Genomic DNA, 57,671 nt, shown 5'->3' on the forward strand with positions numbered 1-57,671 from the left:
CATCCTAAAAGTTTTTTTGAGCGTTATTTGCGGTTATTTCTAGATATTCCAGAGGGCTAAATAAGCATCATTTCCACCCGGAGTTTTAATGTTTGCTGTAATGTAGATTTTAACCGAGTTGGTTCATTCATCAAACTATATATTCAATCTTTGAAGTAAAGCCCGGTAGAATTACTTATTATTTTAACAGATTTAGGAAAGTCTATCTAAGTCTAAAAAAAATATAAAATTTACTCAAATTGTTAAATTTGATCGTCAAAATACAACTAGCTCTGAAAATTAAACTCAATTTAGGATAAACTTATGGTAACGACGGCACGACCCCAAGAAAAAGTTAAAATCAGCCAGACGAAACTGTTGATTAATAATGAATGGGTAGACAGCGTTTCTGGGAAGCGGTTTGAAACCATAAACCCCGCAACGGGAGAGGTGATTTGTGATGTTGCTGAAGCGGATGCTGCTGATGTAGAAAAAGCCGTTACAGCCGCCCGAAAAGCGTTTAATTCGGGAGATTGGCCGAAAATGTCCGCCCGAAAACGGGGCGAACTTCTGTATAAATTGGCAGATTTAATCGAACAAAATAAAGAAGAACTTGCTTTTTTAGAAACCCTTGATAATGGGAAACCCATCGGCGAGTCGATGACAATAGATTTACCCTTTGCGATCGCTTGTTATCGATATTATGCAGGTTGGGCGGATAAAATTCAAGGCAAAACGATTCCCGTTGATGGCCCCCAATTCTGTTATACTCGCCACGAACCGGTGGGCGTTGTCGGTCAAATTATTCCCTGGAATTTCCCTCTGGTTATGCAAGCTTGGAAACTCGGCCCTGCGTTGGCTGCGGGAAATACTGTGATTCTAAAAACAGCCGAACAAACGCCACTTTCTGCCTTACGAATTGGGGAATTAATATTAGAAGCAGGCTTTCCCCCCGGAGTTGTAAATATTTTATCCGGTTACGGACCAACTGCGGGTGCGGCTATCTCTCATCACATGGATATTGATAAAGTTGCGTTCACGGGTTCAACGGAAGTCGGGCATTTAATTATGGAAGCGGCTGCTAAAAGTAACCTGAAACGGGTGACTTTAGAATTGGGTGGAAAGAGTCCGAATATTGTGTTTGCAGATGCCGATTTTGATGCCGCTATTGATGGGGTTCATCTGGGTTTATTCTTCAATCAAGGGCAGTGTTGTAATGCGGGTTCACGGGTGTTTGTTGAAGAAAGTTGTTATGATGAATTTGTGCAGAAATGTGCGGAAAAAGCCCAACAGCGCCGAGTCGGAGATCCCTTTGATCAACAGACTCAACAAGGCCCCCAAGTTGATGATGTTCAGTTTGAAAAAGTGATGAGTTATATTGAGTCGGGAATAAATGAAGGCGCCCAAGTTTTATGCGGTGGAAAACGTGTCGGCGATCGCGGTTATTTTATTGAACCGACTGTTTTTGCTGATGTTCAAGACCACATGAAAATTGCCCGCGAAGAAATTTTCGGTCCGGTAATGAGTATTATCAAGTTCAAAGATGTTGAGGAAGTGATTCAACGGGGAAACGATACAATGTATGGTTTAGCCGCAGGAATTTGGACGAAAGATCTCAGCAAAGCCCATAAAGTTGCTCACGGTCTTCGGGCGGGAACGGTTTGGATTAATACTTACCATGCGTTTGATGTGGCGGCGCCTTTTGGTGGCTTTAAACAGTCAGGAATTGGCCGAGAATTGGGCGAGTATGGTTTGCAGCAATACACCGAAATTAAGACGGTAAATATTCGATTGTAAGTTGTATCAGAAACGGAGTTTCTTACAACTGCTTTTAGCTTCTCGCCTAGATTTTGAGTTGAGAAACCCGGTTTCTAATAGAAACCGGGTTTTTAATTCCCACCGCTATATTTAAGGTGGGGTGTATCAAATCGGTTAATTTGCTGATGATTGAAAAAACATTGAGAATGTGATGCACCCTACTTTTTATCTAGACATTCCAGATAGCCAAATAAGCATCATTTCCACCCAGAGGATTGGGATTAATAGCGCCGGGAGTTGTCGCTACTGCGGGTCGAGTAATGGTTGAGAAAATCGCCGCTTTACCATTACGAACTGCAAACCCATTTATTTCTCCTTTTGAACCATCTGTATCACCACTTTGAGTGAAAGGAGTCCAGAATTTTCGGACGGTATAATCGGGTGTTAATCCGATGACTGCAATTTCATCAGAGGTGTAGTTTCCAACCGTTTGACCGTTAATTTGTTGGGTGTCTCGGTTTTGGAGTCGAGCGGCGGAGGAAGCACCAATATAAACATTTCCAAATTCATCTGCGGTGATAGAATTGGGATTAAAACTATTGGGTTTGTTTTGACTGTTCGAGGTTAAGATAAATTGACCCCGTTCGATGCTACCATCACTCGGATTAATCTTAGCATGGAACGTGAATGAACCGGAACCTGCACCCGCAAAGCTGTTGTATTTATCGACCTGAACTCTTGTAGCTAAGGGTTGGGTAATAGCTTCACCATCCCGTTGAAATACGTTGTTTCCGCCGTCTGTTTTACCCAAGAAATAAAGTCCGCCATTTTGTCCGAAAGTAATCTGGATTCCGCGTGTATCCGCACCTAAATTTTGTCCGGTTACTTGTGCTGCACTGTAATCCCAAGTGTTCCAAATTTGGTTGAGATTGGTATCAAAGGCGCGAATAAATGGCGTTTGTAAGGTTGAAGTTACCTGGTTGAATCCCGTTACATAAACTTGATTTGTGGTGGGATTAATCGCAATATCCGCCGGACGAATATCAGTTCCAGTTAGGGTTGTGGTTGCCAATTGGCTTCCGGCTGGACTCCACAATGTAACCCTATCATTACTATTAGTAAGTGTGGCAATTGTGCCATTATTTGCAATTGCAACTCGGTCAAATGTTCCGGCTTGTGACCACAAAACGGTTCCGGCATTTGGGTTATAAACTTTAATTCCAAAACTGCCAACTGCAACAATTTCACCGCTATCGCGATCAACATCCATATCATTAACTTGACCGCCTAAAACTGTTGTTGAAAGGGGTGCTGTATTTGCATCAGTTAGACGACGAATTTGACCCGCACCATTGAAGTTTCCCGCGACAATAATGGCTTGGTCAGTTGGGGAAATTTCAACGGCTTTTGCAACATCATCATTCGCAGTTCCCAAGTAAGTTGCACCGGTGAGTTGCAGGTTGCTGGTTCGGTCGTTATCAACAATTTGCAATGTGGCTGTGTTTTGAGTTCCCAACGTTGCACCGCCTGTTGGTGTTGCCAACGCCAAATTTATGCTTTCTGTGGGTTCAAATGTGGTATCATTAATGATGGGAATTGTCACGATTTGAGGTGTACTATCCCCATCGGCAAAATTAACAGTTATCGGTGCATTGGTGTAATCTCCCGGTGAAGTTGCGGTTCCGTTTGTTTGAGTTAAATTAATACTAACGGCGCCCAGACTTCCCCCAGTTCGGGTAACGGTAATTTCTGTTATTGGTGTGCCATCTTCATTGACGCTAAATGTAGCCGCACTAAAGTTAATGCTTCCCGGCATCAACACATCGTTATCGACAATATTAACGGTAGAAGTTGCCATTCCTAATATTGCATCTCCCGTTGCATTCGTGAGGTTTAAATTGAAGAATTCGTTGCCTTCAACTGCGGTATCTTCTAAAATAGGAATGGTAAAAGATTTGCTGGTTTCCCCGTCAGCAAAAGTCAGGGTTCCTGATGTAGCAGTGTAGTCAATTCCCGCTAAAGCTGTGTTATTTTCGGTAGCATAATCAACGGTGACGATTCCATCAGTTCCCTCGATTCTGTTAACAGTAATTGTGGCATTTGTTGCATTTTCATCTACATTGATACTGGCGACAGAAAACTCTAATTTACCTGGAACAGGAGTCGGTGTTGGCGTCGGTTGGGGAACAGGTTCGGGAACAGGAGTCGGTGTTGGCGTCGGTTGGGGAACAGGTTCGGGAACAGGAGTCGGTGTTGGCGTCGGTTCCCCAACAGGAGTAGGCGTCGGTTCAACCACAGGAGTTGGCGTCGGTTCAACCACAGGAGTAGGAGTTGGCGTCGGTTCCCCAACCGGAGTCGGTGTTGGCGTCGGTTCCCCAACAGGAGTAGGCGTCGGTTCAACCACAGGAGTCGGTGTCGGTTCAACCACAGGAGTTGGTGTTGGCGTTGGTTCAACCACAGGAGTCGGTGTCGGTTCAACCACAGGAGTTGGCGTCGGTTCAACCACAGGAGTTGGCGTCGGTTCAACCACAGGAGTTGGCGTCGGTTCCCCAACAGGAGTAGGCGTCGGTTCAACCACAGGAGTCGGTGTCGGTTCCCCAACCGGAGTCGGTGTCGGTTCAACCACAGGAGTTGGTGTTGGCGTTGGTTCAACCACAGGAGTCGGTGTCGGTTCAACCACAGGAGTTGGCGTCGGTTCAACCACAGGAGTCGGCGTCGGTTCCCCAACCGGAGTTGGTGTCGGTTCAACCACAGGTGTTGGCGTCGGTTCCCCAACAGGAGTAGGAGTTGGTGTCGGTTCAACCACAGGAGTTGGCGTCGGTTCAACCACAGGAGTCGGCGTCGGTTCCCCAACCGGAGTTGGTGTCGGTTCAACCACAGGTGTTGGCGTCGGTTCCCCAACAGGAGTAGGAGTTGGTGTCGGTTCAACCACAGGAGTTGGCGTCGGTTCAACCACAGGAGTCGGCGTCGGTTCCCCAACCGGAGTTGGTGTCGGTTCAACCACAGGAGTAGGAGTTGGCGTCGGTTCCCCAACCGGAGTTGGTGTTGGCGTTGGTTCAACCACAGGAGTCGGTGTCGGTTCAACCACAGGAGTCGGTGTCGGTTCAACCACAGGAGTTGGTGTTGGCGTCGGTTCCCCAACAGGAGTTGGCGTCGGTTCCCCAACAGGAGTTGGTGTTGGCGTCGGTGTCGGTTCCCCAACAGGAGTTGGCGTCGGTGTCGGTGTCGGTTCATTATCTGAATCTGGTAATGTAAAATCATCAGAATTCAGAGTGTTACTATTAACATTTTTGAGAATTGCCAAGAATTCATTTGTATTTTTATTTTGAATGATAGTATCACTGGCAAACTCATCCGTACCTTGATAGATATTCAAATCATCAAAGCTGAGGAGATTGAGTAACCCAATTGCATCTTGTTCGGGGTTAAAGTCGTTAATAATATCGGCTTCTGTGAGTAAAAATCCTCCGGTTCCTTCACCAATATAAAACGTATCGTTCCCGTCTCCACCGGTAATGGTATCCGCTCCGCGATCGCCAAGTAATGTGTCATTTCCTAAGTCACCAAAAAGCAGATCGTTCCCGGCTCCTCCCGCAACCAGATCCGCTTCTTTTCCCCCATAAATAATATCATCACCCTGATTTCCAAGTACCTCATCCTCACCGCGATCGCCAAATAGAGTATCATTTCCAATGTCACCAAACAGGATATCATTATTTTGACCACCTGTTAATGTATCATCGCCTTTTCCGGCATAAAGGGTATCATTTCCCAGATTTCCCAGTAAGAAATCATTATCTTGATTTCCCCCTAAAATATCATCTCCAGTCAAGCCTAAAACGGTATCGTTTCCGGCTAAACTAAATATTGTATCGTTTGCTTCTGTGCCTAAAATACTATCTGCTGCTTCACTGGGAACGAAAGAATTTAGATTCAAAATTAAATCGGTGTGATCGGAAGAAGGAATATTAACGGTATTGAAAGTTTGTAAATCATTATTTGCAGGAAAACTCTCAAGGCTGTTGATAGCTACAGCCTCAGTATCATAGTTACTGATAATCATATTGAGTTGTCTCCCAAAAGAAAAAAGATTTTTGTTTCTAATTTGTTCTTCTGGAATTCGTCAATTTATCCGGAGTTTTTACATTAAAAAAATATCATTTAAACTAAAAAATTTGATATGAATACTTACATAAAAACCGAATAAAAAACTACAGAAATTTATAATTTTCCGTAAAAATAACGAGAAGCAGATGTGATTTAAAATACTAAGAACAAAATATCTTTTCCTCAGAGCAATTTTGAAGGGTGATGAGTGGTTTTACTCTCCAGTTTTTTCAAGAAGTGACGGTTCGGGAAAAATCCGGTTTCTGAAGACAACTTTACTGCACTTCCGAGGAATAGTGCTTTCCTTGCGATCCGCTTTGTTTTAAAATAGATTTAGCTCAAGAATAATCGGATAAAAATGACAATTTTAGGTGTTAATCAACCGGAACCCGACGAAAACAGTTGGCAATATCAGTTAGATCGATTTGTTGAAAATAATCAGCAGGAGTTAGCAGCGTTGGCTTGGGGATTTTATCAAGAACAAGGTCATAAAAATATTACATTGGGAATTGATTTCATCCCGACGCCTCATTTTATTTCTTGTTCGCGAGAAGCACTGGAAAAATTAAATAAAAGTGTGAATAATAAGCTGCAAGAAATTTTAGGATTGGTGGATGGCTATCAACCCGAACAAGAGGTTTTAATGATTGGCTTGGCGAATAATGGTGTTAAACTAATTTATTTTGAACCGGAACTCAATCCCCCAGAATGTTTTGAAAAACTGGGTCAAAATATTAATAGTTTGTTAGAGCAACTGGAAACAAAAATAACTGCACAGATTCAAAAATAATTGGAATGAATTAGTTTAATTCCCAGTCCAAACAGAGGGAATCAATCGGCCCATTTGGATGAACAGCACAGTTAATTCCATCCCGACCATGATAGTATAAACAAACTTGGCAAGGTCGGGTTTGATCGAGTTTTTGCTGTAAATTTTGCCATTTATTTTCAGTAATGGCTAATGTTCGACCCGCTAATAAATGATCCGGGTCAATTTCTAATGCTTGCTGAAGGGCGTTTAAAGCACTTTTGTACAGCTTGATCATTTGATGACTTGATGTTTGCCAAGCTGAATTTCGACTTTCGTAGAATTTAATTAATTTTAGAGTTAAAATACCATAGCGAAACCAAGCATCAGCCGAGACATTTTTAGGGGAATGTTTAACCTCTAACAAAACTCGTTTAATGGTTTGTAAAAGTTCTGGAGTTTGCCAGGGTTTACTGACATAAGCTTCCGCGTGTTTAATCCCTTCATAAATTGCAATTTGTTGTTCTTTTCCAGTGATAAAAACAACCGGAATATTCTGAGTTTCCGGGTTCGCTTTAATTAAACGACAAATTCGATAGCCATCAATGCGAGGAATAACAACATCTAGCAACACTAAATCCGGACAAGTTGCTTGCAGTTTATTTAAAGCATCAATCCCATCAGAAGCTTGAATGACATTTATACCATTCCAAGCTAAGTTATAGGAAATACATTCTCGCTGACTGTGGGAATCTTCCACAATTAAAACGGTATTCATGGGGTCAAGAACAGGATGAGGACAGGCACAAATCATCAACTCTTGTGATTAGTTTACCCCGTTTTACCCTAATTGTTGTCACCATTGGTACAAATTTTACTTAAAACCTCACACAGAAGGACAATCTAAGTTGATGATCGAAAGTTTAAAATATGCTGTGAAGTGACTTGAGGCTGTTCTAAATGGGGGACATGACCGCAGTTTTTAATCCAAATGAGTTGAGAGTTCGGTATTGCTTTCTGAAATTTTTCGGCATCTGCTGTGCCTAAAATCCGATCATTTTCTCCCCATAAAATCAAAGTTTGCTGCTGAATTTTACTTAGCATTTTCTTAAACGATCCATATCCTCCGCTTTTCGTAAAACTAATTAAAGCCCGATTCCAAAAGGGCATTTCTAAATGCAATGCCGCACAAATTTGAGCATCCCGAGAGGCAAAAGTTTTATCAAAATAAGCGGTTTCACTAATTCCTTGTCTAACTTTAGGATTGCGTAAAAATTCGGCCGCTAAAGAATCAAAAGGAGGAAAGATAAACTTCCCAAAAATGGGGCCGGCACTCATTCCGGCGCTGCCAATTAAAACTAAGGATTGAACGGCTTCGGGATGATTTAAAGTAAAATTAATAGCAGCAGCACCGCCCATTGAAGTCCCCACTAATATCACTGGTTGCTGAATTAAACTTCGCCAAAAACCGTATAAATGAGTGCCAATTGCACGGGGACTAATTTTGACATTAATATCTCGTTCTGTAAACCCAAACCCCAATAAATCCACCGCCCAAGTTTCATTTTCTGCGGCCAATCGAGGTAATAATCGTCTAAATTCTAACACGGAACTATCGAACCCATGCAAAAGTAAAATTGGTGTTCCGCCCCGCCCTTGATGAACATAACTGGTGAGAATGGGTTCCTTTCTCAAAGGCGTAGAAATGGCTTGAGATTCAATTTGCTTGGCGAGGTTAATCGAAGTCGATTCAGTGAGTTTTTGAACTTGGGCGGGAATAAAACTAGGAAACATGAGCAAGTTGATAAGAATAAATTAGCTGTTAGCTGTAATAAATAGGCTAACCTTTGATACCTGTGACTAGAGCTATAATACCAAATGCTAGGATAATTATACCAGAAACTTGGTTAACCGCTTGAAGAATGCGATCGCTAAATTTTTCTCGAAATAGACTCACCCCACTCGCCAACAACAACCACCAAGATGCCGAACCGAGAAATACACCCAAAACTAAAATCACAGCATCAAAATAATGATTTGCTGTTGCCAGTCCCAACCCGGCAAAGATGGCTAAAAAAGATAAAATCGTCATGGGATTCGTGATGGTCAAGAAAAAAGTTGACGCAAAAACCCCAAAATTTTCTGTTGATTTTGCCGCTTCTTTGGCGGGTTTTTCTAAAAAAGTTTTCAGACCCAAATAACCGAGAAATAATCCGCCAATGATTTTAAACCAAATTTGTTGGGCGACTAAAAAATTAGAAATAAAACTGAGTCCAAATCCCGCAATACAACCATACATCGCATCCGCAGTTGCCGCCCCCAAACCCGAGACAAAACCTGTCATTTTTCCGTAGGTTAAAGAACGACGAATACATAAAACTCCAATCGGCCCAACGGGGGCGGCAATGGAGAAACCGACTAACAAACCTTTGAAGAAAAAACTCATTTCCATAAGTTTATTCAACCTCACTTTCAAACGGGGGTAAGGGAATCACACAACTTTCTTTAGCCGTCGATAAAACGACCGTTGTGCGAGTTTTTAAAATGCCAGAAATCCCTTTAATTTCTTCACTTACAATTCGTTCTAAATGGCGAGTATTCTGACAGCGAACCTTCAATAAATAGTCATCGTCTCCGGTAATATGATGACATTCCATCACTTCGGACATTTCCTGAATGCGTTGCAAAAAAGCGCCGCGATCTTGCGGTTGTTGCAGGGTGACAGCAATAAAAGCGGTGAGTTCACAACCGACGGCTTCCGGGTTTATACGGGCGTTGTAGCCTTGAATGACGCCTTTTTCCTCTAAGCGTTTGACTCGTTCTGCGGTTGCCGGCGCCGACAACCCCAACAGCGTGGCCAGTTCAGACCAGGTGATCCGACCTTGGGCCATCAGATGCCGAATAACCTTATAATCTATTGCATCCAAAGTATATAGCCTTGTTTTATTAGGTTTAAAGTGAGTATAACATATAAAAACAAGTTAATTCTCTCGACCTCACCCCCAGCCCCTCTCCTACAAGGAGAGGGGAGTAATAGCTTGAGAGCAGATTGATTACTTTTTTTAATTAATTTTTAACCATTTGAACAGGTACAGCCCAAAAACCCGGTTTCGCGGTTAGTTACCGGGTTTTTAATTCCCACTTTTTTTAATTAACGTTTAACCACTTGTCTAACTTGTTCGCCGCTCAAATCTTCAATTAAACTCAGGTTAAAAGGTTGACTATCAATTTGATTCACATAAGTCTGAGAAAGATAGGGAGAATACTCAAAACTATTGTTGAGATAAGTCTCAAAAAAACTCAAGCTTAAGAGTTTCAAATAAGGATAGGCAAGGTTGGGGTCGGGGCCGATTAATTGGGGTGGAACTGTTAACCGTCCGCCACTTTCTTGTAAGAAAGAAAAATGGGTTCCGGGTTCGAGTAAAACCAAATGTTTTCTAGAAGTATTTAACCAAGTATAGGGTTGAATTTGTTCTGTAACTGCGGGAGTCACATAATCTTTTGTCCCCCCAATAATCATTGTAGGAATGCCAATTTTACTCATTCCTTCCTCTCCAAAAATCAAACTGGTGAGAGGATTAATCGCAATTACGGCTTTAATTCGCGGGTCTTCAAAATTTTGCTGCTGTGATGCGACTTCCAAAGAACGACATTGAAGCAATGTAGAAATATTTAAGGTAATTCGTCGATCTTCCGACTTTTCACACCCCTCAATTAACTGCTCAGGATTCAGTTCAGCCCCCGCAACAGCCAGCGCCGTATACCCTCCAAAAGACTGACCTAAAATCCCCACATTATTAAAATCAATTCGCCGTTTCCAAACCGGATTCGGTTGATATTTTGCTTCTAATTCATTGAGTAAATAAGTAATATCTAAAGGTCGATTGGCAAACACAGAGGGATTGGGAGGACGTTCAAAGCCATCAAAAAATCTGGCGAATTTGTTAGCGCTTGTTTCAATATGTTCGGGAACTGCAACCGCAAAACCATGAGAGGCTAAATGTTCAGCAATATAACTAAAGGTTTGAGGATCGGAACCCAAACCATGAGAAATAACGATTAAAGGAACAGGCTTTTTAAGCTGAGGTAAATAAACTCGCAATGGAGAAGGGCGATCGCGATTGGGATTGCGAAAGGTAAATTCTTCTTCTGTCCAGCGAATTGAACCTTTTTTTCTGGGATCGGGGAGATTAAACGTATAGTTTTCGTTAATTTGTGCCTGTTGTGCTTGCTGTTCAATTGATTCGATAACTAACTGATTTTCTACCAAAATTTGAAGAACATCTTCCAAAAGTTCCAAACTAAAATTTAAATCAACTCGAATACTTTCCCCCGGAAATTCTTCTAAAAGCCGCAAAATGGTTAACCCTTCAGGATGAGCAGAAGCTTGACCAATTGCTATTCTTAATGCGGCATAACCGTTTTCATTTTTATCTGTTTTTAAGACTTTTCCCACCCGAGTCAAAATTATTCTTCCCGTCGGTGTATCCAAAAACTGTCCCACACTCCAAGGACTGGCTTCTAAAGGCGTTTGTAAAATTTTTCTGAGCTTATCGCCATCTTTTAATTTGAGCAATGTTCCGTACAGTGCTAAGACCGGGGTGACTTCACCTTGTTTGACAAACTGTTGAATTTCATTAATAGAAACGTAAGATTCCGCAGGGCCGTAAGAAATCGTAATTTGTTCGGCGCCGAAAGCGGGGATCGCGGTTAAAACGCCAGAAACAACCCCCAGACTCAGGGCAAGTAAACGATAATTTAGACGAGATAACTTCTCCAGACTGTTAAAGAATTTTTGGTGTTGTCTTGGATGCGATCGCGAGTTCGGTGACGGTATCCGGGTCAGCATGATGATATTCTCCCAAACAAAAAGACTGATATCAGAAAGAGGATAGTGAGATTGGCTTCGGATATTGAGAATATTTTGAAGCCTAAAAAGTTTTTTCTTTGGTCTTCACTCATTTGCCGGAAATTTTGCATTTTTGACCTGCAATTTTCCTTTCCTCTTTCTGTCTATCTGTCCCGTCACCCTATCTTTAAGACTCGATACTCCGCTCAAGTTGTACAAACGGAATCAACCATTTGATATCGTAGGGTTGCAACGTAATTACCAGTTTATCCTCCGTTGTCGTCCACCCCCGTTGACCGACGAGATCGTACCACTGGGTTTCTGCAACTTCGAGTTCCGATAACGGAATTTCGACTTGACAAATTTTATTGGCAACATTGGTTAAGGTGAGGATATATTCATCCTGTTTTGGAGAGGTTCGCAACACCGCAAAAACTTCGGGAGCAACAATTAAAATCTTCTGTTCTCCATTGGGATGAAAAGCCGTATAACGCACCCGAATATCGAGTAAATGTCCTAAGCTTTGAAGAATGAGAGAAAGCTTAGATTTGCGATCGTGTAAGTCTTCAATTAAGCCGTTTATATCAATGACTCGGCGATTAATATCTCGTTTGGATTTGGTTCGCAACACCGCATCAATATCATTGCGAGTTCCAATTAAACCATGAAAATAAATCCCCGGTACCCCTCGCAATACCAGCGCAATACTGCGAGAAGCGATAAAACGTTTCACTTGAAAAACAATATCTTCTCCACTATTATCGAGGTTGAGAGCGCTAAACCAAGTCGTATTAATTTCGTAGGGTTCTTCTCCCTGTTCTCCGGTTTTGTAGGAAACAAACGCCCCGTGTTCTCTGGCATTTTGGATAATAAAGTCAACTTCTTCTTTGGGTAAAATACTCTTGACTCCCATCAATCCGACGCCATCGTGGGTATCGAGCATATTTAGAAAAGTTGTCATTGGCGACAAATATTTAAGTTCTTTTGCCCAATTCGATAAAGCGGTTGCATCTTCTCGATAAAAGGTGTAAAGAACTAAGGGCGGTAAGGCAAAGTTATAAACCATTTGTGCTTCATCATAACCATTTCCAAAATAGGAAACATTTTGTTCGTGAGGCACGTTGGTTTCGGTAATTAATCCCACAGTGGGGGCGACGGCTTTAACAATATCCCGAAAGAGTTTAATAACTTGGTGAGTTTGTTCTAAATTCGCGCAGGGGGTTCCGGGTTCTTCCCAGAGATAAGTCACCGCATCTAAACGAACTAAATTGGCGCCCCGTCGGATATAAAGCAGCAGGGTTTCTATCACGCCTAACAGAACTTTAGGATTTTTATAATTGAGGTCAATTTGGTCGGGTGAAAAGGTTGTCCAAACCCAAATCGGGCCGTTTATGGATTGGAATTTGGTTAAAATATCGGAGGTGCGAGGGCGAACGATCATCCGCCTTTCTTCGGGTGTAAGTTCATCGGGAGAAAGATATGTGGTAAAGTAATCTTTATAGTCCGGGTTGCCATTTAACATTCGTTGAAATAAAGGACTTTTGGAGGAAACGTGGTTAAAAACTCCATCAAACATCAGTTGATAATAGTTTCCCATTTCCTCAATATCTTTCCACGATCCTAAATTGGGATCGACGCTATCAAAATCAATCACAGAAAAACCGCGATCTGAAGAATAGGGAAAGAAAGGTAGAATATGCAGGGTGTTGATACTTAAACCCAAATAATGATTTAAAAAATGTGCTAAAGTTGAAAGCGGAGATTGTCCATCTCCCTTCAATAAATCCCCGTAAGTAATTAAGATTAAATCCCATTCTGTAAAGCGATTATTGGGGTCAAAATCTTTTTCGGCTTCGATCAGTTCGGGGGGTTTGTGGGCGTAATGAACTTTCAGAATTCTTTCCAATTCCGGCATAAATTGTTTGGCTTGTTCCTCACCATAAAGAAAACAAAACCGCTCGAACATTTGTTGATATAATTCCGGTGAAATTTCTAACGGAGGTCTGGTGTAGTCCGGGGCGTCGTCGTAGGGAATTCGGACTCTCCGCATTGATTTTTGAAGCTGCTGACTGTTAAGATTCGTTCCTGATGTAATGTGATCCATAGCTTTTGTTTGAATTGTTGCACCTCTCGCTTGAAGATTATAGCGATTTCTGGGCGGATCGGCACGAAAATAAAAGATTGAATTAATCCGGCGCTTTTATTCTCCTCAATTCTAATAAAATCCGGGCGTTTAATTTAACTGATAATTTAATATTTTAGGTGAGAAAAATCAGTAAAAGAGCAGAGAGAAACAAAATTAAAATAGTGACGGGGAATCGGTATCTGGTGTCAAAACGGACAACGATCAGTCTCAACATTAGAACACCCAGAAGTCGAGCAGATTGAAGGTAGAATCAATGATTTTGCGATCGCGAAAGGCTCGAAACCGTCTGAGGTATGCTCCGATGAAAACCGGCTTTTAATTGAAAGTTAACTGGACTCCTCAGTAAATTTACGGAGTGGTCCGGATGTTCGCCCTGATTATACCGAGTCTTGTAGGTGTTGAGCATAATCTTTTAACTTGTTGGCAAACTCATCGCTGTTGAGGAGTTGGGTCAGTTCACTGGCGGCTTTTTGGACACGCTGAATATATTCCAACTTTTTCTCCTCAGACCAACAATTATTGTACCGACTCAACAATTCGGCTGAAACCAAAATCGTGGTCAAAGGGGTACGCAGTTCGTGGTTAACAACGCTGATGAAAGATTGATGACGATTTGGACTAAGTTGAGAAGTATTCATGGTTAAGCCGATCCATTTTAATCAAGAGTCTATACTGCTCCATCATAAGCTGAAACCCAATTAACTTCATCCGAGAAAATACGGAATAAATCAAGTAAATTTTAAAAACGTTTCCCCCAGAGACTAGCGTTGTCAACTCCGGGGATCGAGAGCATCTCGCAGTCCATCACCGAGTAAATTAAAGGCCAGTACCGTCAAAATAATCAGGAGAGCGGGAGGTAAAACGAGCCAGGGTTGTAATACTAAAATTGAAGCATTTGTGGCCGATGAAAGTAAATTTCCCCAAGAGGTATCGGGTTCTTGAATGCCCAAGCCAATCAAACTTAAAACCGACTCGGAGACAATAAATCCGGGAATGGCTAACGTGGCCGAAATAATCACGTAAGTGGCCGTTTGGGGCAGAATATGACGCCAAATAATATAGAAGGGATTGCCACCCATTGCCCGAGTTGCTTGTACAAATTGTTGTTCTTTAATGGACAGAACTTGTCCGCGAATAACCCGTGCCAAACCCGCCCAACTAATAAAAGAAATAATCACAACAATTAAAAGATAGCGTTGGGCGCTATTAATTTCGGGGGGCAATACGGCCGCCAAAGCCACTAACAAATAAATTCCGGGAATGGTCATTAACACTTCCACAACCCGCATAATCAGAGTATCAATCCAACCGCCAAAGTAACCCGAAATTCCGCCAAAAATCATCCCAATGGGGAAATAAATCGCAATCCCCACAAAACCAATACTCAAACTAACTTGACTGCCAAAAATCAAACGGCTAAACTGATCGCGGGCCAGTTCATCGGTGCCGAGCAGATGAATTTTACACTCTCCAATTGCCCCAAATAAATGCCGATTTCCGGGAATAATTCCCCAAAGTTTATAGGGCGTTCCTTTAACAAATAACCGCACCGGACAAGGATTATCTAAATCTACTTTTAACTGACGTTCTCCGGTTTCAATTTCCACAGGTCCCTGAGTGGTCGGATAAACGTGCGGCCCAATCAATTCTCCCTGTTGATTTTGCCAATAAATCGCTGTCGGCGGGAGTAACGCCCCATCCAGTGTTGTTTCTGAGGCGCTGTAGGGGGCGACAAAATTTGCAAAAATTGCACCGAGATAAAATACAATTAAGATAATTGCGCCGAGTCGAGCTAAGGGATTTTTCTTGAGCCGATGCCACCATTTCATAGGGATTTTATTTGACTTTGCGAGTAGGTTTGACAATAATTATGGCGCTACGCCCGGGCAACCGACAACCGGTCAGCAAGCCATAATAGGAGAAAAGGCGGATTGAGGTTTGGGTTTGAGAAATTGCTCGGTCTTTTCAATTTTTACTCACCTCTATGCGTACCGCTATTTGAGCGACAAGTTCTTTAATTATTGACCGTGACAGGGGATTGATCTTCTGTTTCCCGACTGTTATTATTTTCGCCGTCAGCTTCCTCTAAAGGATTGGTAAAAAATGAACCCGTCTGGGGAGGTGAATCCGGATCGAGAATCACTTCAAAAATACTTTTAACCACACCGGTTAAGGGAATTGCCAAAATGACACCCAATAAACCGCCAATTTTTCCCCCAAGCAGGAGAGCGGTGAAAATAATTACGGGGCTAAGTCCGGTAATATTTCCCATAATTCGAGGGGTAACAATATTGTCTTTTATTTGCTGAAAAGTCACCGAAACCGCGAGAACTTCTAACGCTAACCACCAGTCAATAAAAGCAACAATAATCGTCACAGTTCCGATTCCCAAAGTCGCCCCCACAAACGGGATAATTTCCATCAAGCCGATAAACACGGCAAATAACAGAAAAAAGGGAACTTTTAGCAGGAAAAAAGATAGGGTTAAACTCACCGCCATAAACAATCCCAGGAGAAACTGACCGACGACAAATCCCTGAAGATTTCGGGCGAGAGATTCGGTAAAAATGTAGCGAACTTTCGGCGATAAAAAACTGGTAATTCCATCCCAGAGGCGCTCGCCATCCAGCAACATATAAAAGGCGATTACCAAAATGAGAATTAAATCAATAAACCAGTTAAATGTTCCCAAAACTAAACCCAAACTGGTGGCGGCGATCGCCTGGGCTTTTCCTTGCAAATTCACGAGCAGTTTTTGTTGCAAAATCCCCACATCAACGGGTAAATTTCGCTCTATACCCCAAGCTTGAAATTCGGCTAACTGTTGTTTTCCCGACTCAATTAATTCGGGCAATCTCGCAATCAGTTGTCGCCCTTGGGTAATCACCGGAGGAACAACGGTTAAAGCGATAACAATCGCCACCAAAGCCGCAAATAAATAAACCAATCCTGCGGCCAAACCTCGGGGAATAAATCGTTGTAATTTTGCCACCGCATAATTGAGAATAAAAGCAATTAATCCGGCAGTCACCAAAATACTAATCAGTTCGCCGATATACTCAAAAGCGCTGATGGTTAACCCACTGGCCACTAAAACCAGCACCCAGGTAATTAAAAAACCTTGAACAGGGGAAAAAATTCTGTTCATCATCCGATTTTGTTAAGTTTTCAGGTTGGAGAAGTGTTCAGATTCAAACTTTTGAAGTTTAAGTTACTTCTTTAGCGATGTCGTCATGTTCGACCACAAACACATTAGAATAGAGGTTGGCAATAATCTGCTTCCCGTGCTGTGTCAGAGCCAGATAACGCAAAGCATCTTTAATATAAGGGTAAACGCCATTCCAGTAAAATTTGTGATAATTTTTCCGTAAATCTCCCGGAGTTTTATAGCCAACTTTTTCGTTAAAGCCAGTTTCTTCAAATTCATAGAATAAAGCGCTAATCTTTTTGAGATAGCGGGGATCGCTGAGTTGACCAATTAAATCTGCTCCCCGCACCAAACCCGGATAATTCATGGTATCTTGGTGATCGGATTCTTTCGGTACCGGAAAGCGAGTCAGTTCGATATTACGCTTGATCAGTTCTGCATCAATCAGCTTGTGACCTCCAAAACGTTCGTCGATAAAGAGCTTGGCTCGATCAACATGATAGGGTGTTAAACTCGCATCGGTGCATCCGTCGGGCAGATTAACCATATCGCCATTGTGTCCGGTGGCATAGGCTCCTTCTCGATCTTGGCGACAAACTCCCTTAACATAACCAATATCGTGACAAACGAGGGAAATCAAAAAATGCAGCCAGTCTTCACAGGAAACGCCCCCTTCTCGGATATGTCTACCCCGTAGAATTTCCTGGCCCACCAGAGTCACGAGGATGGTATGTTCGACATCATGGTACAAAGCGTCACTATTGGCAATATTTTCTAAAGCCATGTTACCCGCCCAACCCACGATGTCTTCGTAGTCGGATTTATAGCCCCCGTAGGTGCGACGGTAGCCCTCTCGAATTTGCTGAACGAAAGTATCAATCAATAATTCGGTTGCGTTGAAAAACATACGAGGTCTTGACTTTTTTCAGTCGGTTGTTTATAGATGATAAGAATTGATCAGCCTATTACAGCCTATCAAAACCATTTCGGGAAACACATTTCGCGCTTGGAATATTTACCCTTATAAAGGGTCAACTGTGAACCGTCAACTGTTATTATCCCTACTTCGGGCCTATCTCCTCTAGAATTACACCCCTATTGAGTGAGTCGGTTCCTCGCCCCGATGGTCAATCAACGGATTCGGAATTTGTCCTGAATCGATGCCTATGCGATCGCACAGATCACTATTTATAAATTAGATGATAGAGGAAACCCTAAAAATCGTTTTGATGGAAAATCCTTCTCGCCGATCGCCTGTTGTTCGAGTTCTTTCCATCAAACTTTATACAACTTAACATAAAATTAATCTGATCTCGATGGGACTTCAATGAATTGAAACCCGCGATAGGTATAAGTTCCAGTAAAAATAATCCCCGCGTTCGGTTGGGTCTAGAACACGCTACAATTAGCAATATTAAGAAAAATCCATAATGTTGTAAATATATCTACACAAATAGAAAACCCTAACCAGGAGGCAGTCTGAGTGACCTATAAAGAAATCGTGTCTAAGTTTAACGATCGATATCCGCGCCGGAAAAAATCATCCAAAGTCGAAGATGAGGAGTTGCCAGAGAACGAACCGAATCGCGATCGCCCACTCGAACCCCCCGACAGTGAAAGCGCGATCGAACCGGTTCCGACTCTCCAAAGCGAAACCGAGTTTTTAGAGGATACCGAACTCGACGACGGGGAAGAAGACACCCCCTCCGATCCGGGTTCGGATAGATGGCGAGGGATGATTTCCGGTTTGGGACTGGGTATTCTGGGGACAATAGCAGTCATGCACTTCTATGTCAACCCCAAAACTCAAGCCTCCGCACCCACCAACACCCAACCTGCCGTAGAAGCCGCAGCGACTCCCGCTTCGGTGCAGACGGTGACGGCCGCATCGGTGGAGTTAGCGACCGTTGAGCGCCGGTTAGACGCGACCGGAACCGTAGAAGCTTACGATCTCTTACCCGTGCTTCCCGAAGTTAGCGGACTGCAAATTAAACGGGTAACGGCCGACCAAGGCGATCTCGTCGAAAAGGGTCAACTGTTGGCTATTTTAGATGATTCCATGCTGCGATCGCAAATGGCCCAAGCCGAAGCGGGGTTGGCCAGGGCGCAAGCGAACCTCAGCAAACTGCAAACCGGGAACCGTCCCGAACAAATTGCCGCAGCCCAGGCCAAGTTAGATCGGGCCTTGGCAAATTTGGCCCAACTCGAAGCCGGAACCCGTCCCGAAGAAATTGCCGTCGCTCAAGCTAAACTCAATGAAGCCGAAGCAAGGTTAGCCGATGCGCGTGAGGGGAGTTTGGACGATGAAATTGCCCAAGCGGTCGCCAGACTCGCCGCCAACAAAGCCGATCTGCAATTGGCCAGCGAACGGGTGAGCCGCTATCAGGCGCTCAAAGATCAGGGGGCGGTTTCCGAAGATAGTTTAGAGGAATATTTGCAAAATGAACGCCGACTCAGCGCTTTAGTCGATGAAGCCCAAAGGCGCATTGAACAGCTAAAACAAGGTCAGCGAAGTCAGGTGGAACGCTTGGAGGCGACCGTTGAAATGGAACGTCAAGCCCTGCGACAATTGCAAAATGGCGCCCGCACCGAAGAAATAGCGATGGCCCAGGCCGAAGTTGCCGAAGCTCGCAGTAATTTCGATGAGTTAACCAATGGAACTCGCCCGGAAGACATTGCGGTGGCGCAAGCCGAAGTCAGCGAAGCCCAGGCGCAAGTTCGCTACTACGAAACCCAGTTAGAAGATACCAATGTTCGCGCCCCCGCAACCGGTGTAATTGCTAACCGAGTCGCCCGCGTGGGAGACGTCACCAACGGCACCGAAGAACTGTTTACCATTATCGCCGAAAATCAGTTAGAACTGCACGCCAAAGTTCCCGAAACTCAACTTTCTCAAGTGAAATTGGGAGCAACAGTTACCATTACTTCCGATGCCGATCCCAAGTTAAAAGTACAGGGAACCGTGCGAGAAATTGCGCCGTTAATTGATCCTGAAAGTCGCAAAGCAACGGTTAAAATTAATCTTCCCCCGCTCGGTGCTATTTCGGGTTCTTTTTTGCGTCCGGGAATGTTTTTAAGAGCGGCAATTGCTACCAGCAGCACCCAAGGTTTAAAAATTCCGGCGAAAGCTGTTGTTCCCCAAGCCGATGGCAGTTCAATTGTCTATCGATTAACCGAGAATGACCGGGTGGAAGCGACTCCGATTCAAGTGGGTGAAATTCGCGGCTTTGGCGGAGATTTGAATCAGGCTAAAGTCGAAATTAAAAGCGGTTTAAATCTTGGCGATCGCGTGGTGGTTTCCGGCGCCGCTTATCTCAAAGATGGCGATTTTGTTAATGTAGTTGGTTCGGAATTAACTCGCTTTTAGACTCTATTTTTTCGGATGTAAAAATGTCTCAATTTAGCTTGTCCGCTTGGTCAATAAAAAGACCCGTACCCACTTTAGTTTTATTTTTAATTTTAACCGTAGTGGGGTTAATGTCTTTTCCACAGTTGGGAATTGATGACACTCCTAATATTGATATTCCCGCAGTTACAATTACCGTCACTCAACCCGGCGCCGGTCCGACCGAATTAGAAACTCAAGTCACCAAAAAAGTCGAAGATTCGGTGGCGGGTTTGGGAAATATTGACCGTTTAACCTCGACGGTTCAAGATGGAGTTTCCACAACCAGCGTTAGTTTTATTTTAGGAACAGATAGCGATCGCGCCACCAATGATGTTAGAAATGCGATCGCCCAAATTCGTCAAGATTTACCCCAAGATATTAACGATCCGGTTGTCCAACGGTTGCGGTTTGCGGGGGGAATTGTAATGACTTATGCGATAACTTCCCCGCAAAGATCCGTTGAAGAATTGAGCGATTTAGTGGATCGAACCATTAGCCGAGAATTACTAAATGTTCCCGGTGTGGCGCAAATTCAACGGGATGGAGGTGTCAATCGCGAAATTCGGATTGAGTTAAACCCGGATCGGCTTCAAAGTTTAGGAATTACCGCGACCCAAGTTAACGATCAAATTCGGGCTTTTAATATTAATTTACCCGGAGGGCGATCGCAATTTGGCGGGTCAGAAAAGAGTATTCGCACGTTAGGAAGTGCCAAAACGGTTGAAGCCTTAAGAAACTATCCGATTGTGCTTCCGTCTGGGGGTTCAATTCCCCTTTCAAGTCTCGCCAATGTGGTTGATGGGTTTGGGGAAGTTCGTCAGGTTGCCCGTTATTTTGATCTGGAAAATTCTCCGAATTCAGATTCTCAAGAAATTGGTGAACCTGTTGTTACTTTTTCGATATTTAGAAGTACGGGTAGCACGTTAGTGACTGTTGAAGAAGGGGTTCGGAAAGCCGTTGCCGAGTTGGAGAAAACCCTACCCGATGATATCAATTTAGAACTGATTTTAACCGATGCGGACTCGATTCGAGACTCCTATCAAGCCTCAGTTGATGCGTTAGTTTTGGGGTCAATTTTAACGGTTATTGTGGTCGGTGTGTTTTTAAGAGATTGGCGGCCCACGTTAATCACAGCCATCGCTTTACCCTTATCAATTTTACCGACATTTATGGTAATGAAACTATTGGGATATACCCTCAATAGTATGACCTTATTAGCCTTAGCTTTGGCAATGGGGAACTTGGTTGATGATGCGATCTGTATGATGGAAAATATCGACCAACACGTTGAAATGGGGAAAACACCCTTTCAAGCCGCCCTCGATGCTTCCGCAGAAATTGGGTTGGCGGTTGTCGCCACGACTGCAACCATTGTCGCCGTGTTTTTACCCGTCGCCTTTATGGGGGGTATTCCGGGTCAATTCTTTCAACCCTTTGGGGTAACGGTTGCGGTTTCAACGATGTTTTCCACCTTGGTTGCTTGTACCGTAACTCCGATGTTGGGGGCGAGATTATTAAAGCCGAAAAAACCAAAAGAGATAACGGTTTCTGAATATAAATCCAGCGAAAATCGCTTTCATCCCTATCGGGGTTTATTGCGTTTTTCCCTGCGAAATAAGGTATTAACCCTGGCAATTGCCGTTGCATTTTTTGTCGGCAGTTTGCAATTAGTTCCGATGATTCCCAAGGGATTATTTGATGAAGGGGATACGGGTTTAAGCACGGTATTAATTGAACTTCCACCGGGTTCTACCTTGCAGGAAATCGACAAAACCGCCCAACAAACAACGGCGTTACTGGGTGAAAATCCGGCGGTTTCCAATGTATTGTCTGTCATGGGAAGTGGAGGAAATAGTAGCGATGCCGGGGTGAATCAAGGAACGATTTATGTTAATCTCAAACCCCGAGATGAACGGCAGGTTTCTCAAGACGAATTTGAACAGGAAATGCGCCTAAAGTTTGAACAAGTTCCCGGCGCGAGAATTAGTTTTCAGGCTGAAGGTGCGGGTGGGGGAAGTAAGGATCTTTCGATTGTTTTAACGAGCGAAAATCCCCAAGCGTTAACCCAAGCGGCGAATGATTTAGAACGTCAAATGCGGGAGATTCCGGGGTTAGTAGAAGTGACATCTAGCGCCAGTTTAGTTAAACCCGAAATACTGATCAAACCCGATCCGGAAAGGGCGGGAGATTTGGGCGTTTCCGTGCAATCAATCGCCCGGACTGCAAGGCTTGCAACCTTGGGCGATAACGAATCTAATTTAGCAAAGTTTGATTTGGCCGACCGTCAAATTCCGATTAGAGTTCAATTAGCAGAGGAATTTAGAAACAATTTTGATATCATTCGCAACCTACAAATTCCCAGTCAAACGGGCGATTTAGTGCCATTATCTGCCGTTGCTGAGATTACCATTGGCAGCGGACCCGCAACAATTGATCGCTTTGATCGGGCGCGTCAAGTGTCAGTACAAACGAATTTACAAGGGATGTCTTTAGGCGATGCGTTGGCGAAAGTTCAAGCGTTACCCGCAATGAATCCGCTTCCGCCTGATGTCGAAGAAAAGTCCGATGGAGATGCCGAAATTATGATCGATATCTTCACCCGATTTTTGAGTGCGTTGGGTTTGGCGGTGTTGGGAATTTATGCGATTTTGGTGTTGTTGTACAACAATTTCTTACTTCCCTTTTCGATTTTAATGGCGTTACCGCTATCGATTGGGGGGGCGTTATTGGGGTTGTTGATCGCGCAGAAAGAGTTGGGATTGTTTGCTTTAATTGGAATCGTTTTATTGATGGGTTTGGTGACGAAAAACGCGATTTTGTTGGTAGACTGTTCGTTAGCCAATGAAAGAGAAGGAAAGCCTCAATTTTATGCGGTAATTGAAGCGGGAGTCTCTCGTTTACGTCCGATTTTGATGACCACACTTTCGACAATTGCGGGAATGATTCCGATTGCGTTAGAATTGGGGGCGGGTTCTCAAACTCGCAGCCCGATGGCGATCGCAGTCATTGGCGGAATGACAACTTCGACGTTATTAACTTTGGTTGTTGTTCCCGTTTGGTTCACCTACGTTGATAATTTTCAACATTGGCTTCAGAAGGTATTCTCGGGCGAAAAACGGAAAACAAAACGTTCTTCTAAATCCAAAAAATCAAAAGCAAAACTTCCGATAACCGATTAATTTTATTCCGGCAAAATTGTAGGGGCGGGTTCTACAATATCTTTAATTACTACTGATAGATTGAGATAAACCCGCCCCACCCCCATAACACGCATTAATCAACCTAATCAATAATTATTCTGTAGGGGCGGGTTCTACATTAATCTTGACGACAACTCCGAGATTGAATTAAACCCGCCCCACCCCCATAACTTTCTCGCGCACCGGGTTTTTAATCTCACTGTAAGAGGGGCGGGTTTTTATAAGTTGTCTGTGAGAAAACATAAATAATTCCTGAACCCGCCCCTACAGAAGTGACCAATAATGTAGGGCGGGTTCTACAATATCTTTAATGACTACTGATAGATTGAGATAAACCCGCCCCTTGTAACCACGTCGGTAAAGCCGAAACTTCTGGAATTTGCAATTGTTCCAAAGGAGAATACAACCTCGCGGCTAAGAAAGAATTAACGAATTTTTCAGGATTTAATCTTGACTCGGGAAGCGAGTCATCCGCAGGCACCGCCTTTTCAAGGCGGTGAACGGATGACTTGAACTCGTGGGTTAATTGTTGGAAAAATTGCTGTTCCGTGTCCGTCAAAGGTTCGCGGATAAACTCACTTTTATAGAACAATTGAGAACAAGATCCGATAGAACTTTGATAAACTGATTCTAACTCAGTTTCTGGTACAGTTAACCAAAAATCAGCCAATTGTCGCCGAATTAGACGTAATTCTTCGATAACCGATTGATTTGACGGATCAATATAATATAAATTCAGACAACCTTGTAGGCGATTTTTAAACTGTTGAGTGTTCAGATGAGAAATATTTTCTGTTACCGTTTCCGGTGTTGGTTTCATCTGTGCTGCGGCTAAAGTTTGTTCAACTTTCTGCAAAGCCTGTTGATTTTCAAATACAGTTTTATAGTCTTGAATTAACCAACTCGGTAAACGTTTCTCAGCATCACGAACCAACATTTTACCCGGTACATAATACAACATCGCCGCAATTAAACAATTCAATGAATTCGGATGTTTTAAACCCGTCGCAATTTGCGTAAGTTCATCAACAAATTGACGTTCAGCTTCGAGTAAAGGTTCATTTTGAATTCCCCGACTCAGTAAAACTTGATAGCCATTTCCCATGTGTCCTTTATAAACTTCTTCTAATTGATGGGGAGAAATTTTTAACCAATATTCCGCCATTGCTTTACGAAGTTGACGCAAACGTTCAATAATCGCTTGATCGGAAGAATTGAGTGCGTAAAGGTTCACATAATGAACTAATTCCGATAAATAATCCCGTCTTTGGATCGGAGTATTGAGGGGAATTTCGGGTAATTGTTGATGCTGTTTCCAAGTCTTAAAAAGTTGCTGAAACAGCGACTCGATTTTTTTAGCATAACTAAAGCTATCTAAAAATGGCGGATTTTGCTGCATTTTTTGTTGAATTTCTTGGCGATATTCTTGTCGGAGTTTAGCGTCTGTCGCCAACTGAACCGCCAAGTTAATATAAGCGTCTTCGCTATCAACAATTAAGTCATTTAAAGCCAGCGATCGCAACAGAGAAGCACCCATCCGCGAACGGAAAGAATCACTCTCTTGAGTCACAGTTACTAAACCCACTTCCAACGGATCGACTAAAGAATTCACTCCTGAAAACGGATAGGAATCGAGATAGACATCGGCTAATTTCAAATATTGTTTAATATCAGTTCGACTGGGTTGAGTATCTAAAATCATCAGACGACTGGGTTGAACGTTGTGGCGTTCAAAAGCAGTTTTTAAGCGATTTAAGAAGGGAATCCGAGCATAACTCGATGTCCAGTTGGGGTTAAAAGGATAGAGAATTAAAACAGAATTGGGAACTTTAGCGATAATTTTTGCCCAAGTTTCTCTCAATTCCGGTATAATTTTATAAAAGTTCGCACCGGAGATAAAAACAACCGTATTCTCATCGAGTTTCAAATCCGAACGTTGGGGGTTAACCGTCGCTTGTTCGGGTGCGATCGCGTAGTAATTAAAGCAGTGTGCGGTTCCTTCTATCACCGCCAATTTTTCACGATATTGTTGGGGTGCTTGGGGAGATTCCGTTAAATTTCCCGAGATATAATAATCAATATTTCGCATCCCCGTTGTGACACAGGAAGAAGTCGAAGTCACTTGAATTCTTGCGAGTCGATGTAACGCTAACAGGGTAATAGAATTAGTAACTGCGGTAACATTCGTACCAATTAAAAGGATATCTAAATCATCCCCTCGAATGGTTTGAACCTGATCGCTTAATTTTTGCGGGAGTTTTATAGAGCGATCCGCACGACTCTGACAATATTTTTCTAAAGGATGATTATTCATCTGACAGGTGTAGAGAATAATCTCAAACTGATTTTTATCGAGATGTTCAAAAACGGGTAAAGTTGAATAGGTTTCGGTTTGCGGGTTGAAGTGGTTGCTCAGAATTCCCAAGCGAATTTTATCTCGGTTTTCGGAGCGTTTCGGAAAAGTATAATCTAATTGATGACCGCTACTTAAGAGCGCAAACTCCATAATTTGCGCTCGTTTTATGTAGAGTTCTTTGAGATTTTCCGAACTAAAATAAAGCGGAATTCCGTTCATTCTCAGCAAAAATACATTGGCGATATCTTGCCAAACTTTTGAGCTTTTATCGCTAAAAATTCGACTGTGAAGATAGTCAATCCATCCTTGAAGATAAGAATAATAACGTTCAACTTCTCCCCGTTCCTGAAAGAATTGAGGAGGGGTCAACATAAACGTCAAATAATCATTAACAAACCAGTTCGGAATGGGAGCGTTTCTGTACCATTGAGGCGTCAGTTGATGGGGGTAACAATACAACATCGTGGCGAGGAGATGTTGAATCGCATTTTGTTGATTTAAACCATTAGAAAGATAGGCTATCCACTGATGAACACTTGACTGTTCGGCTTCGGTTAGCGGTTCATTTTTAATCCCGCTATTGAGTAAAGTTTGGTGGATTTTTTCAGCATCTTCTGCATAAACACTATCCAATTCATTTAAGGAGGTGTTCAGCCAAAGTTGTGCTAAAGTTTGGCGAATTTTTCGCAGGTTTTCAATAACCGTTGGGTTGTTGGAGTTTTGGCGATATTGTTCTGATAAGCTGGTTGCTTCTGCTAAAATCTCGTTTAAGTTTAAAGTTTGATCTCCCAATGTTTCCGAACTGAATAACTGAATAATCGCCTCTTTCGCCTGCTGAGATTGACTGCATTTTAGCGCCGCTTTAATTTGTGCGATCGCCGCTTTTTCGTCTTCTACTCCTAACATCTGTTTAGCCGTATTTAACGCATAAAAAGCATAGTGTTCTCGCGCTTGTTTGGAGAGGGTTTCTGCTTTTTCCGGGGGAAGATAAGATTGAGAAATTTCAATCGATTTCAAAGTATCTAAAATATTCCCTCCCGTTTGCAATAAGCGGGATGTCCAAGAGGTAGAATGTAAGCGATAACAAGCGAGCGCTTGAGGTTCGTACCAAAGCGGAAAATAAGCTGCTATTCGCTTCCACATTTCCCAATCCGCAGCCGAACCCGCTTGTTTACAAAAACCCCCCAAACGTTCGTAGGTACTTCGTTTAACGACAATAGAAGAAGGTTGAATACGCTGAGACGTTGCAATTTTTTCTAACCAATTTTCCAACAAACCGGGTGTTTCTCGTTCCAAAAATGAGAGAGAACGTTGACGGCTGTTTTCATCGACATAAAAGTGACGACAAAATGCGGCGCCAAGATTTGCATCTTGGTCAATTCCACTTCGCAAACTTTGATAAAATCCGGGTAACACCAAGTCATCATCATGTAACAGATGAATCCAATAGCCTTGTGCGCGTTGTAAACACAAGTTAAAGATTGCGGTTTGACCAATATTTTGTTCGGGATGACGATAAAATTTAACTCGCTCTTTTCCCACTTTATTAACAATCGCTTCCAGTTCGGCTTGTACTGCGGAATCGGGACAATCGTTAATCACTTCAATCTGCATTTTCTCGGGATTAAAACCTTGATTGAGAACACTTTTTAGCGTTTCTTCTAAATACTTGACTTTATTAAAGGTGGGAATCATCACCGAAAATAAAGGTCGTTCTAAATCGGTATTTAAAGGTTCAATACTCGGAAAGATTTTATTATTTTTTTCAGCAATGATCAGATTTTTGGGTTCTATAGAGGGTAACGGCTTCTGTTGCTGACTGCTATGACTAATATCAGATTCGCTCACAAAAGGCTGATATTCTAGAGCGATAGATTTTTTCTGAACTTCTGCTAGAAACTGATTGGCAATTTGAATTAAGTTTCCTTGCAATTGAACGGGATTGATTTTCTGCTGTTCTCGAAGTTGGCTTGATAATTCACGATTAAAAAACTCAACAAACAAAATACCATATTTTTGCCAATTTGCATTACTGTAATTCACAGAATGTTTGACATGATAAGCAATTGGTGTCACCAGGCGTTTTAACGTCCATCCTTGTTGTAAAGCAGTTAAAGGAATCAAAAAATCCCACCAAGGTAAACCCAAACAGAAGGAAGTCTTGGGAAATGCGGTTAAAAATTGCTGGTTAAAGAAGAAGAAATCAAACCCTTTATCATAAATTTCTCCTTGCAATTCATTAGAAGACTCTATCTCGATGCGAGAACCAAACACGACGGCATTTTTAGCCTGTTCTAGAACCCAAGAATAAAACTTGTCATCGGCTTTTAGCTGTACATCAGAATTAACAATTCCACAAATTTTTGAGTTTTGATGCTTGAAAAAATTGAGAATATCATCGAAATAAACTAAGGGTTTTCCAACTTCTGCTTCAGCATGACGAGTAACGGGATGAAAAGTTACATTCTCATACAAAGTTTGAAGCTGTTGAATTTCCGAAGAAGTGTTGAGCGATACGACTGAAAAACCCAGAGATTTCCAACTGGCGATCGCCGTTTTTTGTTTTTCTAAGTTGTTCGGTGCGATACTGGTAACAATGGTTATTTCTTCTTTGATATTTTGAGCAATGTTCAAAACAGATGACTGTGCTAATTTGGCTTTTTCTTTGAGAGCAATAACGCTTTTTTCATTGAGTTGAATCACTTCGGGTGTAGGAATTTCAGTCTGATACAATCCCTGCTGAACCCATTGTAATTCGGCTGTTGTTACCCGTTCAACTTCTTGAAAATACTGCTGTTTGTAAAGGTTTGAACGTTGATGATCGTAAACCCGAAAACCCCCAATTAAGGCTTGAACTCGGTATAAAGGAGCATGGCGAGAAAAACGTAACCACAGTTCAAAATCTCCCGCATATTGCAGATTGGTTTGGAGTTTTGCTCCTACTTTTTCCCATAAGGATCTTTTCCAGAATGTACTTTCTTGTTGAATCCATAAATGTTGAAGTTGAGGATTATCTCGAACCTTTTGCTTTTCTAATAAGAGTTTTCTTGACCAATGAAGCTGATAATTTTGCCGTTCAATTGCTTCTCCTTGTCGGTTCCATTCGGTCGGAATTCCTGTTATCCATTCAACCTGTTGATGTTCGCTAAAAACAGCCGCTACTTTGAACAAAGCATCTGGATGATATTTGTCATCCGAGTTTATCCAAGCCATTATCTCGCCTGTAGTTCGGCTAAATCCCGCATTAATTGCAGTATAATGACCCCCATCGGGTTGACTTTGCCAATACGTTAAATGCTTTTCATATTTTTTGATAATTTCCACCGAACCGTCTACACTTCCCCCATCCAGAATAATGTATTCTAAATTGGGGTAGTTCTGGCTTAACACCGAGTCAATACAGGCTTCTAAAAACTCAGCTTGATTCAGAGAAGGAGTCACAATTGAGATTTTCGGGAGAGACGGACGCACCCTAATTTCTGGAGAATAAGCTGTTTTTGGTGAGGATTGTTTTTGCCAAAAAATATTATAAGAAGCCGGTTGACCAAATTCTTGATAGGATTTTTGGGTTATATGTTTCCAGTAGCGATTATAAGCCAATTCTGACATTACATATAAGTCGGAATCCTGGCGCATTTTTTCCAAGGGAATCAGAGGATGTAAAGTTTGAATCTGATTAAATAAATAGGTTAAAAATTTATTCGTCCAAACTTCTTGAGGTTTGATGACAATATCAAAGCAATGAAAAGACCATCCTCCGGGCTTTAATACTCTATCGATATCTTCACAAATTTTTTGATATTCGCTTTCATCTTCGGGAATATGTTCTAAAGTAGAAATACTGAAGACACAATCAAAATATTGCGAAGGAAGTTCCGAGTTAAAATTCCCAATATAGTCTTTAATCAAACGATAACCTAACCGATTGTCAATTTGAGTCGGGCCATTTCCTTCGCCTTCTAATTTATCCAGATTCCAACATTCATAATTCTGTTTTAACGCTTGAATAACCCGAGAATTTCCACCCCCGATTTCTAAGAGTTTCGCTCCGGGGGGGAGATGTTCAATAATCAAATTATAAATTAATAAATCCTGGTAGACTTTCAGATCGCACTGATTCAAATTGAGATTTGCATAATATCCAAAGCGGCTAAATTGATTAAAATGACTGGATTTGGAATAGGTAAATTTCTGCCATTTGGCGTTTTTATTTAGATCGGATTGTTTTAAATTTTGAGCAGTTTTAACCAAACTTGAACTCACAATATCTGCCATTTTTGACCAAGAAAACCCTTGGGATTGGGTTAAACCTGCCGAAATTAAAGACTGACGAATTTCTGAGTTTTGAACCGTCTCTAAAGCCCGAACCAATTCTTCAACATCATTATCTTTAACATAAATTGCAGCCGTTCCCGCCACTTCCGGAATCGCACCGTTTCGACAAGTAATTACAGGACAACCACAAGCCATCGCCTCAACAATTGGAATACCAAAGCCTTCATATTTTGAGGGATAAACTAAAGCGCTCGCACCGGAATAGGCTACTTTTAACTCCTCATCACTGAGCCGCAATTGATGAACCTGACCATCTTGAACGTAAGCTTTTAACTCGGGTTCTAGTTCAGCACTTCCACCCACACAAACAATTTCTAGGTCAAATTTATTTGCCAGTTGAGCAAAGGCTTGAAAAAATAATATGGTATTTTTATATCCTCCGACTCCCACCCGTTCCCCAACTAAAATAAAGTAAGGTTTTGCAATTCCATATTTAGATTTAAAGTTTTGAATTTCTTCCGTTGATGCGGGAGTGAAGATGGGTTTGGTTCCACAATGAGCCACAGTAATTTTATCAGAAGAAAATTGAGGAAAATAATCTGTTAAATCACGGGCGGTATTTTCAGAAATAGAAATTGCAGCACCAGCCTGTCGAATTGCATAATGTTTTTCTCGCCACATTGGATCGTTGAGATCTAATCCCAAACGCTCGGGAATCATGTCATAAGCCATGAATACTGATGGGGTTGTTAGGGGCGTTGTATAATAGGTTGAGATGAATAAATCGGCTTTTTCTTCATCGCAAATTTGCTGAAGCATTCGTCGGTCTGCATCAGTTTTACTATAGTCATAAGCGGGAATCTGTCGGTACTTGATACCGGGAATTTTTGGAGCCGTTCCCGCCCGATCTAAAATGATAAGGTGTTGAGCAAATCCACTGGTTTTCCATTCTTTGAGCAAGGAAACCCAAACTTGATAAATTCCGGTTTTTGTAATTTGAAAGAATGCCCCATCAATAATAATTTTAGATCCGAAAAATTCGATTTTATCGTTTTTTCTATTCTCGTATATTATTTTTTGTAAATGATTAAATGGTGGCTTCCAAGCGATTGCCGTTCCATTTTTACTAAGATCTTCTATAAAAAAGTAATCTTTTAATAAGATTTTGTACTCGTTCCAAAGGTTCTGTAAATAAAGATGAGCCGGATGACAAATATCATCAAAAATCAAAGCTCCACCCGGAGCCAGGTGAGCAAAAGCAATGTCTAAATCGAGTTTTGCCCCTTGATAACTATGATCTCCATCTATATAAATCAGATCGAACTCTTGAGGATTATTAGAATTGGCAAAAAAGGCGGGAAGGGTTTGGTGAGAATTCCCTTGAATTAAAGTCGGAAAATTTTTCACTCCGACTTGATTTAACTCGGAAAGAACAAACTCAGGCCCCGGATTCGTCGTGTAAATTCCTTGTTCCGGCACCGAGGCATAATTGGGAATCCACAAATCAAATCCATAAGCTTTTGTTTGCGGAGATTCTACCAAAACCTGAGCCATAGAACGCCCTCGACGCACTCCGACTTCCAGATAGTTTTTCGGTTTAAAATGATGAGCATACCAGTTTAAAAATGTAATGGAGTCAAAGCCTAGATTTTCCGGCAACTGAGTCGGTGAATAATTCTCCAAGTCTTGCTTCAAATAATAATCTCTAGAAAGCCGAGAAAGAATGGAGTAAACCCGTTGTTTGACCTGGTGATGGGAGATTAAGTCTACTAATTTTTGTTTGAGTGTCTCCATCTTTTTTATTCCTCTAAAGATCGGATTAAACTTTTTGACTATAGGTTATAACGAAAATGAATGAAATTCTCATTTCTCCTATAAACCTATCAAAGAATGATGCTTTAACCTAGTTAATAAGTCGAAGTTCGTTAAAGTCTCGATCGCAGCAGCATCTAAAATCTGTGGATCTTCATTGTAATTGCTCCTGTCGTGACCGATAACGAGTCCATCTCACCGTACAATCACCGTACAACCTTACACCGAATCCCGAACTTGCGCGATCGCCACCCCCAGAATTCGTGAAAAATACGTTAAGATTGGTAAACATAATAAAAAAGATACCAGAGTCCCCTGGACTCCGAGCAACATTAGGAGGATAGACCCCGGTGAACAAACGGTGGAGAAACGCAGGCTTATATGCACTTTTAGCAATTGTTGTCATTGCCCTGGCAACAGCCTTCTTTGATAAACAACCTCAAACACGGGAAAGTTGGAAATATAGCACATTTATTCAAGAAGTCGAGAATAATCAGGTTGAGCGGGTCAGCCTCAGTGCCGATCGCTCCAAGGCTCTCGTTACCTCCGAGGACGGTTCCAAAATCATGGTGAACCTTCCCCCCGATCCCGGCTTGATCGATATTCTGACCGACAATAACGTTGACATTTCCGTAATGCCCCAAAGCGATGAGGGTTTCTGGCTCAAAGCTCTCAGCAGCTTGTTCTTCCCCATTTTACTGTTAGTTGGCTTATTTTTCCTGCTCCGTCGCGCCCAAAGCGGCCCCGGAAGCCAAGCGATGAACTTCGGCAAGTCGAAAGCCCGAGTTCAAATGGAACCGCAAACTCAAGTCACCTTTGGGGATGTGGCCGGTATTGAACAAGCTAAACTCGAACTCAGCGAAGTGGTAGACTTCCTGAAAAACGCCGATCGCTTTACCGCAGTCGGTGCGAAAATTCCCAAAGGCGTGCTGTTAGTCGGCCCTCCTGGAACGGGTAAAACCCTCCTCGCCAAAGCCGTTGCGGGTGAAGCGGGTGTTCCCTTCTTCAGCATCTCCGGTTCGGAATTTGTAGAAATGTTCGTGGGTGTGGGTGCGTCCCGTGTCCGCGACCTGTTTGAACAGGCTAAAGCCAACGCCCCCTGTATCGTATTTATCGATGAAATTGACGCCGTTGGTCGCCAGCGGGGTGCGGGTTTAGGTGGCGGTAACGATGAGCGGGAACAAACCCTCAACCAGTTACTCACCGAAATGGATGGTTTTGAAGGCAATACCGGAATTATCATTATTGCCGCTACCAACCGTCCCGATGTCTTGGATGCGGCGTTAATGCGTCCGGGTCGTTTTGACCGTCAGGTGGTTGTTGACCGTCCCGACTACGCGGGTCGTCTGGAAATTCTGCGGGTTCATGCACGCGGCAAAACCCTCGCCAAAGACGTAGACTTAGAAAAAATTGCCCGTCGGACTCCTGGCTTTACCGGGGCTGACCTGTCCAACTTGCTCAACGAAGCGGCTATTTTGGCAGCCCGTCGCAACTTAACCGAAATTTCGATGGATGAGGTGAACGATGCCATCGATCGCGTACTCGCAGGCCCCGAGAAGAAAGATCGGGTAATGAGCGAAAAACGCAAAACTTTGGTCGCCTTCCACGAAGCGGGTCACGCTTTGGTCGGTGCGTTGATGCCGGACTACGACCCGGTACAGAAAATCAGCATTATTCCTCGCGGTCGTGCGGGTGGGTTAACTTGGTTCATGCCGAGTGAAGATCGCATGGACTCCGGTTTATTTAGCCGTTCTTATTTGCAAAATCAGATGGCTGTTGCTTTGGGCGGACGTCTGGCTGAAGAAATTGTTTTCGGCGAAGAAGAAGTCACCACCGGCGCTTCTAACGACTTACAACAGGTGACTCGCGTGGCGCGTCAGATGATCACTCGTTACGGAATGAGCGATCGCCTCGGGCCTGTTGCTTTGGGTCGTCAACAAGGAAATGTTTTCCTCGGCCGTGATATCATGTCCGAGCGGGATTTCTCCGAAGAAACTGCGGCAACCATTGACGAAGAAGTTCGCAAGTTGGTTGATGAAGCTTATGTTCGCGCTAAAAATGTGTTGATGGAAAATCGTCATATTCTCGATAAATTAGCGGAAATGTTGATTGAGAAAGAGACGGTTGACTCTGAGGAGTTGCAAGACCTTTTAGCCAATAATGATGTTCGGCTTGCGGCGATCGCCTAGTCATCGGTACTCCGGCTTTTCAAGCCGGACTCTGGGATGACTCGCTTCCCGAGTTAATCGCTGTTTCCACTTTTGCAAGTTAATATAAATCGAGCTACTCTAGCAATTTCTAGGGTAGCTTTGATTTTGAGAAGCTATCCCTCAAATGAACGACCCTCAAAAATGCGACTGGTTAATCGATAATCATCTCCCTAAACTAAAGAAATAAGTTACAAGAAGCCTTTAGCCAATTTAGACAAGATTTGAAACTCAACGTTTCAGTCAATTTTTTTTAGCCGATCCATCCCCAATTGGTTTTCAACCAGATGCTTCTACATCCACACAAAAACCAAACTCAAGGTTGGAGAATTTCTCATGGCAAATTTCTCAGGCGATAACAGCAATAACACTATTTTCGGTACAAATAACGCCGATACCATTCGAGGACTCGCAGGAAACGATCTCCTCTACGGACTCGATGGAAACGATCGCATTTTTGGCGGTGACGGATCGGATACCCTCTCAGGTGGGGGAGGAAATGACTACATTTACGGCGATCGCACAGGTAATCCCTTCATTCCCGATTTACCCCTCGGACAAGCCGTTGTCAGGCAGTCGAGAACGGTAAATTTCACCCAGACATCTAATGATTTTCTGACGACCGATATCCTCGATGATAGTTCACAGTTTACCACTATTAGTCCGATTGATGATCTGTTTTTAATTCCTGATATTTTCGTTTTCAACACCTACAACGACTCCATTGTGGGAGGTTCGGGCGCCGATACCTTACTCGGCGAACAAGGTGCCGATACTATTCGTGGCGGTACGGGAAATGACTTTATTCGGGGCGGTGATTCTGGCGATCGCATTTTCGGCGATAGCGGCGATGATAACCTCAGCGGTGATGGCGGTGACGACTTCATCGACGGCGGTCACGATGATGATAACATCAGTGGTGTCTCTGGAAATGATACCCTGCTTGGCTATTTTGGAGCCGATATTCTTGACGGGGGTTCGGGTAATGATAGCCTTTCTGGTGGCGGAGATAACGATATCCTCGACGGCGGAATTAATAACGGAAGCGATACCCTCAACGGCGATGACGGCGAAGATTTTCTCAATGGCGGTGATGGGGATGATCTCCTGTTTGGTGGGTTCGGTGATGATAGCATCCGGGGTGGTGGCGATAACGATTCTTTGTATGGTGATGCGGGAAATGATTCTCTAGACGGCGATGCGGGGGATGATGTCCTGTTTGGATATGACGATCAAGATACGGTTTTTGGCGATAGCGGTAATGATACCCTCGATGGTGGCGATGATAACGACTTGGTTGAAGGGTCTAGCGGGGATGACTCCGTTGTCGGTGGAGATGGGGATGATACCGTTATTGGCGGTTCGGGAGAGGATACGTTAAACGGGGGTCGAGGTGATGATCAGCTTGTCGGTGGCGGTGGTGTGTTGGTTGATGATCAAAATAATCCTATCGCCGATGCAGACAACCAACAGGATATTTTCCAAGTCACGGCTGAAGAATTCGGCGGTTTTGGTAACGATATTCTCACGGGTTTTGAGGTCGGTTTGGATAAAATTGAGTTGGGTTTTGATATCTTTTTAACGTTAGAAAATCCCTTCCCGAATGATCTGATTCTCAAGAATTTTGAGATTTTAGATTTCTATCCTAACGGACTCGAACAAGGTTCTGATGACCTCTTGACGGATTTAGATTTTCCCTTTGTTCAAGATGTCGGTGGTAGTTTGTTAATTAATTTCCCCGCTGCTGGCGAAGTTTTAGACGCTGAAGGAAATGTTTTGGGTGTTGTCGAATATCAAGTGAATAACGATGTCATCGATAATTTTGGTGGCGGTACACTTCTGGTTGAGAATGTTAACAGTTTGAGTGAAAATGATCTCGAATTCTTCTCTTAATATAATCTCCGAATAATCAATAATTATTTTGTAGGGGCGGGTTCTACAATATCTTTAATTACTACTCCCATATTGAATTAAACCCGCCCCACCCCACAACACGCATTAATCAACCGGACATCATATAATTAACCGTTTTTGCATCAACTTTTGGAGGAATTAGTGATTACTCAGGTTAAGGATTAAATAATACACTTTCATAATGTTCTACTCTGGGAAATGGATCGTAGAAGTGATGAAGCAAAGATCGCCATTCTTGATAATTTGGCGACTGTCGAAACCCAATTGTATGATCTTCTAATTGTTCCCAACGAACCAGTAGAATATAACGATTTTTAGTTTCTAGACATCGTTGAAGTTCGTGAGAGATATAGCCCGGTATGGAAGCAATTAGAGTTGAGGCGACTTTGAATGCTGCTTCAAATTCTTCAGCCAAACCGGGTTTAATTTCAAGAATTGCTACTTCTAATATCATCGGCAAAAATCACTATGTTTCAATCCCCTTGCGGGGAATTAGTTAATGGAAAGTCCGCCGATTGAAACTGAGTGTGGGTGGTCATTCAGGGGCTAATTTTGGCAAACTTCAATATTAGTGAGTACAGACATGATAAAACAGCGATCGCATGATTGTCTAGTCCCAAACGGGAAAACCCAACGAAATCAACTCACTTGAAATACTTCCTCAATCCGGTTGCGGGAAATAAGCGATCGCATTGCGTAATAGTTCCTTGTCTCAATTGGCTTGCGGGGAATAAGCGATCGCATTGCGTAATAGTTCCTTGTCTCAATTGGCTTGCGGGGAATAAGCGATCGCATTGCGTAATAGTTCCTTGTCTCAATTGGCTTGTGGGGAATAAGCAATCAGAAATCGTAATAGTTCCTGGTCTCAATTGGCTTGTGGGGAATAAGCAATCAGAAATCGTAATAGTTCCTGGTCTCAATCGGCTTGCGGGGAATAAGGTATCCGAACATCGTAATAGTTCCTGGTCTCAATCGGCTTGCGGGGAATAAGGTATCCGAACATCGTAATAGTTCCTGGTCTCAATCGGCTTGTGGGGAATAAGCAATCAGAAATCGTAATAGTTCCTGGTCTCAATCGGCTTGCGGGGAATAAGGTATCCGAACATCGTAATAGTTCCTGGTCTCAATCGGCTTGCGGGGAATAAGGTATCCGAACATCGTAATAGTTCCTGGTCTCAATCGGCTTGTGGGGAATAAGCAATCAGAAATCGTAATAGTTCCTGGTCTCAATCGGCTTGTGGGGAATAAGCAATCAGAAATCGTAATAGTTCCTGGTCTCAATTGGCTTACGGGGAATAAGCGATCGCATTGCGTAATAGTTCCTTGTCTCAATTGGCTTGCGGGGAATAAGCGATCGCATTGCGTAATAGTTCCTTGTCTCAATTGGCTTGTGGGGAATAAGCAATCAGAAATCGTAATAGTTCCTGGTCTCAATCGGCTTGCGGGGAATAAGGTATCCGAACATCGTAATAGTTCCTGGTCTCAATCGGCTTGCGGGGAATAAGGTATCCGAACATCGTAATAGTTCCTGGTCTCAATCGGCTTGCGGGGAATAAGGTATCCGAACATCGTAATAGTTCCTGGTCTCAATCGGCTTGCGGGGAATAAGGTATCCGAACATCGTAATAGTTCCTGGTCTCAATCGGCTTGTGGGGAATAAGCAATCAGAAATCGTAATAGTTCCTGGTCTCAATCGGCTTGTGGGGAATAAGCAATCAGAAATCGTAATAGTTCCTGGTCTCAATTGGCTTGTGGGGAATAAGCAATCAGAAATCGTAATAGTTCCTTGTCTCAATTGGCTTGTGGGGAATAAGCAATCAGAAATCGTAATAGTTCCTGGTCTCAATCGGCTTGCGGGGAATAAGGTATCCGAACATCGTAATAGTTCCTGGTCTCAATCGGCTTGCGGGGAATAAGGTATCCGAACATCGTAATAGTTCCTGGTCTCAATCGGCTTGCGGGGAATAAGGTATCCGAACATCGTAATAGTTCCTGGTCTCAATCGGCTTGCGGGGAATAAGGTATCCGAACATCGTAATAGTTTCTGGTTTCAATCGGCTTGCGGGGAATAAGGTATCCGAACATCGTAATAGTTCCTGGTCTCAATCGGCTTGCGGGGAATAAGGTATCCGAACATCGTAATAGTTTCTGGTTTCAATCGGCTTGCGGGGAATAAGCGATCACATTGCGTAATAGTTCCTTGTCTCAATCGGCTTGCGGGGAATAAGCGATCGCATTGCGTAATAGTTTCAAGTTTGAAAAACCCGGTTTCTATAGAGTTACCGAGTTTTTGGGATAAATCAACTCACTTGAAACACTTCCTCTTTCTTCTCGCTGAGAACATCCTGCATTTGATCCAACCATTCGATTAAAGATTCTAGCTGTTTACCCGCATTCATCGCCCCCAAACCTCTAACGGTAACTTTACCTTTGCTGTAAACAAACCGAGAATGTAAATGCCCCGGAAGCTTCTCTTTTAACAAATTCCAAGCCGGTTCTTCCATCGGCGTTTCTAAGATAATATGCTGTTTATTTTCGGTATCCGGTTTAATTCGAGAAAAGCCCAATTTTTTGGCAATTTGTTTGAGTTCCATCACCCGAATTAACTGTTGGGCGGGTGTCGGTATCGGGCCGTAGCGATCGCACCAATCTTCTTCTAATCTTACCAGTTCATCGCGACTATTACAAGAAGCAACTTCTCGATAAGCGCTCATCTTTTGGTCGATATCGGGAATATAATCGGAGGGAATAAAAGCAGTAAGATTAAGGTCAATTTGCGTATCATCAACTTGCGGGATTTCTTGACCTTTGATTTCCCGAATTGATTCTTCTAACATCTCCGTATACAAATCAAATCCGATTACATCCATTTGACCGGATTGTTCCGATCCGAGTATATCACCGGCGCCGCGAATTTCTAAATCTCTCATCGCCAGTTGATAACCAGAACCCAATTGTGTAAACTCTTGAATAGCCCTCAACCGCTTGCGGGCATCGTCGGATAACATCGCCTGTCCGTCTGCATTTACGGGGTAAAATAACCACGCATGGGCTTGTACTCCCGAACGTCCAACCCGACCCCTTAACTGATACAATTGTGCTAAACCAAAGCGATGAGCATCTTCGATTAAAATGGTATTTACCCGAGGAATATCTAACCCCGATTCGATAATGGTTGTACAGACTAAAATCTCTGCTTCTCCCGCATTAAAGGTTAACATAATTGATTCCAATTCTGCCGCATCCATTTGACCGTGAGCAATTGCTATCCTCGCCGTTGGCACCATTTCGCGTATTTTAGCCGATTTTTCCTCAATTCCTTCTATTCGAGGAACGACATAAAAAACCTGTCCGCCCCGATCCAATTCTTGACGGATCGCCGTGCGAATGGTTTCATCATTGTAGGGCGATAAATGAGTTTTAATCGGGCGACGGGAAGGCGGTGGCGTGGTAATTAAACTCATTTCTCGGATTCCCGACAACGCCATATATAACGTGCGAGGAATAGGAGTCGCAGTTAAAGTTAAAACATCTACGTGAGTTTTTAGGGTTTTAATTTTTTCCTTTTGATTGACTCCAAAGCGTTGTTCTTCGTCTACAACTAATAATCCTAAATCTTTGAATTGAATGGTTTTGCTGAGAATGGAATGGGTGCCGACAATAATATCAATTTCGCCCGTTGTTAACCGTTTTTGAATCTCTCTTTTTTCGCCTGCGGTTCGGAAACGATTTAACAACGCAATTTCTATCGGATAGGGCGCAAATCGTTCTTTTAGCGTGTGATAATGCTGTTGGGTTAAAATCGTAGTTGGGGCGAGAAAAGCCACCTGTTTTCCCGCAGTGACCGCTTTAAAAATTGCCCGAATTGCCACTTCCGTTTTCCCAAACCCGACATCCCCACAAACTAAACGATCCATCGGACGTTCGGCTTCCATATCCCGTTTAACGTCTTGGGTTGATTTCAACTGATCGGGCGTCGGTTGATAGGGAAAAGAATCTTCAAGTTCCTGTTGCCAGGGCGTATCTTCAGGATAATTATAACCGGTTTGTTGGGCGCGTTGGGCGTAAAGTTTCAGCAAATCAACCGCCAACTTTTTAATCGCTTTTTGAACTTTATTTTTGGTTTTCTCCCAGGTTTTACCGGAAAGTTTATTGAGTTGGGGAACTTTAGCGCCCGTACTTCTAAACCGGGATAACGTTCCCACCTGATCGGCTGCAACTCTCAACAACCCATCGGCATATTGAACGACCAAATAATCGCGAGTTTCGTTATTAAGGGTGAGACTTTCTAACTTAATAAATTTACCAATTCCATGCTGACGGTGAACGACATAATCCCCCGGACGGAGTTTATTTGGGTCAACTTGTTTGGACGCCGCCCGGCGCCGCTTGCGGATGTAACTGGGGGTCGCCAGGGAATGTTGACCATAAAATTCTCGGTCGGTAATGACAACTAACCGAAATGTTGGTAAAATAAAACCTTCGAGTTCCGCGAGTCCGCTATATTTGAGGGCGACGGGGGTATCTTTGATCAAACCGTCGATCGCCGGATAGTCTCGGGGGTTGGGGACGAATTTCGCCGGACAGTCGTGTTCGGACAGCAGGGCGACGGATCGACTGGGTTGGGCGGAAACGAGAAAGATCGCAAAATGGCGATTTCGTTCTTGGCGAATCAGATCGGAGAGTTTGGCGTACTGATGGGGCGTGATCGGGAGGGGACGACTCGACAGGTTGAGACTGGGCGAACCGGCAACCAGGGGAGAGGGGTTCACTTCCGCGAGTTCCGAGAGGTAGAGGCGATCGAAATGGGCGGAAATATCGGCCAAAGATTCGCTAAACGGTTGGTGGAGTTTGGGAAAGTTGTCTGAGGCGGGAATATCCGATAAACTCTGTTCAATATGATCGTACCAGCGATCGCCGTGCGCCGCACACTGATCGGGTTCATCGACGGCAACTAAAGTCAGTTCGGGCAAATAATCGAGTAATGAGGCGGGTTTGTCAATTTTCCAGTTTTCCGTACCAATTCCCCAAGGGGTAAAATCGGTGGGCGTGAGAACCAACTGAGTTATTTTATCAAGCGATCGCTGGGTTGTGGGGTCAAATTCGCGAATTCGTTCCAGTTCGTCCCCAAACCACTCCAAACGGACGGGAAGTTCAGCCGCGACGGGAAAAATATCGACAATATCGCCCCGACGACTCCACTGACCTTCGGTTTCCACCAGCGAAACCCGTTCGTAACCGAGAGTCGCGAGTTGTTCATCGAGTTGTTTGGAGTCCTGACTCATCCCCTGTTTGAGGGTCAGACAGTAGGGCTTAAAATCCTCAACGGGGGGAAGGTGGGGCTGTAGCGATCGCTCGGTGGCGACCACCGCAATTTTACCATTGTCTGCGGCTTTTTTGTCTGCGGTTTTTTCTCGGGCGTCGGGGTTGATCAAATCTGCAAGAACCTGCATTTGTCCCCAAGTCATTTCCTCCGAGAAAGACGGGTCATAGGGCGAACCCTCCGACGTCGGATAAAAATGAACCACAGACCACCCCATCGCTTCGAGTTGGGCTGACCAGCGTCCGGCTTCTTCGAGGGTGGCGGTCACAACAAACAAATTCAGTCCGGCTTCTTGGGCCAGGGCGGAGGCGACCAATCCTTTCGGTAAGCGGGGGACACCGTTAAGGTAAAGTGATTGATGTTGATTTAGTTTGGTCAGGAGTTCGCGGGTCAGCGGCGATCGCGCAGTCGCCCGAACAATCGCAGAAAATGTCATAGATGCTTCATCGATGGTGCTGTCGTTCTTACCATTTTAGAGAATTTAGCGATTTGTTATTGGGGTATTTTAAATGATTGCGGTCTTTCGTGAAATGTTGATTGTGCTGTTGTTGGTTTTGGCTAACGGTGTGTTTGCCATGTCCGAGATTGCTATTGTCTCATCTCGTCGGGTGCGTTTGCAACAGTTAGCCAATGCAGGAAACCAGAAAGCCCACACCGCCCTAGAATTGGCGAATACACCCAACCGTTTTTTATCGACGGTTCAGGTGGGGATTACCTTAATTGGGATTTTGGCGGGGGCGTTTGGCGGGACAACGTTGGCGGAGAAATTAGCCGGAAAACTGAGTCAGATTCCGATTTTGGCGCCCTATAGTGAGGCGATTGGTTTGGTGCTTGTGGTGTGTTTGATTGCCTATTTATCGTTAATTTTGGGGGAATTGGTGCCGAAAAGATTGGCTTTAAATCATCCCGAACGGATTGCAACTCGGGTCGCCCAACCGATGAAATGTTTATCTGCGGTTGCGTCTCCGGTGGTTTATCTTTTGAGTAGTTCGACCGAGTTTATTTTGCGTTTATTGGGTAGTGAAGTTCCCAACGAACCGCAAGTGACCGAAGAAGAAATTAAGGTGTTAATTGAACAGGGAACTCAATCGGGTATTGTCGAAGAAGCGGAACAGGATATTGTGGATCGGGTGTTTCAATTGGGGGACCGTCCGGTGCATGATTTGATGACGCCTCGCCCGGAAATTGTTTGGTTAGATTTGGAAGATACTCCGGAAAAAAACCGCCAAAAACTGAAGCAAAGTTTTTATACTCGGGTGTTAGTTTGTCAGGGGGGTTTGGATAATGTGTTGGGGTTTGTCCGGGTGACGGATTTATTATCTCAATCTTTGTCAAATCATCCCCTAGATTTAACTCGTCCGTTGCGACGTCCGCTGTTTGTTCCCGAAAGCACTTCGGTGTTGAAAATTTTGGAAATGTTCAAACAAACCGGAACTCATATCGGGATTATTGTGGATGAATATGGCGTGATTCAAGGGTTGGTTACGTTGAATGATATTTTGTTAGAATTGGTCGGCGATATTCCCGCAGTCGATCATAAAGATGAACCCCAAGTGATTCAGCGTGAGGATGGGTCTTGGTTGTTGGATGGAATGTTGGCGGTTGAGGACTTTTTTCAACTGTTTAAATTACAAGGTTCCCCCCAACAGTCTCGGGGAAGTTATCACACTGTTGGCGGTTTTGTGATTACTCATTTGAGTCGAATTCCCTCGGTGGCGGATCATTTTGAATGGAATGGGTTAAGAATTGAGGTGGTTGATATGGATGGAAACCGGGTCGATAAAGTGTTGGTTATGCCGATTGCTGTAGACCGAATGCCAACAAATTTACAGCCGTAGACAGTCTCAGTTAAAGATTGCTATCCTAGAAAACCTACATTCTTTGATGTCGTGAAATTTATGTTAAAATCCCTCAAGTCACTTTCTTTTAAACAAATTCGTCAAACTTTAATTTTACTATTCTGTTGGACGGTTGTACCTTTATTTTTAGTCGAAGTTTTGATGATTGTCTTAGAACCTTATTTGTTTAAAGGGTTGTATCAATACGACCAAGATTTGGGTTTTAAAATTCGTCCCTATGCCAATGGAAATAATCAATTTGGTTTCAACGATAAAGATTATCCGTTAGAAAGGGAAGCGGGTAAATTTCGGATGTTAGTTGTTAGCGATTCTTTTAATTGGGCGGGAGGACAAGAGGGAAATTACACGGCGTTGTTGGAGAATAAATTTACCGAATATTATGGTATTCCTCAAGTGGAAGTGATTAATACGGGTTATCCGGGAACTCACACGGGGGAACAGTTGGAAATGTTGAAAAAGTTCGGCTTGCAATATAATCCCGATTTGGTTGTATTGGGGTTTTTTGTGGGAAATGATTTTATCGACGCCGACCCCAACCGCAAACGAATTATTGTCAATGATATTTATATTGATATCGATAAACGGGAAGAATTGGTTATCTTTGGTTATCCCATTATCGGACAGTCGAGGTTGTGGTTATTTATCCAACAAAAATATAAAATCTTCCAAGAAGCCGCAAAATCTCAACAGGCGTTAGAGTCTGTTGAAAGGTTAATTGCTTCTGTTAGTCCTCAACTTTTGGGTCAAAATGCTAACCCTCCCGTTGAACAGTCCCCCGGTATTCTCTCTCTTGAAACCTTTTTAGAAGTCGAGAGAAATCGGTTAAGTTTTTGTGAAAATAAGAGTTTAAACGCGGGATACTGGGATAAAAATATTAACTATGTTCTCAAGAGTATTTCGGAAATGAATCGAATCTTGAAAGAAAAAAATATTCGGTTTATTGTCGCCATTTATCCCGATGAATTTCAGGTAAACCCCCAACTGTTTAATCAGGTTGTTAATGAGTTTGAACTCGACCCCCAAGATTACGAAATTAACTGTATGCAAAATATCCTCAAACAGCATCTAGAAGCCCAGAATATTGCTTACATTGACTTGACGGAACGCTTCAAAGCCGAACAGCAAAAACAGCATTTATATCTGCTTCAAGAACCCCATTGGAACTCGGCGGGAAATCAACTCGCGGCTGATATTTTATTTGAAAATTTGCGACCCAAAACCGATAGTTACTTTCAGTCTTTGGGCCGAGTAAATAAGGGGCTAAAGCCCAACAAAAAACCCCGCTTGTAGTAGCGCTTTAGCGCATTATTTTAGGGCTAAAGCAACGACTACGAACATAATTTTTACTAAAAATTAGAATAAAATGCTAAAACTCAAAAAAGTTAAATCCTTCTTTCTCCAAACCTTAATCATCACCGCTATCACGTTAATTTTATCAGAAATTACCTTCAGAATTTACCACAAAATCAACCCTACGTTCCTCTTTACAGACCGTTCCTACAACCGTTGGCGAGGAAAACCCAACTCTCAAGATTTTGACTTTACGTTAAATTCTAAAGGTTTTAAAGATGTAGAATTTACAACCGAAAAACCCGAGGGCGTTTATCGAATGATCGCAATTGGGGATTCTTTCAGCTTTGGAATTGTTCCCTACCAATACAATTATCTCACATTGTTAGAAGAAAAACTCAATCAAAACAATCAACAAATTGAACTGATTAACATGGGAATTCCGGGAATGGGTCCAAAAGATTATCTTTCTTTGTTAATCAATGAAGGGTTAGAAGTTCAACCGGATATGGTGTTACTTTCCTTTTATATTGGCAACGATTTTATGGATAATCAATTCAAAGCAAAAGAACGAAGATGGGATAAATCCTATGTGATTTCTTTTGTGCGATCGCTAATTAAACTTCAAACCCAATATGAAGGATTAATTTTCAATCCCAGTAATAGTTTAACATACGTTGACGGCGCACCCACCCACACCGATGAATTTTACTTAAATGATACCAAAAATAAAAGCAATATGTTCGTTAAAAATCCAGCCGATGATATCTTTGAGGGATATGTAAAAGATGCGGTGAATGATATTATCAAAATTCAGGAAATCTGCGACTATCGCAATATTAAGTTAGTCGTGGTGATTATTCCCGATGAAGTTCAAGTCGATCAAAACTTGCAGGCTAAAATTATCGAAATGTTTGATTTTGACGAGCCGGATAAGTTAGATTTCCGACTCCCCAACCGAATGTTACAGGAAACCTTTCAAAAAAACAATATTGAATACATTGATTTGATGGATGAATTTATCGCCGCTTCTCGTCAAACCCGACTCTACAAACCCAACGATACCCATTGGAATATTGCGGGAAATAAATTAGCAGCAGAAGTGTTATCGAAAAAGCTGTTAGAAAAAGATTCAAATCTGTCACAATAGTTTTGTTATAATTGAAGCAGAATTTAAGCTGTATCGTAGATTATCGCTTGAAACTTGAGGAAAAAAGATGCAATCAGCATTTCATACAAAAGTTAAAGTTTTACCGGGAAACAAAATAGAAATTCAACATTCAGAACTTCCCGTTGATGAGACGGTTGACGTGTTTGTTGTTGTCCCCGAGAAATCTTCTTCTAAACGGAGTAAAATTGTAGAATTGATTGAACATATTCGCAGTCATCGTTCCTCAACCTCCTCTGCTGAAGAAATTGATCAATATATTCGGGAGGAAAGAGAGTCATGGGACAGCTAAATATTCCCTCTTTGAGTCTGGTTTATGTTGACACTGCTGTAATAATTTACACGGTAGAAAGTAACCCGAATTATTGGACACTTTTACAACCGCTATGGTTAAAATTTCAGAGGGGAGAGATTGAAATAATCACCAGCGAACTAACTTTAATGGAAGTGCTTGTTCGCCCTTTCAGAATGAATGATATGAATTTAGTAGCGGACTATGAAGAACTACTTTTATCGACAGGAATTGAACTGATTCCAGTTAATTTAGACATCCTGAGAGAAGCCGCACGTTTGCGATCGCAAAGCAATTTAAAAACTCCCGATGCCATTCACGCTGCCTCTCATTTTACCACAAATTGCAACCTTTTCCTCACCAACGATAAAGGATTTCGCACCCTACAAAATTTATCGGTTGTTGTGTTGAGTGAAGTTTTAGCACAATAAAGATTGTATATTCCCTCAAATATAATTAGCCATTTTATTTAATAAAAGGCAATTTAATTGTAAAAACTGACCCTTCTCCTAAAGTAGACTCCAAGTCTATTTCACCTTGAAATAATTTCACAATTCGGCTAACAATTGCCAGTCCTAAACCCACACTTTCCAAGGGGTATTCCGCCGGGTAAACTTGAAAGTAGGATTCAAAAATATTGGCTTTATTGTCCTCAGAAATTCCAACTCCCGTATCTGCAACCACAATCGACCATTCTTGTTGATTAAGTTGCTGACAGATTACTTTAATATTTCCCTTATTTGTGTATTTAATAGCATTACTCACTAAGTTATTAACAAGTTGTTGAATGCGTAAAGGATCGGTAATAACTTGTAGCGGAGCCAGTTTAATATCTAGAAAAATTTCAAGTTGTTTGGCTTCGGCTTGGGGTTGTAATCCTTCTTCTAGGAGTTCTTGAATCAGTGAACCAACATTAATTCTTTCTAAGTTTAGTTGCATACCGCCTTGATCGTAGCGAGAGATTTCTAAGGGCATCATTAATAATTTTCAGAAGCTGTCGTCCATTGCGAAGTACCCGTTCAATATGATCGAGGTTAACTGCTGTGGCTTTATCTTGAGACTTTAAGCGTTTTTGTTGTTCTCGAATTAATAAATCAGAATAACCAATGATTGAATTTAGCGGGGTTTTAAGTTCGTGAGCGAGATAGGCTAGATTATCTTTTTGAACTTGAACGAGGCGGGTTAACTCCTGATTGGTTAATGTTAATTGGCTTTGCATTTGTTTGAGTTCATTTAGCCTTGCGTCAATATAACTCTCCAAACTATTCGCAATAATTTTATCTAAAACATTATCTAGAATTTTGATCGCTTCCAGTACCTCATCAACGGAACCCGTGCGGAAATCCGGATGTAAAACATCTAAAATAATCATTCTTAAAATTCGGTATTCTCGCACAATTTCGGCGGCATCATATCCCTGTTCGGCGCGTACAAAGCCGTGTTCAAAACTCTTTTCTTCTAGCTGATCGCAATCGGGAGAGTGTTGTCGCGAAAGTAGCCTTCCCACTTCGGCAAGAACCTCGGGTAGACTATTTTTTACCGCATTATACGCAAGCTCTTTCGCACTATTTATTTCTCCATCTCGATGAACAGCTTCAACCCATTGCTCAACAATCAGTTCTAACTGTTTTGATAAACTTTGCCCAAGATCATTCATCTCAAATTATCGAACTATTTTAAGATTCTTTTCAATTTTAACACAAAATTTTAACACCCAGATAAAAGATAACTGTGACTATCTCTTAACTTCATTTGCACTTCAGATTATTTGATAAGTTTATCACTTTTTGGTGTTTTCTTCAAGGGGTTTACCCGTCAACGTCTCCACAATGGAACGCCCGATATAATTTGAAAACACCTCATCTCCTTTGGCGTTGTAGTGACAGCAGTTATCCCCATAAACGGGTTCGGCTACATCATCAAAAATACTCACCGCATTAAAAATATTCACATTATTGGCTTTCAAATCATCAATTCGTTCCAACAGCAAAGGATAGCCAATTTTCACGCCTTTTTCGTAGGGACTCGCCTCACTCAAGGCAATTTTCTTTTCCGCTTCGCTAAATTTTCGATTCGTTTTCCAATATTGATTCGGTTGAAAAAAGTGAAAATAGGGAATATTATTAGCCGTTGCGACTTGGTGCATTAAAATCGACGTTTTCGCCCAATAATCCGCCACCTGTTCAAAAAATACTGCATCGGGTAAAACACTATCCTGACTATAAAAGAAAATCACACTTTCTTGGTTCTGATCTAGGGGTTTATTTCTGTATCTCTCAAATCTTTGTAGGTTTTCTCGATAGTTTTTCACCAAAGTTTGAACGTAAACCGACTTCACCGCATAACAAGACGCAAGTTTACAGTCTTGTAGGCTTTCAATACTATCGCCCAACTGTTCTTTATTATCTTTAATTTCTAATAGGGTTCTTAAAGCTTTGTTGGATAAACTGTTATTCGCCAGTCCGGTTAAAGGTTCGATATGAGCGGGACTTGGCATGGCAAAATCTAGCTGGCGTTGATTGTTAAGATTGGAAAGGGCGACTTCGTTAAACCCGTCAATATTAATAATTAAATCAAATTTCTGACCCCTCGCCAACATATAGTTTAATATTAACAATTGTTGGGGTTGTTTGTATCCGCCAATAGCAAAGGATAAGAGAATAATTTCCTTGTCTTTGTATTCAGGAATTTGTCGGAATATTTGTTCTAACACTTTGTTATTGACTTCATAAATTGAATAGTTAGAAGCCACCGAACCGCCAAAAACTCCGACAATGAGTTGATTATCACTCGTTTTTACAAAAGGATAATCGTAGGGAGTAATAAACCCGTAATTATTATACTTGAAACCGGGTCGGAAATCAGGCCCCGGTTTTTGTACGAACCCAAAGAAAGGATGTAAACGTTCAACAATTGACTCTCCTCCAACTCGCACCCCTTCTAAATTAATCCCCAAATCTCGATAATCTTCTGATTTTTCTCGGGTATAAAAAAACTGTTGATTTCTAATAAAGTAAAACCCCAAAGAACCCAGTTCAAGAAATACAAATAAAAGCGCCAGGTTAATTACAGTCAGCTTCAGTCCTTCTTTGATAAATTTAAGGTTTAATTTTTTCATGGTTTATCCGGTTTTGAGGGAATGATTAAAGATAAAACAGTTAGTTGAGATTGTTCGAGGAATTCAAATTTTTTAGAATAGATTGAGCGACATAATCAGTTAGGATATCCTGTCCGAGTTGGTTGTAATGACAACAACTATCTCGATAAACGGTTTCGGAAGTCTCATCTAATATTTTAACAGCATTAAATAGATTTATACCATATTTTTGCATTTTTTCAACTTGATAAATCAACAGGGGATAACCGTTTTTTGCAGCTTGGCGATAGGGACTCTCTCGAATGATTCTCTTTTCTTCCGATGAAAAAATACGTTGAGTTGGGTAATGTTGGTTGGGTTGAATAAAATGAAAATAGGGAATCTGACGCATGGAAAGTAAATGAGACATCATCAAAGAAGATTCTACCCAATTATTTACCGCTTGATTAATCGCAACTTTATCTTCTAATACTTCCGATTTTTTAGGGATGGAAATTAAGCTATTTTCCTTGTTACTTGCTGTTGACTGTTTTCTGATTTGTTGTCGATCAAAGGCTGAAACTTGCTGTTGATAGTTTTGAGATAAATGTTGTTTGATTATCAAGTTTTTTGCGTAACATAAACCAAAATTACATTGATTGATTTTGGGGTTAATTTGTGATAACTTTTCTTGGGTTTTCATCATCTCTCCTAGAGAAATAATAGCCGATAAATCCCCATTAACTAAACTGATTAACGGTTGAAAATGCTGAAAACTCGGCAGGGTTACATCTAGTTTCGCCTGATTATTGAAAGGAGAAAGTGCAATTTCGTTAAACCCATCAATATTAATCACCAAATCAAACTCTTGACCAATAGATAAAAAATAGCTTAAAATCAACAGTTGTTGGGGTTGTTTGTATCCGCCATTGGCAAAGTTTAGAACGATAATTTCTTTATTTTCAAACTGGGGTAAAGATTTTATTTTCTGAATTAAAGTTCGGGGATGAGAAGGGTCAATGGTTTCATTTACACTAAAATCACTCGCCACCGAACCGCCAAAAATCCCGATAATAATTTGATTGGAATGAGTTTTAATATAAGGATAATCATAAGGCGAGAAAAAACCATAATTATTCACTTTTAACCCGGAAAGTTCGTGGCTATAGACTCCCGGTTTCAGAACATAGCCAAAGAAGGGATGAAAGCGAACAATAATCGATTCATTCTTTGATTGATTTTGAGATAATTCTGTAAAGCTTAAGGATTCTTTTGGTAGAATGTATTGACGTTGAAAATAAATAATTCGCTTTTCTGTAAACAAGACAAACAAAAAGAATACCGCTTCCGTTCCAATTAACACAAGAATTAAGTTAACCAAACCAATCGTTAGCAAGGGCTTAATTTGTTTTTTCAAGGGTAATTTTATCATAAAATCTAGGGTGTTTGTGTGGGCTTTTTCACCTGTTGCTGAGAGGTAATTCGCTGACAAATTTGATTCGCCATCAACTCAGCAGCGACTCGATTTCCTTCTCGGTTCCAATGACCTTCACAGGGTAACGCATTCTCAAACCCATGTAAACATTCCCCCGTTCCTTCTGCTACTTTTTGCAGGGGTTCAGCGAGTCTATATACCGTAAATCCTTCTCGTTCACCCAAAGCTTGAATGCGTTTATCGGGGTAAAATAAATCTTCAATATCGTATTTTTCCATAAACTCTTGGCGTGTTTGAACTAGAGGATGAACTTGATAGGAATCGCTGATCGCAAAAACCATAAAATCAACCCCTTTTTCTTGAACTTCATCCCGAATTAACGTAATTAATCCCTCGGTAATCTTCCAAGCTTCTTCCCAATTTTCATCGGGAGGTTCTTTATAGAAATTGATATTCGTTTGTTCGTAGTCTCGTTCAAACTGACGCTGTTTGGCTTGGGCTTCCGCCTGTCTAAATAATTGTAAAATTCGCGAACTTTCCAACAACCAACGGGGTAAATAATCCACCCTAGTAGTTGAATAATAATCCCGTTCGAGTTGGGTCATATTTTTAAACGAATCATCGATCACCCATTCCCCATTTTCCAACGTAAAATAGGGACGAAAATGATCGTGTTCTAGGGGTTTATAATTATTGCGGATATCATTACCCGGATAAAAACCTAATAATACTAAATCCGGGGAAAATTGCCAAACATGATGGCGTAACGTCATCAATTCTTGGGCGGTACCGTAACCCTGAACGCCAAAATTTAACACCTCAACATTTTTCCCTTTCAACGGCGAACATTCGGCTAATTCTTGTTCCATAATCGCCGCAGCGGTATATTCTAAAGGAACATGAATCGCCTCAACAAATGAGTCCCCTAAAAATGCAATTCGATAGGTATTTTCAGGCTTATTAACCGTTCGTTCTTTATCGCGCATTCCGCTACTATTCATCTGAACTCCGGTTCTTTCCCCTTCACCCGCCCAAACCGTTACCGCATTCGCACGGGGCGCCCAACCTCGGTAAGGATCATCAACCCGATAGGCGAGGGTTTCTGACTCGGGATCTGGGGGTAATGGTGCCTCAATTCCGGCGACTCGCAAACCGATTTCACCGATAAGAATTGCAAAGATAAAACTTCCACAAACTAACGCCAAATTAACCGCCAAAGGTTTGAGTTTCTTGATCATTTTTTCACCTGTTGACATAACTGATTTGCGATTAATTTTCCGGCGAATTCATGTCCGTCTGGGTTCCAATGTCCCGCACAAGGAACGGCGGCTTCAAACCCATGTAAACAGACGTTATTTTCTTCTGAATAGCTTTGAAAGGGTTCGGCTAAATTCAACACCGGAAAACCAACGCGATCGCCCAACGCTTTGAGTCGTTTATCGGGATAAAAGAAATCTTCTATTTTAGCAGTCTTCATAAAAGATTGACGAAACGCAGGATTCGGATGAACTTGCATCGGATCGCCGATAGTAACCAACAAAAACTGAGCATTTTTTTCTTGAACTTCTTGATTCATAATTGTGATTAAATCTTCCGTAATGTTCCAAGCTTCTTCCCAAACCGGATCGGTGGGTTCTCGAAAGTTTTTAGCGTTGAGTTTGTTTAAATGCTGAAGTAAATTTTTCTGCTTTAAATCTCGTTCGGCTTTTTTAGCAACTTGTAAAATTCTCGAACGATTGACCAACCCACTCGGTAGCCGATCTACCATTGTAATCCAATAGCGATCGCTATGTTCGAGAGATAACTTTCTAAAAGAATAATCGGGAACTAACTCACCATTTTTATACACAAAAAAGGGCCGATAATGATTGCTTTCCAATTGGGCTGAATTATCAATAATATCATTGCCAATAAAAAACGAAAGAATCACAATATCTGGATGATAATCCCAAACCTTTTCGCGCAACATTAACAATTCTTGGGCGGTACCGTAACCATCCACCCCAAAATTCATCACTTCTATTTTTTTATCTTTTAAATCTGCACAATTTTGTAATTCTTTTTCGAGAACTGAACTATAATTTTCTTCAACTGCAACCTGAACCGCCAAGGTAAAAGAATCGCCTAAAACCGCAATTCTTACCGCATCTTTTGGCTTATTTTTTGAATAAATCTGATCTCGCAACCCGTCAATATTAATCTCAATATAAGCCTCTCCTTCCTGTCGCCACCAACCCTCAGCCCCCGGTCGATTTACCCAACCCAAATCAGGATGAGACGTGGTATAAAAAGAAGGGGAAAAGTTCCCATGACCGGGTTGAGGTAGCTTTTTTAAGCCCTCAATTTCCGCCAAACGCAGACCAATTTCTCCTATGAATACGCCAAATAAAACACTTCCCAGTGTTAAACCCAGATTCAATATCCAAGTCTTGCGTTTACCCATTCTCGTCTACTTCTCTTCCAAAAAATAAAGCGGTGTAGAGACATGAAATTACACATCTCTACATACGAACTTGCTTTTTTATCGCTGCCGTTTTCAATGGGTTTACGTTTAAAATAACGTATAAATAAACGGAGCAATTGCAGAACCTTGAGAAAGAACAATCAGCGCCCCCAACAAAACCAAAGTAATAATTAGAGGCAATAACCAATATTTTTTGCGTTCTTTCATAAACGCCCACAAGTCTTTTAAAAAGTCTAATGTGGCTTCAAACATCAGAAAGGACGCTCCATACTTTCACGATTTCTAACTGTACTTCCAACCCGATAAGTTGAAAGATTGGGGTTTAATTCCCGCTGCATAGCATCGCTGCCGAAAATTCGTTTAATTAATGCCATCGGTGTCATCATAGCGTAAAAAACCGCCCCGAGAATAATCCTGGTATTAATCCAGCCTAACACCAAACCAACCCGCATCCAACCGTAATAAATCGGATTAAGCGTACCGGGAATAATCAACGCCCAAACCGCCAAAATTGACCCCAAAATCCAGGGCCAAACCGGAGGGGGCCAGTGTCGAAATACGAGGGGAAGCACGAACCCAAACAACCCCGCAAATATGGCGCCTGTTGTGAGTCCGAATTCTCGTAAACCTTTTTTATCAAGTTTGGGAATTTCGTGATCCATTGTTTGTTTATTAAGTCTAAAAAACTAAGCTGAAATTGTCTCATTAAGCCCCTTTTTTATCCCCCCTAGCCCCCCTTTGATCCCTCCGCCTACGGCACCTCCCTATGATCCCCCCTTGTCCCCCCTTAAAAAGGGGGGTGGGGAGGCGGGGGGGGGAAAAGAAGGGGAAATTCTTGAAAGTCCCCCTTTTTACCCCCATTATTGGGGGTCACGGGGGCGGGGGATTTAGGGGGATTCTTAACAAGGGGGATTTAGGGGGTTTCAAATTAATCTAACTCAAACTCTTGTTTCCAAGACTCATCTTTTTCCCAAGGTGTTTGGTCAGATTTTGCCAGCAAGAAATTTTCTAACACTAAATAATCCATTTCGGTTCGCATAAAACAGCGGTAAGCATCTTCCGGGGTGCAAACAATTGGCTCGCCCCGAACGTTAAAGGAAGTATTGACAATTACACCACATCCCGTGCGTTTTTCAAAGTGGGAAATGAGATTATGATAGCGGGGATTTGTTTCTTGATGAACCGTTTGTACCCGTGCGGAATAATCTACATGAGTAATTGCGGGAATTTCTGAGCGGGGAATTTTCAGTTTATCAATACCAAATAATTCTTGTTGTTCGGCGGTCATCGGAATGCGAAGATTTTCTTTCACCGGCGCCACCAACAACATATAAGGACTGGCGGAATTCATCTCAAAATAATCGGAAACTCGTTCGGCTAAAACAGACGGTGCAAACGGTCGAAAAGATTCCCGATATTTAATCTTTAAATTCATCACCGACTGCATTTTAGCATTGCGAGGATCGCCAATAATTGAACGTCCGCCCAACGCTCGCGGCCCAAATTCCATCCGACCTTGAAACCAGCCGACAACGTTACCATCATCGAGAATTTCCGCCAAACGGGGCATTAATTGAGCGTCTTCTAACCGCACATAAACCGCATTAATAGAATCGAGGTAAAGTTGGATTTCCTCATCGCTAAATTTCGGCCCCAAATAAGCCCCTCTCATTTTATCTTGGGGAGCGCTAACTGTTTTTATTTTTGATTCTAATTTCGGTTCTAACGTGGCAATGGTTGAACTTTGAACAGGAGGAGTTTCTACGGTTTTCCCCACTTCTGCCAACACTTTTTCGGGTTCAACAATTCGGGGTTGTTCGTGATATTGATACCACACCGCCAAAGCCGCCCCCAACGCCCCGCCCGCGTCTCCGGCTGCCGGTTGAATCCAAATGTCTTTAAACGGCCCCTCGCGCAAAATACGGCCGTTGGCGACGCAATTTAACGCCACTCCTCCAGCCATACAAAGATAATCAACATTGAGTTCTTTTTGAACGGTTCTTGATAAACGCAAGACCACTTCTTCGGTGACAACTTGTATCGAAGCGGCGATATCCATTTCCCGTTGGGTGAGTTTGGTTTCCGGTTTGCGGGGCGGCCCTTCAAACAGTTGGTCGAACTTTTTATTGGTCATGGTTAAGCCGACGGTGTAGTTGAAATAATCCATATTCAACCGGAAAGTCCCATCGTCTTTTAAATCAATTAAATGGGTGAGAATTTTATCAACATATTTGGGCTGACCGTAAGGCGCCAATCCCATCAATTTGTACTCGCCCGAATTAACTTTAAATCCGGTATAATAAGTAAAGGCAGAATACAACAAACCCAAGGAATGGGGAAAGTCTATTTCCCACTGCGGAGTTAGGGTATTTCCTTCGCCCAACCAGACGGTTGTTGTTGCCCATTCTCCCACGCCATCGAGACACAAAACGGCCGCTTTTTCAAAGGGACTGGGAAAATAAGCCGAAGCCGCGTGAGACTGATGATGTTCGGAAAACATCAATTTTGGCAATTTCGCCCGTTTAACGCCGAGTAATTTTGAGAATTCTTTTTTTAATATGGTTTTCAGGTAAAGTTTTTCTTTTAACCAAATCGGCATCGCCGTCATAAACGAACGAAACCCATTGGGGGCGTAGCTGAGATAAGTTTCGAGAAGTCGTTCAAATTTGACCAGGGGCTTGTCGTAGAAAACGATATGATCGAGATCGAGAAGGGTGATATTGGCTTGTTGTAAACAGTAGCGGATCGCGTGTTCGGGAAAGCGAGCATCGTGCTTTTTTCGGGAAAATCGTTCTTCTTGGGCGGCGGCGATAATCTCTCCATCTCGGACCAAAGCGGCCGCGCTATCGTGATAATAGGCTGAAATTCCCAGTATGTACATAAATTCATCTCCTCACAAATTGCGCTATCCAAAACTTGGGCGATCGCGGGGTGCGCTGACACTGCCGATCAAAAATATCTTCAGATTATACCAATGACGGCCCGAGTCTGACGGAAGATTCCGAAAAAAGGGATCAATTGTTTAAATGTGTCTCTCTATACGGTTTTTCGCGGATGATTGACTTTGAGTTGCGAGTTTACCACTGACGGTTTCGTGAGGTCCGGTGGGTTCGGTTTCAACTAATTCTCCGTCAGCGAGTTCATAGCCTGGATTATCTCGATATTCAGCGAGAAATCTTTCAAAAGTTAGGAGTTTCTGGACGGTATAAGCCATTGAAAACCTCTTGCAAAACTCAAAGTCAAACCGATTTTATTTTTTAGTTTTTATTTGTTAGTTTATCGCAGAAACAACAGGTGTGAGGTTAGGTTAATACTAACTTTTCTTGGGCTAACTTTGCTCTGGCTTGAACCGCCAAAGTTTCATCTTTTTTTATAATTTCTTCGAGACGATTAATAATTTTATTAAACCCTTGAGACTGTTCAGTTTTCATCTCGTTTGCCAACCCCTGTAAGCCCACAATTGCCGAATATCGCACGATCCATTCCGGGTCTTCGCTGGCTTGAAATAAGGTATTCATGGCTTGAATTTGAGCCTCTAGAACCCGGGTTTTTGGGTTCATTTTTTCCCAATGAATGGTTCCCAAACCTCTGGCCGCCGCCCGCCGAACACTGAGGGCAAAATCGCTCCCCGCCGCTTCTAATAATACGTTAAAACCGCGCGGATCGCCTATCGAAGATAAGGCTCGAATTGCCCAAGCCCTCGCCCCATAATTATAACCATCCAACTGTTCGAGCAAGGGTAGAACGGCCGGTTCTCCGATGGCAATTAATCCTTCAACGGCGGCAACGGCCGCACCCGGATTATTGTAACCGAGAACGGTAATTAAAGTGGAAATCGCTTCGGGTGAGTGAGCTTCTGCGAGCATTCTCACCGCTTCTAATAAGCTGTCAGCGGAGTCCGCCTGTTCAACTGCACGAATCAATTCTGAAGTGGTCATTTTCCCTGATTTTCGCCCAAAAATTAAGAGTTAGGAATTAGGAATTAGGAGTTGAGAGTTGGGGGAAGTTAACCCAGTTTGGAGCGGGTTTACGTCTATTTTTTCTGGGAAAACATACATTTGGCAGGACCCGCCCTTTTGCTCCGATTCTCCCCCATACTATAATAAAGAATCCATTAGATTCATCACTTCGATGGCTTCTGAAGACAGAGAAATCGAATCAGTTTGTTTAAGATGATGTTCTAAAATACCCTGTAAGGCGATTAATTTTAAACTATTTTCGGCTAAGGTTTCAGAAATCGGTTTTGCGGCTTTCAAATAACCAATAGCGCCCAGATCCATTAATACCGTTCGTCTGAGTTGTAACTCATTGCTGTCGAGAACTTGGGTTAACCGTTCTGCGTAGGCGCTATTTCCGGTTAATTGATACAGCGATCGCATTGCCGCACAGCGGACCCGTCCGACGGGATGTTCGGTAAAAGGCTCAATCTTAGAAACCGCTGCGGTGGCGCCAATGGTTCCCAAGGCCTCAATCACCGCATCGTAGGGCTGTACCAAATGGGGTTTTCCCGGCACTTGTTGGGCCGCTTCTAGGCCGCCATCGAGGAATTTGACCAGAGCGGGAATACACTGGGGGTCTGCCAACATTTCCAAAGCTTGAGCGGCGGCTTCCCGCACGTAATAATCGGAACAGTCCAAACATTCAATTAAAGCCGGAACCGCGCGTTTATCGTCCAATTTTCCCAACGCTCTGGCGGCATTGCGACGCAGGGGATAACCGCCATCTTCGGTGCGATCGGATTTATCTTGTAAAGCAACTAATAAAGCATCAACCGCTTCCGGTTCACCAACCCGAAACCGTCCCAACCACCAAGCAGCATAGTAACGGCGACCCAATTCTTCGTGTTGAAGATTTGCGATCGCCTGTTCGACGGTCAA

At 42.5% G+C, this 57,671-nt stretch carries 37 protein-coding genes (1 of these 37 only partly in view); 11 read left to right on the top strand and 26 right to left on the bottom strand.

The annotated features are described in order from the left end of the window. The first annotated feature begins 303 nt into the window (after positions 1 to 303). Positions 304 to 1,776: an aldehyde dehydrogenase family protein gene (locus ACL6C3_RS05680; RefSeq protein WP_413166084.1), complete on the top strand. Its 1,473-nt coding sequence runs from the start codon at positions 304 to 306 to the stop codon at positions 1,774 to 1,776. Positions 1,777 to 1,966: 190 nt separating this feature from the next. Here the strand turns inward: ACL6C3_RS05680 and ACL6C3_RS05685 are convergent, their stop codons facing one another. Then, positions 1,967 to 5,800, bottom strand: a complete 3,834-nt coding sequence (locus tag ACL6C3_RS05685) for a Calx-beta domain-containing protein (protein ID WP_413166086.1) — start codon at positions 5,798 to 5,800, stop codon at positions 1,967 to 1,969. A 402-nt stretch (positions 5,801 to 6,202) separates the two neighbouring features. Here ACL6C3_RS05685 and ACL6C3_RS05690 point away from each other — a divergent pair, with 402 nt between their 5' ends. Continuing rightward, complete coding sequence (locus ACL6C3_RS05690) at positions 6,203 to 6,634, top strand: hypothetical protein (protein WP_413166088.1); 432 nt, start codon at positions 6,203 to 6,205, stop codon at positions 6,632 to 6,634. 10 nt (positions 6,635 to 6,644) lie between these two features. On the opposite strand, the gene ACL6C3_RS05695 is transcribed toward ACL6C3_RS05690, so the two are convergent. From ACL6C3_RS05695 to ACL6C3_RS05740, 10 genes are all read right to left on the bottom strand, one after another. Further along, the gene (locus tag ACL6C3_RS05695; RefSeq protein WP_413166090.1) at positions 6,645 to 7,370 is read right to left on the bottom strand and encodes a response regulator; all 726 of its coding nucleotides are present in this window, start codon (positions 7,368 to 7,370) and stop codon (positions 6,645 to 6,647) included. A 125-nt stretch (positions 7,371 to 7,495) separates the two neighbouring features. Further along, positions 7,496 to 8,386, bottom strand: a complete 891-nt coding sequence (locus ACL6C3_RS05700; protein ID WP_413166092.1) for an alpha/beta fold hydrolase — start codon at positions 8,384 to 8,386, stop codon at positions 7,496 to 7,498. Between the two features lie 46 nt (positions 8,387 to 8,432). Further along, positions 8,433 to 9,044 (bottom strand): LysE family translocator, encoded by a 612-nt coding sequence (locus ACL6C3_RS05705; RefSeq protein WP_413166094.1) that lies wholly within the window; start codon positions 9,042 to 9,044, stop codon positions 8,433 to 8,435. A gap of 4 nt (positions 9,045 to 9,048) precedes the next feature. Beyond that, entirely contained in the window at positions 9,049 to 9,519 is a 471-nt protein-coding gene (locus tag ACL6C3_RS05710) for an Lrp/AsnC family transcriptional regulator (RefSeq protein WP_413166096.1), read from the bottom strand. A 224-nt stretch (positions 9,520 to 9,743) separates the two neighbouring features. After that, positions 9,744 to 11,441 carry an alpha/beta hydrolase gene (locus ACL6C3_RS05715; RefSeq protein ID WP_413166098.1) on the bottom strand — a complete coding sequence of 566 codons (1,698 nt, stop codon included), beginning with the start codon at positions 11,439 to 11,441 and terminating at the stop codon, positions 9,744 to 9,746. Between the two features lie 187 nt (positions 11,442 to 11,628). Further along, the gene (locus tag ACL6C3_RS05720) at positions 11,629 to 13,545 is read right to left on the bottom strand and encodes an alpha-amylase family glycosyl hydrolase (protein WP_413166100.1); all 1,917 of its coding nucleotides are present in this window, start codon (positions 13,543 to 13,545) and stop codon (positions 11,629 to 11,631) included. A gap of 419 nt (positions 13,546 to 13,964) precedes the next feature. Continuing rightward, positions 13,965 to 14,225 (bottom strand): histidine kinase dimerization/phospho-acceptor domain-containing protein, encoded by a 261-nt coding sequence (locus ACL6C3_RS05725; RefSeq protein WP_413166102.1) that lies wholly within the window; start codon positions 14,223 to 14,225, stop codon positions 13,965 to 13,967. 132 nt (positions 14,226 to 14,357) lie between these two features. Continuing rightward, a complete protein-coding gene (locus ACL6C3_RS05730; RefSeq protein WP_413166103.1) occupies positions 14,358 to 15,416 on the bottom strand; it encodes an ABC transporter permease in 1,059 nt (352 codons plus the stop codon). A gap of 185 nt (positions 15,417 to 15,601) precedes the next feature. Beyond that, on the bottom strand, positions 15,602 to 16,735 hold the full coding sequence (locus ACL6C3_RS05735; protein WP_413168268.1) for an AI-2E family transporter: 1,134 nt from the start codon (positions 16,733 to 16,735) through the stop codon (positions 15,602 to 15,604). Between the two features lie 58 nt (positions 16,736 to 16,793). Then, the gene (locus ACL6C3_RS05740; protein WP_413166105.1) at positions 16,794 to 17,642 is read right to left on the bottom strand and encodes an Npun_R2479 family HD domain-containing metalloprotein; all 849 of its coding nucleotides are present in this window, start codon (positions 17,640 to 17,642) and stop codon (positions 16,794 to 16,796) included. Positions 17,643 to 18,218: 576 nt separating this feature from the next. Here ACL6C3_RS05740 and ACL6C3_RS05745 point away from each other — a divergent pair. Continuing rightward, positions 18,219 to 20,102 carry an efflux RND transporter periplasmic adaptor subunit gene (locus ACL6C3_RS05745; protein WP_413166107.1) on the top strand — a complete coding sequence of 628 codons (1,884 nt, stop codon included), beginning with the start codon at positions 18,219 to 18,221 and terminating at the stop codon, positions 20,100 to 20,102. A 23-nt stretch (positions 20,103 to 20,125) separates the two neighbouring features. Continuing rightward, positions 20,126 to 23,302 carry an efflux RND transporter permease subunit gene (locus ACL6C3_RS05750; protein WP_413166108.1) on the top strand — a complete coding sequence of 1,059 codons (3,177 nt, stop codon included), beginning with the start codon at positions 20,126 to 20,128 and terminating at the stop codon, positions 23,300 to 23,302. Between the two features lie 328 nt (positions 23,303 to 23,630). Here the strand turns inward: ACL6C3_RS05750 and ACL6C3_RS05755 are convergent, their stop codons facing one another. Further along, positions 23,631 to 31,748, bottom strand: a complete 8,118-nt coding sequence (locus tag ACL6C3_RS05755; protein WP_413166110.1) for a glycosyltransferase — start codon at positions 31,746 to 31,748, stop codon at positions 23,631 to 23,633. Between the two features lie 368 nt (positions 31,749 to 32,116). Here ACL6C3_RS05755 and ftsH3 point away from each other — a divergent pair, with 368 nt between their 5' ends. Both ftsH3 and ACL6C3_RS05765 read left to right on the top strand, forming a co-directional pair. Beyond that, positions 32,117 to 33,955: an ATP-dependent zinc metalloprotease FtsH3 gene (gene ftsH3, locus ACL6C3_RS05760; RefSeq protein ID WP_413166111.1), complete on the top strand. Its 1,839-nt coding sequence runs from the start codon at positions 32,117 to 32,119 to the stop codon at positions 33,953 to 33,955. 354 nt (positions 33,956 to 34,309) lie between these two features. Next, the gene (locus tag ACL6C3_RS05765; RefSeq protein ID WP_413166113.1) at positions 34,310 to 35,866 is read left to right on the top strand and encodes a hypothetical protein; all 1,557 of its coding nucleotides are present in this window, start codon (positions 34,310 to 34,312) and stop codon (positions 35,864 to 35,866) included. 175 nt (positions 35,867 to 36,041) lie between these two features. On the opposite strand, the gene ACL6C3_RS05770 is transcribed toward ACL6C3_RS05765, so the two are convergent. After that, positions 36,042 to 36,341, bottom strand: coding sequence for an antibiotic biosynthesis monooxygenase family protein (locus ACL6C3_RS05770; RefSeq protein ID WP_413166115.1), 300 nt, complete (start codon positions 36,339 to 36,341; stop codon positions 36,042 to 36,044). Between the two features lie 1,846 nt (positions 36,342 to 38,187). Beyond that, complete coding sequence (gene mfd / locus ACL6C3_RS05775) at positions 38,188 to 41,646, bottom strand: transcription-repair coupling factor (protein WP_413166117.1); 3,459 nt, start codon at positions 41,644 to 41,646, stop codon at positions 38,188 to 38,190. Positions 41,647 to 41,719: 73 nt separating this feature from the next. On the opposite strand from mfd, the gene ACL6C3_RS05780 reads away from it, so the two are divergent. The 5 genes from ACL6C3_RS05780 (at position 41,720) to ACL6C3_RS05800 (ending at position 46,250) form a co-directional block, all read left to right on the top strand. After that, positions 41,720 to 43,048 (top strand): hemolysin family protein, encoded by a 1,329-nt coding sequence (locus ACL6C3_RS05780; RefSeq protein ID WP_413166118.1) that lies wholly within the window; start codon positions 41,720 to 41,722, stop codon positions 43,046 to 43,048. Positions 43,049 to 43,108: 60 nt separating this feature from the next. After that, positions 43,109 to 44,359 carry an alginate O-acetyltransferase AlgX-related protein gene (locus ACL6C3_RS05785; protein ID WP_413166120.1) on the top strand — a complete coding sequence of 417 codons (1,251 nt, stop codon included), beginning with the start codon at positions 43,109 to 43,111 and terminating at the stop codon, positions 44,357 to 44,359. Between the two features lie 73 nt (positions 44,360 to 44,432). Next, on the top strand, positions 44,433 to 45,509 hold the full coding sequence (locus tag ACL6C3_RS05790; RefSeq protein ID WP_413166122.1) for an SGNH/GDSL hydrolase family protein: 1,077 nt from the start codon (positions 44,433 to 44,435) through the stop codon (positions 45,507 to 45,509). 67 nt (positions 45,510 to 45,576) lie between these two features. Then, on the top strand, positions 45,577 to 45,819 hold the full coding sequence (locus tag ACL6C3_RS05795; RefSeq protein WP_413166124.1) for a hypothetical protein: 243 nt from the start codon (positions 45,577 to 45,579) through the stop codon (positions 45,817 to 45,819). After that, positions 45,807 to 46,250: a type II toxin-antitoxin system VapC family toxin gene (locus ACL6C3_RS05800; protein WP_413166125.1), complete on the top strand. Its 444-nt coding sequence runs from the start codon at positions 45,807 to 45,809 to the stop codon at positions 46,248 to 46,250. The genes ACL6C3_RS05795 and ACL6C3_RS05800 overlap by 13 nt, the downstream gene beginning before the upstream one ends. A gap of 34 nt (positions 46,251 to 46,284) precedes the next feature. On the opposite strand, the gene ACL6C3_RS05805 is transcribed toward ACL6C3_RS05800, so the two are convergent. From ACL6C3_RS05805 to ACL6C3_RS05860, 12 genes are all read right to left on the bottom strand, one after another. After that, complete coding sequence (locus ACL6C3_RS05805) at positions 46,285 to 46,758, bottom strand: sensor histidine kinase (protein WP_413166127.1); 474 nt, start codon at positions 46,756 to 46,758, stop codon at positions 46,285 to 46,287. Next, on the bottom strand, positions 46,733 to 47,476 hold the full coding sequence (locus ACL6C3_RS05810; RefSeq protein ID WP_413166129.1) for an RsbRD N-terminal domain-containing protein: 744 nt from the start codon (positions 47,474 to 47,476) through the stop codon (positions 46,733 to 46,735). The genes ACL6C3_RS05805 and ACL6C3_RS05810 overlap by 26 nt, the downstream gene beginning before the upstream one ends. Before the next feature lie 123 nt (positions 47,477 to 47,599). After that, positions 47,600 to 48,937, bottom strand: coding sequence for a hypothetical protein (locus ACL6C3_RS05815; RefSeq protein WP_413166131.1), 1,338 nt, complete (start codon positions 48,935 to 48,937; stop codon positions 47,600 to 47,602). Between the two features lie 40 nt (positions 48,938 to 48,977). Further along, a complete protein-coding gene (locus ACL6C3_RS05820; RefSeq protein WP_413166132.1) occupies positions 48,978 to 50,327 on the bottom strand; it encodes a hypothetical protein in 1,350 nt (449 codons plus the stop codon). A 5-nt stretch (positions 50,328 to 50,332) separates the two neighbouring features. Then, positions 50,333 to 51,586: an SGNH/GDSL hydrolase family protein gene (locus tag ACL6C3_RS05825; protein ID WP_413166134.1), complete on the bottom strand. Its 1,254-nt coding sequence runs from the start codon at positions 51,584 to 51,586 to the stop codon at positions 50,333 to 50,335. Continuing rightward, entirely contained in the window at positions 51,565 to 52,773 is a 1,209-nt protein-coding gene (locus ACL6C3_RS05830; RefSeq protein WP_413166136.1) for an SGNH/GDSL hydrolase family protein, read from the bottom strand. The genes ACL6C3_RS05825 and ACL6C3_RS05830 overlap by 22 nt, the downstream gene beginning before the upstream one ends. 108 nt (positions 52,774 to 52,881) lie before the next feature. Then, positions 52,882 to 53,046 carry a DUF5989 family protein gene (locus ACL6C3_RS05835; protein WP_009782541.1) on the bottom strand — a complete coding sequence of 55 codons (165 nt, stop codon included), beginning with the start codon at positions 53,044 to 53,046 and terminating at the stop codon, positions 52,882 to 52,884. Continuing rightward, a complete protein-coding gene (locus ACL6C3_RS05840; RefSeq protein ID WP_413166137.1) occupies positions 53,046 to 53,456 on the bottom strand; it encodes an SxtJ family membrane protein in 411 nt (136 codons plus the stop codon). The genes ACL6C3_RS05835 and ACL6C3_RS05840 overlap by 1 nt, the downstream gene beginning before the upstream one ends. Before the next feature lie 266 nt (positions 53,457 to 53,722). Next, a complete protein-coding gene (locus ACL6C3_RS05845) occupies positions 53,723 to 55,675 on the bottom strand; it encodes a carbamoyltransferase (protein WP_413166139.1) in 1,953 nt (650 codons plus the stop codon). 141 nt (positions 55,676 to 55,816) lie between these two features. Then, positions 55,817 to 56,008 (bottom strand): hypothetical protein, encoded by a 192-nt coding sequence (locus tag ACL6C3_RS05850; RefSeq protein ID WP_413166141.1) that lies wholly within the window; start codon positions 56,006 to 56,008, stop codon positions 55,817 to 55,819. An 88-nt stretch (positions 56,009 to 56,096) separates the two neighbouring features. Beyond that, positions 56,097 to 56,732, bottom strand: a complete 636-nt coding sequence (locus ACL6C3_RS05855) for a HEAT repeat domain-containing protein (RefSeq protein ID WP_413166143.1) — start codon at positions 56,730 to 56,732, stop codon at positions 56,097 to 56,099. A 159-nt stretch (positions 56,733 to 56,891) separates the two neighbouring features. Then, positions 56,892 to 57,671, bottom strand: the 3' portion of a protein-coding gene (locus tag ACL6C3_RS05860) for a HEAT repeat domain-containing protein (RefSeq protein WP_413166145.1). 48 nt of this gene lie beyond the right edge of the window; only the last 780 of its 828 coding nucleotides appear in the window; its start codon lies off the right edge, out of view; its stop codon occupies positions 56,892 to 56,894.

The organism is Capilliphycus salinus ALCB114379, assembly GCF_047276495.1.
In the GTDB taxonomy this organism is placed as follows: domain Bacteria; phylum Cyanobacteriota; class Cyanobacteriia; order Cyanobacteriales; family Microcoleaceae; genus Capilliphycus; species Capilliphycus salinus.

Bases quoted from the DNA above. Each gene is read 5' to 3' on its own strand.
- ACL6C3_RS05800 (WP_413166125.1), top strand. From the start codon at position 45,807: ATGGGACAGCTAAATATTCCCTCTTTGAGTCTGGTTTATGTTGACACT.
- ACL6C3_RS05780 (WP_413166118.1), top strand. From the start codon at position 41,720: ATGATTGCGGTCTTTCGTGAAATGTTGATTGTGCTGTTGTTGGTTTTG.
- ACL6C3_RS05835 (WP_009782541.1), bottom strand. From the start codon at position 53,046: ATGTTTGAAGCCACATTAGACTTTTTAAAAGACTTGTGGGCGTTTATG.
- ACL6C3_RS05785 (WP_413166120.1), top strand. From the start codon at position 43,109: ATGTTAAAATCCCTCAAGTCACTTTCTTTTAAACAAATTCGTCAAACT.
- ACL6C3_RS05740 (WP_413166105.1), bottom strand. From the start codon at position 17,642: ATGTTTTTCAACGCAACCGAATTATTGATTGATACTTTCGTTCAGCAA.
- ACL6C3_RS05700 (WP_413166092.1), bottom strand. From the start codon at position 8,386: ATGTTTCCTAGTTTTATTCCCGCCCAAGTTCAAAAACTCACTGAATCG.
- ACL6C3_RS05685 (WP_413166086.1), bottom strand. From the start codon at position 5,800: ATGATTATCAGTAACTATGATACTGAGGCTGTAGCTATCAACAGCCTT.
- ACL6C3_RS05715 (WP_413166098.1), bottom strand. From the start codon at position 11,441: ATGCTGACCCGGATACCGTCACCGAACTCGCGATCGCATCCAAGACAA.
- ACL6C3_RS05725 (WP_413166102.1), bottom strand. From the start codon at position 14,225: ATGAATACTTCTCAACTTAGTCCAAATCGTCATCAATCTTTCATCAGC.
- ACL6C3_RS05815 (WP_413166131.1), bottom strand. From the start codon at position 48,937: ATGAAAAAATTAAACCTTAAATTTATCAAAGAAGGACTGAAGCTGACT.
- ACL6C3_RS05690 (WP_413166088.1), top strand. From the start codon at position 6,203: ATGACAATTTTAGGTGTTAATCAACCGGAACCCGACGAAAACAGTTGG.
- ACL6C3_RS05755 (WP_413166110.1), bottom strand. From the start codon at position 31,748: ATGGAGACACTCAAACAAAAATTAGTAGACTTAATCTCCCATCACCAG.
- ACL6C3_RS05680 (WP_413166084.1), top strand. From the start codon at position 304: ATGGTAACGACGGCACGACCCCAAGAAAAAGTTAAAATCAGCCAGACG.
- ACL6C3_RS05765 (WP_413166113.1), top strand. From the start codon at position 34,310: ATGGCAAATTTCTCAGGCGATAACAGCAATAACACTATTTTCGGTACA.
- ACL6C3_RS05830 (WP_413166136.1), bottom strand. From the start codon at position 52,773: ATGGGTAAACGCAAGACTTGGATATTGAATCTGGGTTTAACACTGGGA.
- ACL6C3_RS05810 (WP_413166129.1), bottom strand. From the start codon at position 47,476: ATGAATGATCTTGGGCAAAGTTTATCAAAACAGTTAGAACTGATTGTT.
- ACL6C3_RS05820 (WP_413166132.1), bottom strand. From the start codon at position 50,327: ATGATAAAATTACCCTTGAAAAAACAAATTAAGCCCTTGCTAACGATT.
- ACL6C3_RS05695 (WP_413166090.1), bottom strand. From the start codon at position 7,370: ATGAATACCGTTTTAATTGTGGAAGATTCCCACAGTCAGCGAGAATGT.
- ACL6C3_RS05730 (WP_413166103.1), bottom strand. From the start codon at position 15,416: ATGAAATGGTGGCATCGGCTCAAGAAAAATCCCTTAGCTCGACTCGGC.
- ACL6C3_RS05735 (WP_413168268.1), bottom strand. From the start codon at position 16,735: ATGAACAGAATTTTTTCCCCTGTTCAAGGTTTTTTAATTACCTGGGTG.
- mfd (WP_413166117.1), bottom strand. From the start codon at position 41,646: ATGACATTTTCTGCGATTGTTCGGGCGACTGCGCGATCGCCGCTGACC.
- ACL6C3_RS05790 (WP_413166122.1), top strand. From the start codon at position 44,433: ATGCTAAAACTCAAAAAAGTTAAATCCTTCTTTCTCCAAACCTTAATC.
- ACL6C3_RS05855 (WP_413166143.1), bottom strand. From the start codon at position 56,732: ATGACCACTTCAGAATTGATTCGTGCAGTTGAACAGGCGGACTCCGCT.
- ACL6C3_RS05750 (WP_413166108.1), top strand. From the start codon at position 20,126: ATGTCTCAATTTAGCTTGTCCGCTTGGTCAATAAAAAGACCCGTACCC.
- ACL6C3_RS05770 (WP_413166115.1), bottom strand. From the start codon at position 36,341: ATGATATTAGAAGTAGCAATTCTTGAAATTAAACCCGGTTTGGCTGAA.
- ACL6C3_RS05720 (WP_413166100.1), bottom strand. From the start codon at position 13,545: ATGGATCACATTACATCAGGAACGAATCTTAACAGTCAGCAGCTTCAA.
- ACL6C3_RS05795 (WP_413166124.1), top strand. From the start codon at position 45,577: ATGCAATCAGCATTTCATACAAAAGTTAAAGTTTTACCGGGAAACAAA.
- ACL6C3_RS05705 (WP_413166094.1), bottom strand. From the start codon at position 9,044: ATGGAAATGAGTTTTTTCTTCAAAGGTTTGTTAGTCGGTTTCTCCATT.
- ACL6C3_RS05840 (WP_413166137.1), bottom strand. From the start codon at position 53,456: ATGGATCACGAAATTCCCAAACTTGATAAAAAAGGTTTACGAGAATTC.
- ACL6C3_RS05825 (WP_413166134.1), bottom strand. From the start codon at position 51,586: ATGTCAACAGGTGAAAAAATGATCAAGAAACTCAAACCTTTGGCGGTT.
- ACL6C3_RS05805 (WP_413166127.1), bottom strand. From the start codon at position 46,758: ATGCAACTAAACTTAGAAAGAATTAATGTTGGTTCACTGATTCAAGAA.
- ACL6C3_RS05845 (WP_413166139.1), bottom strand. From the start codon at position 55,675: ATGTACATACTGGGAATTTCAGCCTATTATCACGATAGCGCGGCCGCT.
- ACL6C3_RS05850 (WP_413166141.1), bottom strand. From the start codon at position 56,008: ATGGCTTATACCGTCCAGAAACTCCTAACTTTTGAAAGATTTCTCGCT.